General features: G+C 43.6%; 45 protein-coding genes, 1 tRNA gene, 1 pseudogene and 1 other annotated feature. Of the genes and pseudogenes, 17 read left to right on the plus strand and 30 right to left on the minus strand.

The features are described 5' to 3' along the window. Positions 1–313: 313 nt before the first annotated feature. Positions 314–2,365: a chromosome segregation ATPase gene (locus NWP21_RS06595; RefSeq protein ID WP_280792078.1), complete on the minus strand. Its 2,052-nt coding sequence runs from the start codon at positions 2,363–2,365 to the stop codon at positions 314–316. A gap of 150 nt (positions 2,366–2,515) precedes the next feature. Continuing rightward, positions 2,516–3,421 (minus strand): Hsp33 family molecular chaperone HslO, encoded by a 906-nt coding sequence (hslO, locus tag NWP21_RS06600; protein WP_280792079.1) that lies wholly within the window; start codon positions 3,419–3,421, stop codon positions 2,516–2,518. A gap of 158 nt (positions 3,422–3,579) precedes the next feature. On the opposite strand from hslO, the gene NWP21_RS06605 reads away from it, so the two are divergent. After that, positions 3,580–3,957, plus strand: a complete 378-nt coding sequence (locus NWP21_RS06605) for a hypothetical protein (RefSeq protein WP_271734655.1) — start codon at positions 3,580–3,582, stop codon at positions 3,955–3,957. A gap of 105 nt (positions 3,958–4,062) precedes the next feature. On the opposite strand, the gene NWP21_RS06610 is transcribed toward NWP21_RS06605, so the two are convergent. Both NWP21_RS06610 and hisD read right to left on the minus strand, forming a co-directional pair. After that, positions 4,063–4,488, minus strand: coding sequence for a universal stress protein (locus NWP21_RS06610; protein WP_280792080.1), 426 nt, complete (start codon positions 4,486–4,488; stop codon positions 4,063–4,065). Positions 4,489–4,649: 161 nt separating this feature from the next. Then, entirely contained in the window at positions 4,650–5,951 is a 1,302-nt protein-coding gene (gene hisD, locus NWP21_RS06615) for a histidinol dehydrogenase (RefSeq protein WP_280792125.1), read from the minus strand. A gap of 566 nt (positions 5,952–6,517) precedes the next feature. Here hisD and rpsT point away from each other — a divergent pair. The 5 genes and pseudogenes from rpsT to NWP21_RS06640 all read left to right on the plus strand — a co-directional run bounded on the left by rpsT (position 6,518) and on the right by NWP21_RS06640 (position 20,315). Then, positions 6,518–6,817 carry a 30S ribosomal protein S20 gene (gene rpsT / locus NWP21_RS06620; protein WP_271734652.1) on the plus strand — a complete coding sequence of 100 codons (300 nt, stop codon included), beginning with the start codon at positions 6,518–6,520 and terminating at the stop codon, positions 6,815–6,817. A gap of 126 nt (positions 6,818–6,943) precedes the next feature. Continuing rightward, a complete protein-coding gene (locus NWP21_RS06625) occupies positions 6,944–7,813 on the plus strand; it encodes a TatD family hydrolase (RefSeq protein WP_280792081.1) in 870 nt (289 codons plus the stop codon). Positions 7,814–8,585: 772 nt separating this feature from the next. Beyond that, complete coding sequence (gene rpoB, locus NWP21_RS06630; RefSeq protein WP_280792082.1) at positions 8,586–11,882, plus strand: DNA-directed RNA polymerase subunit beta; 3,297 nt, start codon at positions 8,586–8,588, stop codon at positions 11,880–11,882. Between the two features lie 110 nt (positions 11,883–11,992). After that, a pseudogene (locus NWP21_RS06635) lies at positions 11,993–18,025 on the plus strand (DNA-directed RNA polymerase subunit beta''). A 607-nt stretch (positions 18,026–18,632) separates the two neighbouring features. Beyond that, positions 18,633–20,315, plus strand: a complete 1,683-nt coding sequence (locus tag NWP21_RS06640) for a serine/threonine-protein kinase (protein ID WP_280792083.1) — start codon at positions 18,633–18,635, stop codon at positions 20,313–20,315. A 68-nt stretch (positions 20,316–20,383) separates the two neighbouring features. Here the strand turns inward: NWP21_RS06640 and rplL are convergent, their stop codons facing one another. The 10 genes from rplL to NWP21_RS06690 all read right to left on the minus strand — a co-directional run bounded on the left by rplL (position 20,384) and on the right by NWP21_RS06690 (position 29,478). Next, a complete protein-coding gene (gene rplL, locus NWP21_RS06645; RefSeq protein ID WP_271731718.1) occupies positions 20,384–20,773 on the minus strand; it encodes a 50S ribosomal protein L7/L12 in 390 nt (129 codons plus the stop codon). A 98-nt stretch (positions 20,774–20,871) separates the two neighbouring features. Further along, positions 20,872–21,423, minus strand: coding sequence for a 50S ribosomal protein L10 (rplJ, locus tag NWP21_RS06650; protein WP_271731719.1), 552 nt, complete (start codon positions 21,421–21,423; stop codon positions 20,872–20,874). A gap of 218 nt (positions 21,424–21,641) precedes the next feature. Next, positions 21,642–21,811 (minus strand) — a sequence feature (ribosomal protein L10 leader region). 79 nt (positions 21,812–21,890) lie between these two features. Next, complete coding sequence (gene rplA / locus NWP21_RS06655) at positions 21,891–22,607, minus strand: 50S ribosomal protein L1 (RefSeq protein ID WP_271731720.1); 717 nt, start codon at positions 22,605–22,607, stop codon at positions 21,891–21,893. 58 nt (positions 22,608–22,665) lie between these two features. Further along, the gene (rplK, locus tag NWP21_RS06660; RefSeq protein ID WP_271731721.1) at positions 22,666–23,091 is read right to left on the minus strand and encodes a 50S ribosomal protein L11; all 426 of its coding nucleotides are present in this window, start codon (positions 23,089–23,091) and stop codon (positions 22,666–22,668) included. A 6-nt stretch (positions 23,092–23,097) separates the two neighbouring features. Then, entirely contained in the window at positions 23,098–23,730 is a 633-nt protein-coding gene (gene nusG / locus NWP21_RS06665) for a transcription termination/antitermination protein NusG (protein WP_271731722.1), read from the minus strand. Next, complete coding sequence (secE, locus tag NWP21_RS06670) at positions 23,730–23,951, minus strand: preprotein translocase subunit SecE (protein ID WP_271731723.1); 222 nt, start codon at positions 23,949–23,951, stop codon at positions 23,730–23,732. Before secE ends, nusG begins: the two co-directional genes overlap by 1 nt. 172 nt (positions 23,952–24,123) lie before the next feature. Continuing rightward, positions 24,124–24,196 (minus strand) — tRNA-Trp (locus tag NWP21_RS06675). A 144-nt stretch (positions 24,197–24,340) separates the two neighbouring features. Beyond that, the gene (gene rplS, locus NWP21_RS06680) at positions 24,341–24,703 is read right to left on the minus strand and encodes a 50S ribosomal protein L19 (RefSeq protein ID WP_271731724.1); all 363 of its coding nucleotides are present in this window, start codon (positions 24,701–24,703) and stop codon (positions 24,341–24,343) included. A gap of 95 nt (positions 24,704–24,798) precedes the next feature. Further along, on the minus strand, positions 24,799–28,026 hold the full coding sequence (locus tag NWP21_RS06685) for an efflux RND transporter permease subunit (RefSeq protein WP_280792084.1): 3,228 nt from the start codon (positions 28,024–28,026) through the stop codon (positions 24,799–24,801). 99 nt (positions 28,027–28,125) lie between these two features. Beyond that, positions 28,126–29,478, minus strand: a complete 1,353-nt coding sequence (locus NWP21_RS06690; RefSeq protein ID WP_280792085.1) for an efflux RND transporter periplasmic adaptor subunit — start codon at positions 29,476–29,478, stop codon at positions 28,126–28,128. A 524-nt stretch (positions 29,479–30,002) separates the two neighbouring features. Here NWP21_RS06690 and NWP21_RS06695 point away from each other — a divergent pair. Next, positions 30,003–30,551 carry a phycobiliprotein lyase gene (locus NWP21_RS06695; protein WP_271731728.1) on the plus strand — a complete coding sequence of 183 codons (549 nt, stop codon included), beginning with the start codon at positions 30,003–30,005 and terminating at the stop codon, positions 30,549–30,551. A 101-nt stretch (positions 30,552–30,652) separates the two neighbouring features. On the opposite strand, the gene NWP21_RS06700 is transcribed toward NWP21_RS06695, so the two are convergent. Then, positions 30,653–32,371 carry a diflavin flavoprotein gene (locus NWP21_RS06700; protein ID WP_280792086.1) on the minus strand — a complete coding sequence of 573 codons (1,719 nt, stop codon included), beginning with the start codon at positions 32,369–32,371 and terminating at the stop codon, positions 30,653–30,655. Between the two features lie 47 nt (positions 32,372–32,418). Then, positions 32,419–34,134 (minus strand): diflavin flavoprotein, encoded by a 1,716-nt coding sequence (locus NWP21_RS06705; protein ID WP_280792087.1) that lies wholly within the window; start codon positions 34,132–34,134, stop codon positions 32,419–32,421. A gap of 109 nt (positions 34,135–34,243) precedes the next feature. On the opposite strand from NWP21_RS06705, the gene NWP21_RS06710 reads away from it, so the two are divergent. Further along, on the plus strand, positions 34,244–35,050 hold the full coding sequence (locus NWP21_RS06710) for a pantothenate kinase (RefSeq protein WP_280792088.1): 807 nt from the start codon (positions 34,244–34,246) through the stop codon (positions 35,048–35,050). A 15-nt stretch (positions 35,051–35,065) separates the two neighbouring features. On the opposite strand, the gene NWP21_RS06715 is transcribed toward NWP21_RS06710, so the two are convergent. The 7 genes from NWP21_RS06715 to trmD form a co-directional block, all read right to left on the minus strand. After that, the gene (locus NWP21_RS06715; RefSeq protein ID WP_280792089.1) at positions 35,066–35,902 is read right to left on the minus strand and encodes an alpha/beta hydrolase; all 837 of its coding nucleotides are present in this window, start codon (positions 35,900–35,902) and stop codon (positions 35,066–35,068) included. Positions 35,903–35,939: 37 nt separating this feature from the next. Further along, complete coding sequence (locus NWP21_RS06720; RefSeq protein WP_280792090.1) at positions 35,940–36,431, minus strand: NUDIX hydrolase; 492 nt, start codon at positions 36,429–36,431, stop codon at positions 35,940–35,942. Between the two features lie 688 nt (positions 36,432–37,119). Further along, positions 37,120–38,505 carry an argininosuccinate lyase gene (gene argH / locus NWP21_RS06725; RefSeq protein ID WP_280792091.1) on the minus strand — a complete coding sequence of 462 codons (1,386 nt, stop codon included), beginning with the start codon at positions 38,503–38,505 and terminating at the stop codon, positions 37,120–37,122. Between the two features lie 10 nt (positions 38,506–38,515). Beyond that, complete coding sequence (larB, locus tag NWP21_RS06730) at positions 38,516–39,292, minus strand: nickel pincer cofactor biosynthesis protein LarB (protein WP_271731737.1); 777 nt, start codon at positions 39,290–39,292, stop codon at positions 38,516–38,518. A gap of 28 nt (positions 39,293–39,320) precedes the next feature. Beyond that, positions 39,321–41,105 (minus strand): ABC transporter substrate-binding protein, encoded by a 1,785-nt coding sequence (locus NWP21_RS06735; RefSeq protein ID WP_280792092.1) that lies wholly within the window; start codon positions 41,103–41,105, stop codon positions 39,321–39,323. Positions 41,106–41,141: 36 nt separating this feature from the next. Beyond that, entirely contained in the window at positions 41,142–41,624 is a 483-nt protein-coding gene (gene ispF / locus NWP21_RS06740) for a 2-C-methyl-D-erythritol 2,4-cyclodiphosphate synthase (RefSeq protein ID WP_271731740.1), read from the minus strand. An 8-nt stretch (positions 41,625–41,632) separates the two neighbouring features. Beyond that, positions 41,633–42,373 (minus strand): tRNA (guanosine(37)-N1)-methyltransferase TrmD, encoded by a 741-nt coding sequence (gene trmD, locus NWP21_RS06745; RefSeq protein WP_280792093.1) that lies wholly within the window; start codon positions 42,371–42,373, stop codon positions 41,633–41,635. 643 nt (positions 42,374–43,016) lie between these two features. On the opposite strand from trmD, the gene NWP21_RS06750 reads away from it, so the two are divergent. Genes NWP21_RS06750 through cphA form a run of 3 tightly spaced genes read left to right on the plus strand, consistent with a single transcriptional unit; the run spans position 43,017 to position 46,785 of the window. Next, a complete protein-coding gene (locus NWP21_RS06750) occupies positions 43,017–43,880 on the plus strand; it encodes a cyanophycinase (protein WP_271731775.1) in 864 nt (287 codons plus the stop codon). A 19-nt stretch (positions 43,881–43,899) separates the two neighbouring features. Next, entirely contained in the window at positions 43,900–44,040 is a 141-nt protein-coding gene (locus NWP21_RS06755) for a hypothetical protein (RefSeq protein WP_280792094.1), read from the plus strand. Positions 44,041–44,082: 42 nt separating this feature from the next. Continuing rightward, complete coding sequence (gene cphA / locus NWP21_RS06760; RefSeq protein WP_280792096.1) at positions 44,083–46,785, plus strand: cyanophycin synthetase; 2,703 nt, start codon at positions 44,083–44,085, stop codon at positions 46,783–46,785. Positions 46,786–46,856: 71 nt separating this feature from the next. On the opposite strand, the gene tatA is transcribed toward cphA, so the two are convergent. Together tatA and NWP21_RS06770 are read right to left on the minus strand one after the other, a co-directional pair. Further along, complete coding sequence (gene tatA, locus NWP21_RS06765; RefSeq protein WP_271731744.1) at positions 46,857–47,021, minus strand: twin-arginine translocase TatA/TatE family subunit; 165 nt, start codon at positions 47,019–47,021, stop codon at positions 46,857–46,859. Between the two features lie 314 nt (positions 47,022–47,335). Beyond that, positions 47,336–48,742: a serine/threonine-protein kinase gene (locus NWP21_RS06770; RefSeq protein WP_280792097.1), complete on the minus strand. Its 1,407-nt coding sequence runs from the start codon at positions 48,740–48,742 to the stop codon at positions 47,336–47,338. A 94-nt stretch (positions 48,743–48,836) separates the two neighbouring features. Here NWP21_RS06770 and cbiT point away from each other — a divergent pair, with 94 nt between their 5' ends. Continuing rightward, complete coding sequence (gene cbiT / locus NWP21_RS06775) at positions 48,837–49,439, plus strand: precorrin-6Y C5,15-methyltransferase subunit CbiT (protein WP_280792098.1); 603 nt, start codon at positions 48,837–48,839, stop codon at positions 49,437–49,439. A 106-nt stretch (positions 49,440–49,545) separates the two neighbouring features. Next, entirely contained in the window at positions 49,546–50,451 is a 906-nt protein-coding gene (locus NWP21_RS06780) for a phosphatidate cytidylyltransferase (RefSeq protein WP_280792099.1), read from the plus strand. A gap of 61 nt (positions 50,452–50,512) precedes the next feature. Here NWP21_RS06780 and NWP21_RS06785 read toward each other — a convergent pair whose 3' ends face one another. Beyond that, positions 50,513–51,226 (minus strand): DUF2993 domain-containing protein, encoded by a 714-nt coding sequence (locus NWP21_RS06785; protein ID WP_280792100.1) that lies wholly within the window; start codon positions 51,224–51,226, stop codon positions 50,513–50,515. A 141-nt stretch (positions 51,227–51,367) separates the two neighbouring features. Here NWP21_RS06785 and NWP21_RS06790 point away from each other — a divergent pair, with 141 nt between their 5' ends. After that, entirely contained in the window at positions 51,368–52,132 is a 765-nt protein-coding gene (locus NWP21_RS06790; RefSeq protein ID WP_280792101.1) for a pseudouridine synthase, read from the plus strand. A 26-nt stretch (positions 52,133–52,158) separates the two neighbouring features. Further along, positions 52,159–52,965 carry a RodZ domain-containing protein gene (locus NWP21_RS06795; protein WP_280792102.1) on the plus strand — a complete coding sequence of 269 codons (807 nt, stop codon included), beginning with the start codon at positions 52,159–52,161 and terminating at the stop codon, positions 52,963–52,965. Between the two features lie 22 nt (positions 52,966–52,987). On the opposite strand, the gene malQ is transcribed toward NWP21_RS06795, so the two are convergent. After that, positions 52,988–54,496, minus strand: coding sequence for a 4-alpha-glucanotransferase (gene malQ / locus NWP21_RS06800; protein ID WP_271731753.1), 1,509 nt, complete (start codon positions 54,494–54,496; stop codon positions 52,988–52,990). A 44-nt stretch (positions 54,497–54,540) separates the two neighbouring features. Here malQ and NWP21_RS06805 point away from each other — a divergent pair, with 44 nt between their 5' ends. Both NWP21_RS06805 and NWP21_RS06810 read left to right on the plus strand, forming a co-directional pair. Next, the gene (locus NWP21_RS06805; protein WP_280792103.1) at positions 54,541–54,978 is read left to right on the plus strand and encodes an NUDIX hydrolase; all 438 of its coding nucleotides are present in this window, start codon (positions 54,541–54,543) and stop codon (positions 54,976–54,978) included. A gap of 76 nt (positions 54,979–55,054) precedes the next feature. Beyond that, positions 55,055–56,179 (plus strand): Rid family detoxifying hydrolase, encoded by a 1,125-nt coding sequence (locus NWP21_RS06810; RefSeq protein WP_280792104.1) that lies wholly within the window; start codon positions 55,055–55,057, stop codon positions 56,177–56,179. 1 nt (position 56,180) lies between these two features. On the opposite strand, the gene NWP21_RS06815 is transcribed toward NWP21_RS06810, so the two are convergent. The 3 genes from NWP21_RS06815 to NWP21_RS06825 are packed head-to-tail and all read right to left on the minus strand — an operon-like array spanning position 56,181 to position 57,333. Beyond that, positions 56,181–56,312, minus strand: a complete 132-nt coding sequence (locus NWP21_RS06815; RefSeq protein WP_280792106.1) for a hypothetical protein — start codon at positions 56,310–56,312, stop codon at positions 56,181–56,183. A gap of 44 nt (positions 56,313–56,356) precedes the next feature. Beyond that, complete coding sequence (locus tag NWP21_RS06820) at positions 56,357–57,013, minus strand: (2Fe-2S) ferredoxin domain-containing protein (RefSeq protein ID WP_280792107.1); 657 nt, start codon at positions 57,011–57,013, stop codon at positions 56,357–56,359. Positions 57,014–57,069: 56 nt separating this feature from the next. After that, positions 57,070–57,333, minus strand: coding sequence for an Asr1405/Asl0597 family protein (locus tag NWP21_RS06825; protein WP_271731758.1), 264 nt, complete (start codon positions 57,331–57,333; stop codon positions 57,070–57,072). Between the last annotated feature and the right edge of the window lie 338 nt (positions 57,334–57,671).

A 57,671-nucleotide genomic window follows, 5' to 3' on the forward strand; every position in this document is an offset into this window, starting at 1 on the left:
CAAGGCTATCCATTACCCGGATCTTTCTTAACATTCGTGAGAGCGATCGCTCGCAAACCCCCAAACCTTAATCCTCCGTTGATGATTATCAATAAAATAAGGTTTTTATCAATAAGAATAAGGTACATTTTGTCAAGAGTATGGAAATTTTCAAGCGTTGAAACCGTTGCCACATAAATGTTTCAAGATTGTTAAGAAAAATGTGGGTAATGAATAGCATCACAAGGGGAGGGCTGGGGTCGGTTTATGTTACAATCACCTACAATCCGTGACCAGAAGGTTGCAAAAAACCTAAGAAAATCAGATATCCAGATTAAAAACTACTTTCAACAATCGGAACTATAGGCTCAAATGGTGGAGGCTCAGGATTAAGTAACTGCTCCCAATTCTTAATTTGCTGCTGCGCTGTATTATAAGCAGAACTACCTCGGGGAATTAACTTCGCCGTCTCAATCGCCCTGGCAAGATTAGAATTACTCTGAGAATTAGCAATGCTTAATAACTGCTGACTCCATTGGTTAACGGCAAAATTCACATCCATGCGTAAAGTGCTACTTCTGGGAACACGATTCGCTATGGCGATCGCTTGAGATAAGGCTTCTGGCGTACCGCCACCTGCTACCTGTTGCGCCCTAGCCCAGTTTTCTCTAGCACGGATTTGTCCTTGCCAATTACGTATATTGTTTCTAGCTTCCCCAGAAAGCGATCGCCCCGATGATGCAATCGGTTGTATTGTATTAATAGCAGCAGTAAAATTACCACCTTGGGCTAACATTCTGGCTCTATCTAAATATGGCTGATCTTGTGTGCGCTCAATGGTATCTGTCCACTGCCTAATTCTGCTCTGTGCCTCAGAATACAAGGCCCGACCCTCACGGATTTGTCTAGCTTCAGATATTGCGGCTTGCAAAGCATTAATATCATTTGAAGGCCATGCTAATTGTTGAGCCCGTTCTAAAATCGGTCTATCTTCAATAGTCTGAACTTGGTCACGCCAACGGTTAATCTCCGTCCTCGCTTCCGCAGCCCGGGGACTATTACCAGAAACTAACTGCGCTTCAGCAATAGCGGCTGTCAAGTCTTCGATTGTCCCTGGACTAGCAAGTGTCCTGGCTCTTTCCAAACGTGCCACATCTTCAATTTCCACTTGCCAACTAGCAATTAACCCCTGTGCTTCACCATAAATTGCTCTGGAAGCATCAACTTGTTGCGCCTCAAAGATTGCTGTTTCTAAACCAGACACAGTACCAATCCATGCATTCCTTTTGGCCTCAGTTAAAGTAATAAAGTCTTTCACTTCTACCTGCAATTGGGCATTATCTGGGATTTGTCTGGCAATATCTATAGCTTTTCCCGCATCCCTCCTATCCAGGCTTGCTTGTGCCAAATCCAGCATTTTTCGCCCAATTTCAGGAATCAACTCTTGTGCTTGTTGATAAAGGTAGCTTTCCGGACTGAGGGACTCAGAAAGTTCAATCGCTTTTAATAAGTTATCTGAAACTCTGGTATTTGCTAAACGTTCCGCATTTGCTAACTTATCAGCATCTTCCCTTGTTGATGTAATTAATTTATCTAATTGATTATACTTAACGCCAGACCAGTACTCATTATCTACACCCATTAATTGAGCGGCTAGGATAGATGCTGATTGCCAACGCTGTTTTTTTAGTTCCTCTTCAGTCTGCTTATATATGTCTTCCGCCTGAGACCAAATTAACTCCCATTTACTAACTTGTTCATCTACTAATTTATAAGCTGCCAAATGTTTAGGTATCTGACGGACAGTAGCTATGGCATCCTCTAAATTACCTGACTGAAAACTCTCGTCTGCAATCCGTAAAATGTCTTTCGACCATTCGGCAACAAAACGGTTAACTTCTCCCGCCAATGGGTGATCCTCTGATATTTTACTCACCAAAGCGATCGCTCGCAGTAAATCATCCACATTTTGCCCAGCAGCTAACTTCTGAGCGCAGTATAACCTCACTGAAGCGCTGACAAAAGGTCGAGAAATTGCAGTACAAGTGGGACTACTTGGTAGTTTCAGCAACACTGTCATTGCTACGAACCCGATACTACCAGGTATCAATGTTAATATTAATCCCCACAAAAACCAGTTTTTCATCCAGCCGGGGGATTTCCCAGACTTTTGACCGGGTACACTAGTTGCGGCTGACTGCTGATGTAAAGGTAATTCGTAACTGTCTTGTTGTTGTCGATTCACTGACTTAGAGGTTGAACCATTAGCCTGCACACCAAATGCTTGAGTTTTAGCGAATTGTGGCATTGGGGATAACCCTATCATATCATCTGGCTCTCCTGCTTTAGATGGAGGCCAATTTTCTAGAATATCCCGCTGTGTCATCTCTCACACCAAAGTAGTTGAATAGTTAACTGTTCTATGCTGATATGATGCCGTCATAGTAACTCGTTGATAATTCCAAAGGTACCTGATTCAATATTCTCCGACTACAGATACCATGAAAATTATCATCTTTTTGTATTATTATAGACTTTAGCCAGAAACCGAAGATTCTGTTTCCAAATCAACAATTAATTTAGCTAGCTGATTGCTACTTGCTTGATAAACCTCGCCGCAAAACTCACAAGTTGCTTCTGCACCATTATCTTTAATTATCATATCTTGTAATTCCTCCGCTCCCAGCATTTTTAATGCTCCTAGTACGCGGTCAAAAGAACAACCACAGTGGAAGCGCAACATTTGACGTTCCGGAAATATTGACAGACCCATGTCTCCGAGTAAGTCATCAAAAATTTCTGGTAAAGTCTTACCAGCTTGTAATAATGGGGTAAATCCGGATAAACTAGATACACGAGACTCCAATGTTTCTACTAGGGCTTCATCTCTAGCAGCCTTCGGTAAAACTTGCACTAGCAATCCCCCAGCAGCAGTTACACCACTTGCTCCTACAAACACCCCTAAAACTAAGGCTGAAGGTGTTTGTTCAGAATTAACTAAGTAATGCGCCACATCATCCCCTATTTCCCCCGATACCAGCTCTACGGTACTAGAGTAAGGGTAGCCATAACCAATATCTCGCACTACATAGAGATAGCCCTTACCCACTGCACCACCAACATCCAACTTACCTTTTTCATTAGGAGGCAATTCTACAGATGGGTTGGCCACATAGCCCCGTACTGTTCCATCTAAACCAGCATCTACAAGGATACCACCCAGAGGACCATCGCTCTTGATGCGGACATTCACTCTAGAACCAGGTCGCTTCATACTAGAAGCCATCAACAAGCCACCCGCCATAGTCCGCCCTAGTGCTGCTGTTGCCACATAGGACAGCCCATGACGTTGCCGTGCTTCTTCTGTTAAACGATTAGTAATAACACCTACAGCACGAATACCACCATCGGCAGCTGTGGCACGAATTAATTGATCAGCCATGAAAAACCTTACGTTTCTTAATAAGCCTACATTCTCTATTTTAAGTAGAAAACGACTCTCTGATTACGCCCCGTCCCATGCAGAATATGATTGTATTTGCAATACTAGAACTACAGTGCACCGAAATTCGGACTTAAACCTTAAATAATTATTAAGAAATGCTTGGTAATTTTCAAAAAAGTCAACTAAGAATAGAAATCACAGCCTCCGCCAGTGCAATTCGTAATAGTTTGCAACACCCCGATAAACTAGCCCAATGGCTGGTAGGACAAACTTTTACCCCAGGAATGCCAGAAGAACTGCACACTGGCTTTCAGTTTACAACCTGGACTGGCCCAATTGCAATTCATCATCAAGTAGATGTGGCGAAACCTAATTGTTTGCGGTTGCTACTTAGTGGAGGTATTGATGGCTTTCATGAATGGTACTGGGGAGAAGGTTGGGTTCAGTCCCGCTTGGAAGGGGTTTCAATTCTTCCTTTAAATCTAGGTCATACCCTAAGTTTGTTAAGTTTGCGGCAGTTTTTAGTCAATTAATTAATGCGAAAGAGGCCTTTAATCGCTTTTACACAAAAGCCCGTGATTAATCGCCTCCAGGAAAAACTGATCCTTAAATTTTACCCCATGTTCCTTAACTGCTTGTCAGGTTGGTTTCACCACGAACACCGAACAATTAGCCTCCTCCACTACTTGAGTGCTCACAGAACCCAAAACAATTCGCTTCATCCCAGTTAACCCGCGACTACCAATGATAATTAGATCCGCCTTGTAAATGTTAGCAAGACGAATAATTTCTTCGGCAGGATCTCCTGTTACCAATTCTAATTCACTCTTAAATGTTAATTTTTCCTTATAATTTAACAGTAGTTTTTCAATATGGAAATCAGGCAGGTTGGAAGATTCTCGATGATCGCTATCTGTGGATAGTTGCATCTTTGACTCTGGCGTGGGAAATACATGACACAGAATGACCTTGGTATCACAGGAAAACACCAAGTCATTTAAACTGTCAATGACTCGTTCTGCAATTTCCGATCCGTCAAGAGCTACCAAAACATTTTTTAGCACCACTGATCTCCTCAAAGGTATAACCCTTTAATATAATTCCCTGATACAAGTTATTGTCACTTATAACCCTGCTCTATTGTGGCTACTGAGTGACAATCTTCTATTGTGCCTCCACTGAGTAAGTTTTTACAATAGATTATCCAAAAAATCAACATTGATAATTACTCTTGCTGCTGAATTCTCCGTCGCACTGAATCTCTATGAGATGGTAGTCCTTCCATTGTTGCTAAAGCGTCAATTGCCCCAGCTACCTTTTCCAGTGCTGTCTGTGAGTATTGAATAATACTGGAATGTTTAAGAAAGGTTTCTACTCCTAAAGGTGAAGCATAACGAGCAGCACCGGAAGTTGGCAATATATGGTTAGGCCCGGCCAAATAGTCTCCTAGGGCTTCTGGTGTTGAGTCCCCTAAGAATATTGCCCCAGCGTGGCGAATATCCGCAAGTAATCCCCAGGGATCTTGAACTTGTAATTCTAGGTGTTCTGGGGCGAATTCATTAGAAAATGCTGCTGCTGCCGATAAGGATTCTACAACTACAATTAAACCATAGTGGGCGATCGCCTTCTCCGTGTCTATCCGTCGTGGATGATCTACTAACTGTCTTTCCACCGCTACTTGTACGTTTTTGGCTAAAGCTGTATCTGTGGTCAACAAAATCGCCGCCGCCATTGGGTCATGTTCTGCTTGGGCTAACAAGTCCACCGCCACATTTACAGGATTTGCTGTTTCATCGGCAATAATTAAAACTTCACTCGGACCGGCTAGGGAATCAATGCCGACAGTGCCGTAAACTAGTTTTTTCGCTAAGGTGACATATATATTGCCCGGACCGGTAATTACGTTCACTTTCGGAATCGTATCTGTACCATAGGCTAAAGCCGCGATCGCTTGTGCCCCTCCCACACGATAAATTTCTCTTATCCCCGCTTCTTGTGCGGCCACCAAAACAGCCGGGTTAATTGCTTTTCTGTTACCCTGTGGTGTTACCATTACTACACGCGGTACACCAGCCACTTTAGCTGGAATAGCATTCATAAGCACAGTACTCGGATAAGCTGCGCGACCGCCAGGAACATATAAACCAGCACAGTCTACAGGAGTATAGCGTTTGCCCAGCACGACATCATCATCACCAAAGTGTACCCAACTTTTCGGCACACGCTGCCGGTGAAATGCTTCAATCTTGCAGCTAGCCAACTGAATCGCCTGGAGTAGCTCCCGCGATACTTGTTGGTAGGCTGCATCCATTTCCGAGCCAGTAACACGCAACTCCTCTGGTTTCAGGGTTTGGTTATCGAATTCAGCTGTATAATGCAAAACAGCTTTGTCGCCTTGGCGCTTCACTGCTTGCAGTACTTCGCGCACAGTTGCTTCTTTGTGAAGCACGTGTTCATCGTGAGTACGGTTGCAGATACGTTGCAGTTCTGATACAACATCTGCCTGCTGAGTAATGATTCGCAGCATGGAGTAAGGATAATGCCAAAATTTAGGATATTCCCGCCTGAGAATTAGTCTTAACTCTTCAACCATGAGGTTATCGAGATCGTCCTAACTCTCTTCTATAGCTTAACCTGGATTTTTTTTAATACTTCCAAGGCTACCAACAGTAGTTTTCACTTAAAGTCTAAGCCTAGCTTACTGGCTACTTTTCACCTGAAAAGACCACGGTGGTTTTAACCACTAAGTCGCTTCCCTCTCAGGGCTAAAGCCGCTGAGTTTCCCGCTTATCGCGATATTTTTATGGGTACCTTATCTTAACGCATTTTAGCCAATGAGTACACGCCAACGGTAAAGTTGTCAAGGATACTTTAATTGATCATGAGGCTTTGTGGAGTAACGCCGCAGACCACACTACCCCCGTCTGTTCCATAGTCGTAATCCTACTTGCCACTCTCTACTGCCCATAGCGATAGCGTGGCGTTAGCCATAGAAAAAGTTTTTTTTGATAAATTCCGACATTGGCAGTATGAGTGCTATATTAGTAAGTCTAGTAGTGTGTGTACATATTAATAGTATTTCTGGAATTGACCGTGGCGAATACAAAATCTGCTCTTAAACGCGCCCAAATCGCAGAACGCAATCGTCTGCGGAACAAAGCTTACAAATCAGCAGTAAAAACGCTGATGAAAAAATACTTTAGCGCTGTAGATGTCTATGCAGCTAATCCTAACTCAGATTTAGAGAAAGAGGTACAGGTGCGGCTGTCTGCGGCTGTCAGCAAAATTGACAAAGCGGTCAAGCGCGGTGTTCTACATCCGAACAATGGCGCTAGAAAAAAATCAAGACTGGCTCGGAAACTCAAGCCACTCACCCCAGCATCTGCTGAGTAGTTCAAGTGTATGGCTTACGCCACGCTACTCTATCAGTAATCAGTTACTCTGACTGATTACTGGTCAGGGAATCATAAAAACCGATCTAGCATCAGGGTAGCCCTTGGCGTTGCGACATAAGAACTCATGAGCAAAAAGGACAATGCAAGCCTCCCGCCCACGGGTGGTCTAATTTTGATTGATACTCACGTCCATCTGAATTTTGATACATTCAAGGGGGATTTAGCAAGAGTGCGATCGCGATGGCAAGAAGCAGGTGTAGTGCGTTTAGTACATTCGTGCGTCGAACCGTCAGAATTTTCGGGGATCAAATCCTTAGCGCACCAGTTACCGGAACTCAGCTTCTCCGTTGGTTTACATCCTTTGGATGTTGACAAGTGGGGGAGCGATACAGCCGTGCAAATCAAATCTTTGGCTAGTTCTGAAGCGAAGGTGGTAGCCATTGGGGAGATGGGTATGGATCTCTATAAGGCAGATAACTACGCAGCACAGCGCATAGTGTTTGAAGCACAATTGGCGATCGCTAGCCAACTCAATTTACCGGTGATTATCCATTGTCGTAATGCCGCGCGGGAAGTGAGGGAAATATTGCTACAGTGGCGGGAAAAGATGGGAGAAATCCCCAGAGGTGTCATGCATTGTTGGGGTGGAACACCAGAAGAAACTCAATGGTTTATGGACTTAGGTTTCTATATTAGCTTTAGCGGAACGGTAACATTCAAAAATGCCAAAGCCATACAAGCTTCAGCCGCGATCGTCAGAGGCGATCGCCTACTAGTGGAAACAGACTGCCCATTTTTGTCCCCTGTCCCTAAACGGGGTGAAAAGCGGAATGAGCCAGCCTATGTCCGTTATGTGGCGGAAAAGGTAGCCGATTTGCGTGGGGAGACTTTAGAAGCCATTGCTACTCAAACTACTGAAAATGCTTGTAAATTATTTGGATTAGTGGGTGTGACCGGGTTCCCAGATGTGAAACATAGATATCAACTACCATAAATGGGGATATTACTAAAGCCGCCCCTGGTGAAATTCCTCCCTTTTTGTGTGGGAGGCGGCTTTGATCAAGGTCTAACTCCGGCAGGACAAGGTTATGCTAAGATGAATCCCTTCAAAACTTGAATAAGCGATAATCAAAAAGGAAGGAATTACAAACTCTTAAGCTTGATTTTGTCATGTGATCAACTTGATCATCCCCCTGATCTCAACAAGCGGATGTTTTGATTTTATGACTGGTTTGGCAGTTTGACTTTCGCTGGTGACTTTGTTTAAAACTGCGCATGGAGCAATACTCAACCTATAGAAATTTGTTAAGGGTAAATCATGTCGCGTGTTATGGCGTGATCTGGGGTAGTCGATAGAAATGGAGCAAAACAGAGCAACAATGTGACACGTCAATTTTAACGAGGTGCTATGCTTTTTACCTGTTTATGAACAGACAAATGTAACTATAAATGGTGCGTTAATGTGATGAGGAAAGAGATGGGAAAATTCCCGGCTTTTTTATGATATCTAGTAGCTCTTCGTAAGTGATGTTAGCTCCTTTAATTTCTGGATTTTAGCGCAGCTGCTAGGGAGATAAGTGAGCCAATTTAGCTTTTGTCAAAAACTTTCTTTTTAGCTTAAATGGCAAGGTTTGTTTAGGTGTGGAAAAGGGAACAGGTCTTTCTAGAGGTGATAGATATAATGCGCTGAGTTGGGGAATGGGGAAAAACCAGACTTTTGCAGGGTCTAATAAACAATTTTAGGTAGATTGATTGAGGGTAGGGTTATGACTACAGATAAATATATGGAATCGGCTTTTTTATTACCGGATTTGATTGAAATCCAGCGATCAAGTTTCCGCTGGTTTTTAGAGGAGGGGCTGATAGAGGAATTAAATTCTTTTAGCCCAATTACGGATTACACGGGCAAATTAGAGTTACATTTTTTAGGACATAACTATAAACTGAAAGAGCCAAAGTACAGTGTTGAGGAGTCGAAACGACGTGATAGTACTTACGCTGTACAAATGTATGTGCCTACACGTTTATTGAATAAAGAAACCGGGGATATTAAGGAACAAGAGGTATTTATTGGCGATTTGCCTTTGATGACTGACCGTGGGACTTTTATTATTAATGGGGCTGAACGGGTCATTGTTAATCAAATAGTGCGATCGCCCGGAGTTTACTACAAGTCGGAAATAGACAAAAACGGACGACGTACTTATTCAGCCAGCTTAATCCCTAATCGGGGGGCTTGGCTAAAATTTGAAACTGACCGTAATGATTTAGTCTGGGTACGCATCGACAAAACCCGCAAGCTCTCAGCCCAAGTGCTATTAAAAGCCCTAGGCTTATCCGACAACGAAATATTTGACGCCCTGCGCCACCCGGAATATTTCCAAAAAACTATTGAGAAGGAAGGTCAATTTTCCGAAGAAGAAGCCCTAATGGAATTGTACCGGAAATTACGCCCCGGTGAACCACCCACAGTACTAGGGGGACAACAGCTGTTAGATTCCCGCTTTTTCGATGCCAAACGTTACGACCTTGGTCGCGTGGGTCGGTATAAACTCAATAAAAAATTAAGGTTGTCTGTTCCTGACACTACCCGCGTCTTAACCCCTGTGGATATTCTAGCATCTGTAGACTATCTAATTAATCTAGAATATGACATTGGGAATATCGACGATATCGACCACCTAGGTAATCGTCGGGTTAGAAGTGTGGGTGAACTACTACAAAACCAAGTACGAGTGGGGTTAAACCGCCTAGAGCGGATTATTCGGGAACGGATGACAGTATCTGATGCAGAAGTTTTAACTCCAGCATCATTGGTTAATCCTAAACCATTAGTAGCAGCAATCAAAGAATTTTTTGGCTCCAGTCAATTAAGCCAGTTTATGGATCAAACAAATCCTTTAGCGGAACTGACCCACAAACGCCGCTTAAGCGCACTTGGTCCGGGAGGTTTAACACGCGAACGGGCTGGGTTTGCAGTGCGAGACATTCACCCTTCCCACTATGGCAGAATTTGCCCCATTGAAACACCAGAAGGACCAAACGCGGGGTTAATCGGTTCATTAGCAACACATGCACGGGTTAACCAATATGGATTTTTAGAAACTCCTTTTAGACCCGTAGAAAATGGTCGGGTACGCTTTGATTTACCGCCAGTTTACATGACAGCAGATGAAGAGGACGACCTGCGGACTGCCACCGGCGATATACCTTTAGATGAAAATGGCTACATTAAAGGACCCTCTGTACCTGTGCGCTACCGCCAAGACTGGGCAACCACAACCCCAGAACAAGTGGATTATGTAGCAGTTTCCCCAGTACAAATTGTTTCAGTAGCCACAAGCATGATTCCATTTTTGGAACATGATGACGCCAACCGCGCTCTTATGGGTTCCAATATGCAACGCCAAGCTGTACCGCTGTTAAAGCCGGAGCGTCCTTTGGTGGGTACTGGTTTAGAAGCTCAAGGTGCAAGGGATTCGGGGATGGTGATTGTTTCCCGCACCGATGGAGAAGTTACCTATGTGGATGCTACGGAAATTCGGGTTAAGCCTTTCAATGACTCTCCAGAAATTAAGTATCGCCTGTCTAAATACCAAAGGTCTAATCAGGATACTTGTTTAAATCAAAAACCTCTGGTTAGGATTGGCGAGCGGGTGATCGCCGGTCAAGTGCTTGCGGATGGCTCTTCTACCGAAGGTGGGGAGTTAGCGTTGGGTCAAAATATCATTGTCGCTTATATGCCCTGGGAGGGTTATAACTACGAGGATGCGATTTTGATTTCGGAGCGATTAGTGCAGGATGATGTTTATACTTCGATTCATATTGAGAAATATGAAATTGAGGCCAGACAAACTAAACTAGGACCTGAAGAAATCACTAGAGAAATTCCCAACGTGGGGGAAGATGCTCTACGCCAACTAGATGAGCAGGGAATTATTCGGGTTGGTGCTTGGGTCGAATCCGGAGATATACTAGTTGGAAAGGTTACACCAAAGGGAGAGTCTGACCAACCACCGGAAGAGAAGCTTTTACGGGCTATTTTTGGCGAGAAAGCGCGAGACGTGCGGGATAATTCCCTACGGGTTCCCAATGGAGAAAAAGGACGCGTAGTTGATGTTCGTTTATTTACTAGGGAACAAGGTGATGAGCTACCCCCCGGGGCTAATATGGTCGTGCGGGTGTATGTAGCCCAGAAGCGTAAAATTCAGGTGGGAGATAAAATGGCGGGTCGCCATGGAAACAAGGGGATTATTTCCCGGATTTTACCCGTCGAAGATATGCCCTATTTGGCTGATGGATCTACCGTGGATATTGTCCTTAATCCATTAGGTGTACCTAGCCGGATGAATGTTGGTCAGGTGTTTGAGTGTATGTTGGGCTGGGCAGCCCACACCATGGGAGTGAGGTTTAAAATTACACCTTTTGATGAGATGTATGGTGAAGAGACCTCCCGGACTTTGGTACATGGGAAGTTACAGGAGGCAAGGGATGAAACGGGTAAAGACTGGGTGTATAACCCTGATAACCCGGGTAAGATTATGGTGTTTGATGGTCGGACTGGAGAGGCTTTTGACCGACCGATTACAGTAGGGGTGGCTTATATTCTCAAGCTAGTACATTTAGTCGATGATAAAATTCACGCCCGCTCCACAGGTCCATATTCTTTGGTAACTCAGCAACCCTTGGGGGGTAAAGCTCAACAGGGAGGGCAAAGATTTGGAGAGATGGAGGTTTGGGCGTTGGAGGCTTTCGGAGCAGCTTATACCTTGCAGGAGTTGCTGACAGTCAAGTCTGATGATATGCAGGGACGGAATGAGGCCTTGAATGCGATCGTTAAGGGTAAGTCAATTCCTCGACCTGGAACGCCGGAATCATTCAAGGTTTTGATGAGAGAGTTGCAGTCTTTAGGTTTAGATATTGCTGTCCATAAAGTTGAGACCCAATCTGACGGTAGTTCCTTGGATGTGGAGGTGGATTTAATGGCGGATCAATCTGTCCGACGTGCTCCTTCGCGTCCTACTTATGAGTCTCTAAGTCGTGATTCTTTGGAGGAAGACTAAAAAAACTTGTACACATGACCGTTGACGGTTGACCGTTGACGGTATTTTTCAGTTAACGGTCAACTGTTAACTGTGAAGGCGTTTAAGGATTTATTCATGACTAAGGAAATATGAGAACAATACAGTCAAATCAGTTTGATTATGTCAAAATCGGTTTAGCATCACCCGAACGTATTCGCCAGTGGGGTGAGCGAACCTTACCTAATGGTCAGTTGGTGGGGGAAGTCACTAAACCTGAGACTATTAATTACCGTACTCTCAAGCCGGAGATGGATGGCTTGTTCTGTGAGCGGATTTTTGGACCCGCCAAAGATTGGGAATGTCACTGTGGCAAATACAAACGAGTCCGTCACCGTGGTATTGTTTGTGAACGCTGCGGCGTGGAGGTAACGGAGTCGCGAGTACGTCGCCACCGCATGGGATATATAAAGCTAGCTGCCCCCGTCGCCCATGTTTGGTATCTCAAGGGTATTCCCAGTTATATTTCAATTCTGCTGGATATGCCTTTACGGGATGTAGAGCAGATTGTGTATTTCAATTCCTATGTGGTGCTTAGTCCTGGTAATGCGGAAACTTTAAGTTATAAGCAGTTGCTCAGTGAAGATCAGTGGTTAGAAATTGAAGACCAAATTTACAGCGAAGATTCGACACTGCAAGGGGTAGAAGTAGGTATTGGAGCAGAAGCCTTGCTGCGTTTATTAGCTGATATTAACTTAGAACAAGAAGCCGAAAACCTGCGGGAGGAAATTGCCGGGGCTAAGGGTCAGAAACGAGCTAAGTTGATTAAAAGACTGCGAGTCATTGATAATTTTATCGCCACTGGTTCTAAACCTGAGTGGATGGTTATGTCTGTGATTCCTGTGATTCCTCCAGATTTACGCCCAATGGTGCAGTTAGATGGGGGGAGGTTTGCTACTAGTGATCTCAATGATTTGTATCGCCGGGTGATTAATCGCAACAATCGGCTGGCGCGGTTGCAAGAGATTTTAGCCCCGGAGATTATTGTGAGGAATGAAAAGCGGATGCTGCAAGAAGCAGTGGATGCTTTAATTGACAATGGTCGGCGGGGTCGGACTGTGGTGGGGGCAAATAATCGCCCCCTCAAGTCGCTGTCTGACATTATTGAAGGTAAACAAGGGCGTTTCCGCCAAAATTTGTTGGGGAAGCGGGTTGATTATTCGGGACGTTCGGTAATTGTCGTCGGTCCGAAGTTGAATATTCACCAGTGCGGTTTACCCAGGGAAATGGCTATAGAACTATTTCAGCCTTTTGTGATTAATCGGTTAATCCGCAGTGGGATGGTGAATAATATTAAGGCTGCGAAAAAGTTGATTTCTCGTAACGACCCTAGTGTGTGGGATGTGCTAGAGGAGGTAATCGAGGGACACCCCGTAATGTTAAACCGGGCGCCTACCCTCCACCGTTTAGGTATTCAGGCTTTTGAGCCTGTTTTGGTCGAGGGTAGGGCGATTCAGTTACACCCCTTAGTTTGTCCGGCTTTTAATGCTGATTTTGATGGTGACCAAATGGCTGTGCATGTGCCTTTGTCTTTAGAAAGTCAGTCTGAAGCGCGGCTGTTGATGTTGGCTTCTAATAATATTTTATCTCCGGCTACGGGGAGACCGATTATTACTCCTAGTCAGGATATGGTGCTGGGGGCGTATTATTTAACTGCGGAAAACCCTCGGGCGACCAAGGGGGCGGGTAAGTATTATGCCTCTTTGGATGATGTGATTATGGCTTTCCATCAAGGGCAGGTTGATCTACACAGTTATATTTATGTCCGCTTTGATGGGGATGTGGAAACTGAGAAACCAGATGTGGAACCTCTGGAGGTGACGGAAAATGGTGATGGGACACGGACTGTGATGTATAAGTATCGCAGAGTCAGAGAGGATGCCCAAGGTAATTTAATCTCTCAATATGTCCGCACTACTCCGGGTCGTGTGATTTATAACAAGGCGATTCAGGAGGCTTTGGCAGTGTAAATTGTTGACTGTTGACTGTTGGGTGTTGGCTGTTGACTGTTGACTGTTGGGTGTTGAATTTTACAAGATAGGGAATTACTAATAATGACTAAGGAACAAGCTGTTTTTCGGAATCGGGTGGTTGATAAGGGTCAATTGAGAAAGTTAATTTCTTGGGCGTTTACCTATTATGGGACTGCGCGGACTGCGGTGATGGCGGATAAGTTGAAGGATTTGGGGTTCCGCTATGCGACTAAGGCAGGGGTGTCTATTAGTGTGGATGATTTGATGATTCCCCCAACTAAGCGATCGCTATTGGAAGCCGCAGAAGAGGAAATCCGGGCAACAGAGAACCGCTATCAACGGGGGGAAATAACAGAGGTGGAACGGTTCCAAAAGGTAATTGATACCTGGAACGGAACTAGTGAAGCCCTCAAGGATGAGGTAGTAGTGCACTTTAAAAGCACTGACCCTCTCAATTCTGTGTATATGATGGCTTTCTCAGGGGCGCGGGGAAATATTTCCCAGGTGCGCCAGTTGGTGGGTATGCGGGGTTTGATGGCTGACCCGCAGGGGGAAATTATTGATTTACCGATTAAGACCAATTTCCGGGAAGGTCTGACGGTAACTGAGTATATTATTTCTTCTTACGGTGCACGTAAGGGATTGGTAGATACAGCTTTACGGACGGCGGATTCTGGTTATCTGACCCGGCGGTTGGTAGATGTTTCCCAGGATGTAATTATTCGGGAAATTGACTGCGGTACTACCAGGGGTATTCCTTTACGTGCCATGACGGAGGGGGGTAAGATTTTGATTCCTCTGTCTCAACGGTTGCTAGGGCGGGTAATTGCTGAAGATGTGGTGCATCCTGAAACAAGAAAAGTAATTGCGCCCCGGAATACTCCGGTGTCGGATGAGTTGGCGGATAAAATCCATGAGGCTGGGGTGACTGAGGTGGTAGTGCGATCGCCTTTAACCTGTGAAGCTGCGCGTTCTGTGTGTCAACATTGTTACGGCTGGAGTTTAGCCCATGCCAAAATGGTAGACTTAGGGGAAGCTGTAGGCATTATTGCTGCCCAAAGTATTGGAGAACCAGGCACACAGTTAACAATGCGTACTTTCCACACCGGGGGTGTGTTCACCGGTGAAGTAGCGCAGCAGGTTCGTTCTAAGAGTGACGGTACTATCCGGTTCCCCCGGAAACTCCGCACCCGTACTTATCGCACGCGACATGGTGAAGATGCCTTATATGTTGAAGCTAATGGAGTCATTCATTTACACTCAGACCATGAAAGCCAAGTCGCCCAAGAAATCAATGTTACCCAAGGTTCTACCTTATACGTCCAGAATGGCCAGCAGGTAAAAATCGGTCAATTACTGGCGGAGGTGGCTCTAGGTGGAAGGACAACCCGCTTGAATACGGAAAAGGCGGTCAAAGATGTGGCTTCAGATTTGGCGGGTGAAGTGTTATTTGCAGAGGTTGTACCTGAACAAAAGACAGACCGCCAAGGAAACACAACTACGACGGCTGCCCGGGGTGGTTTAATTTGGGTATTATCTGGAGAGGTTTACAATTTACCACCGGGGGCGGAATTGGTGGTAAAAAATGGTGACCGAATTTCAGAAAACGGCGTTTTAGCAGAAACCAAGTTAACTACACAACATGGGGGTGTAGTACGGTTACCGGAAAATCTCCCAGGAAAGAATGCTAGGGAAATTGAAATCATCACAGCATCCGTCGTTTTAGACCAAGCTACGGTGACTGTGGAAAGTTCCCAAGGTCGGAACCACTATTTGATTACGACTAGTAATAACCAAGTTTTTAATTTACGGGCGACTCCGGGGACAAAAGTCCAAAATAGTCAAGTGGTAGCTGAACTAATTGATGACCGCTATCGTACAAATACGGGGGGTTTTCTAAAGTTCGCCGGTGTGGAGGTTCAGAAGAAAGGTAAAGCTAAACTGGGTTATGAGGTGGTTCAAGGGGGTACACTTTTGTGGATTCCGGAAGAAACTCATGAGGTGAATAAGGATATCTCCCTACTTTTAGTGGAAGATGGGCAATTTGTGGAGGCTGGTACTGAGGTTGTTAAGGATATTTTCTGTCAAACCAGCGGAGTGATAGAAATAACCCAGAAAAACGATATTCTCCGGGAGGTGGTGATTAAGCCGGGTGAGTTGCTGCTGATGGATGCGGGACTTACTACTGACGCTGGGGATTTGGAGGAAATTATGGGAGTGGATAATACTTTTGTCCAACCGGGTCAGGAGTTTCGCGGTGCTGTGGCGACTGAGTTACGCTACATTCAGTATGTGGAAACTCCGGAAGGTCCTGCTTTATTAAGCCGTCCGGTGATTGAGTTTCCAGTACCTAATCATCCAGATGTTCCTTCAACAACATCTATTAGCCAACAAACTGGGCGATCTATACAAATGCGGGCGGTACAGCGTTTGCCTTATAAGGATTCTGAACGTGTTAAGTCTGTGGATGGGGTGGAACTTTTACGGACTCAGTTGGTTTTGGAGATTGAGCAAGATGGGGAACAAGACCATGGTGGTTCTCCTTTGGCTGCTGACATTGAGTTGGTACAAGATGCGGAAAATCCAGCAGTGCAGCGTTTGCAGCTGGTGATTCTGGAGTCTTTGGTAGTGCGGCGGGATATAGCGGCGGATGCTACTCAAGGGAGTACAGAAACTAGTTTGGAGGTGGAGGATGGGGATTGCATTGCCCGTGGATCTGTGGTTGCGCGTACTAAGATTCTTGCTAAGGAGGGCGGAATTGTCCGGGGGGTGAGAGAAGACCTAGAGTCGGTGCGGCGCTGTTTGGTTCTACGTGATGTTGACCAGGTGGTGGTGAGCAGCTGTAGCCAACCTAAGGTTAAGATGGGTGACTTGTTGGTCGAAGGGGCGGAGCTAGCTCCGGGGGTGTTTGCGCAGGAGTCGGGGCAGGTTTGGTCTGTGGTTCAGAGGAAGACAACTGCTGCGACTGGTGAGGATTCGGCTCTGGCTGGGCAGGAATATGCTGTTTATATCCGGGTGGGTCGCCCTTACCGTGTGAGTCCGGGGGCTGTTTTGCAGGTGGAAGATGGGGATTTGGTGCAGCGGGGAGATAATTTGGTTTTGCTGGTGTTTGAACGGGCGAAGACTGGGGATATTATCCAAGGTTTGCCGCGGATTGAGGAGTTGCTGGAGGCCCGTAAGCCTAAGGAGGCTTGTATTTTAGCTCGGCGCTCTGGGGAGTTGCAGGTGGTTTATGGTGATGGGGATGAGGCGATCGCCGGTAGAGTAGTTGAGGCGAATGGGGTGGTGACTGAGTACCCCCTAGGACCAGGACAAAATTTAATGATTCCAGATGGAGGGGCTGTTACAGCTGGAGAACCACTGAGCGATGGACCTTCTAATCCCCATGAAATACTAGAGGTTTTCTTTAGTCTAGGTTCAGAGGAGGGTGTTTATGCTTGTGCTAGTCATGCTTTGCAAAAGGTACAGACTTTTTTAGTCAATGAAGTACAGATGGTGTATCAGTCCCAGGGGATTGATATTGCTGACAAGCACATTGAGGTAATTGTCCGCCAGATGACTAACAAGGTCAGAATTGATGATGGTGGGGATACTACGATGCTTCCTGGGGAGTTAGTGGAACTGCGACAAGTGGAGCAGGTGAACGAGGCGATGTCGATTACAGGGGGGGCGAAGGCACAATATACGCCTGTGCTGTTAGGGATTACTAAAGCTTCTTTAAATACGGATAGTTTTATTTCTGCAGCTTCGTTCCAAGAAACTACTAGGGTATTAACTGAGGCAGCTATTGAGGGTAAATCTGATTGGCTGCGGGGGTTGAAGGAGAATGTCATTATTGGGCGCTTGATTCCTGCGGGGACTGGTTATAACACTTACGAAGAGCCGGGGGCTTTAGATGAATATGGGACGCCGGAGAGTAGCAGTGTTTTAGATGAAGTGGATGACCCCCTGGATATGGTGTTAGATGACCGCACAGCACGCAATTATAACTTGGACATTTCTAGTTTAGGGGAGGGTACTTTTGGTGCTCGACGTGGTGAGAGGTCAATTTTAGATGAGGAGGATGATTTAATTGCGGATGACATGGTCAACGATTTAGTTGCTGACGATGATGAATATGAAGATGATATAGATGAGGATGAGGATTTTTAAAACTTTGCACTCTCAGCTTTAGTATCCGGGGGGTTAAACCCCACGCGCCAACTCCTCCCTTTGTAACTATCCATTACCCGGATCTTTCTTAACATTCGTGAGAGCGATCGCTCGCCAACCCCCAAACCTTAATCCTCCGTTGATGATTATCAATAAAATAAGGTTTTTATCAATAAGAATAAGGTACATTTTGTCAAGAGTAGGGAAATTTTCAAGCGTTGAAACCGTTGCCACATAAATGTTTCAAGATTGTTAAGAAAAATTTGGGTAATGAATAGCCTTGTAAGGGGAGGGAACTGGATTTGATTGTTTATTGTGTGTTCCCCATTCCCCATTCCCCGTTCCCTGTTCCCTGTTTCCTAAGATAAAAATGACCTGTTGAAAACTTATCAAATATCCGATAAGAGGATATTTGAAAAAAGATAATCCTGCATCAAAGATTTCTTTACACCACCCGGTTACCTGTATTTAAGAGCTAACTAGATTTTGTGGTTTCCCCCTTGAGCCGGCGGGATTAAGGGGGTAAAACAGGAAATGGGTGGTTTCATAGCCAGATTTCTATCCCATCTGATATACATTGGGAAGGAAAGATATTTTGTAAATATTTATGACAATAGCGCTACTCAATAATCGCTATCAAGTTATTCAAGTGTTGGGTGCTGGTGGATTTGGAGAAACTTCCTTAGCTGAAGATACCCATATGCCTTCTCGTCGTCGCTGTGTAATTAAGCAACTCAAACCCATAGTGAATAATCCCTACAATCATCAAATGATTACACAAAGGTTTGAGAGGGAAGCAGCAACTTTAGAAGTCCTGGGGAGGGGTAGCGACCAAATACCGGAACTCTATGCTTACTTTGGTGAGCATGGAGAATTTTACTTGGTGCAAGAATGGATTCAGGGACAAACTTTGATTGACATTGTGGAAAGTCAGGGTTGTCAAACTGAAAGCAATGTGCGGGAAATTCTTTTGAGTTTGCTATCGATACTAATTTATATTCACAGTCAAGGTATTATTCACCGGGATATCAAGCCAGATAATATTATCCTGCGGTCGAGGGATAACAAGCCAGTTTTAATTGATTTTGGAGCAGTTAAAGAAACCGTCCGTTCTGTGGCCAGTTCTCCCCATCAAGGGAGTCGTTCCATGGTAATTGGTACCCCTGGATATATGCCTACTGAACAAGCTATAGGACGACCTGTTTACGCCAGTGATATCTACAGCCTAGGCTTGACTGCGGTTTATTTATTGACTGGGAAACACCCATCAGAATTAGCAACACACCCCCAAACTGGGGAAGTTCTCTGGGTGGATTTAGCCCCCAACGTCTCGCCACATTTAGCACAGGTAATTAATCAGTCAATTCAGCCCCATGTGAGCGATCGCTATAGCACCGCTAGTAAAATGCTCTATGCTTTAAAATCTGCTAGTGATACCGCGCAACAGTCTTCTATGACTACCGCCACAGTACATATTAGTCCTAAAAAAATATTATTAACTCACCAAACCCAGGCAATATCTTCTTTGCCAACTATTCCTACCAGCATCTGGCAAAAACCTGTTTTAATTATTGCTAGTTTATTGTTGGGTAGCGTCATAGGTGGGGTGGCAATTTCTAGCCTTACCCGTGAACAACAACCTCAAGTATCTCTGACGACATCATCACCACCCAGACCATTTTCCGAATCAACTGACATCAATCCGACTTCTTTACCAAACTCCTTACCTAAGGAACCTGCTGACACAGCATCTACTCTGCAACCTCCTGTAGAGCCGGTAGTACCTGTACAATCACAGCCCCAAGTAACTGCCAGATTTAAACTCACTCCAGAAACCCCACCACCACCCCCACAGCAAAACCAAGATGGGGCTCCTAGCAACAGCAAAATTTCCAGAGTACCAGCATTTCCTACAGGAACTTCTCAACAGACTGTTAAAGCAGTTTTAGGTCAGCCCAGTAGAAATTCCAGAGGGTTATGGAATACTCGAGCCTTTGTTTATCGGTTAGAAGATAATGTTGATCTTGGTTATTTATTTGACCAGAAAACCGGAGTCTTGCGCCAAACTGAAGCAACTTTTCCCCAATCTATCAACTCAGAAGTAATGCAAAAAACATTACAGGGAATGCTCAATGGTAATGCCAATAGTGATATCAAGCAAGGACTGCAAAAAGTACGCGATCGACAAACTCAGCGATATTCTTTTAAGGTTGGGGAATTAAAAGGTGTAATTGAACGCAACCAGCAGGATAGGATTTACATTGGTGTTTGGGATGCTGATTTGCATTAAAAAAAAGCCTGCACAAGCAGGCTTTTTCTGAGAGTCCCTAAACTACAAGTTTTAGAAGACAGTCTTGATTACTTAACAGTTACCTTACCGCCGGCTTCTTCGATGCGCTTCTTAGCATCTTCAGCCGCATCCTTAGCAATGCCTTCTTTGACGGCTTTGGGTGCTGATTCCACCAGATCTTTTGCTTCTTTGAGACCTAAACCAGTCAATTCGCGGACAATCTTGAGTACAGCAATCTTCTTGTCAGCAGGAACGGAATCTAGTACCACATCAAACTCGGTTTTTTCTTCCACTGGTTCAGCAGCAACAGCAGCACCAGGAGCCATCATCATCATCCCGCCAGCAGGTGCAGCAGCACTCACGCCGAAGGCTTCTTCAATTTGCTTAACTAACTCAGATGCTTCCAGCAGAGTTAGAGTTTTCAATTGTTCGAGAATTTGATCAGTTGTAGCAGACATTGATATAACTCCTGTAATCTAAATTGTGTTTTTGCCTAGTGAATGAAGGCAAAATTTGGTTTAATGCAGCTTACGCCACGCTCCGCTATGGACGAATTTTATTCAGCCGCACTTTCAGCGCTGTCACCTTGGTCTTTGTCAGCCACAGCTTGCAACGCACGAGCCAAAGAACTGGGAACTTCGTTGATACCCACAGCCAGTTTGGTAGCCAATCCGTTGATAGCTCCGGCAATTTGTGCCATGAGTTGCTCCTTGGATGGCAAGTCTCCTAAAGCCTTGACATCAGCTTCCTTGAGCAGGCGACCTTCCATAACCCCGCCACGAAGTTCTGTCTTCTTGGTGGCTTTCTGAAAGTCTTGATAAGCCTTAATTGCGGATGAAAAATCTTCTTTAACCAACAAAAAGGCAGAAGAACCTTGAAGCAATCCCGAAAGTGGTTGCCAATTCTCGTCACCCTCAATGGCAATGCCCATAAAGGTGTTTTTTGTTACCTTACAAACAGCGCCACTTGGACGTAAGCGCCGCCTTAGGTCGGTAATCTGAGCAACTGTTAACCCCTGGTAATCAATTACCAGTGCCAAAGTTGACTCACTCAAAGTTTCTTTGAGATCAGCTACTATCTCTTTTTTATTTTCTAGCGTTCTACCCATGCTTAGTTTTACCTCCAAGGGCAAAATCTTAATTTTCGACTAAGTAAAACTTGTTTAAATCTACTTATGGAGACTAAACTCGGTTTTACCTCCTGCGGGTTTTTGTTCACAGGTGTGAATTCGAGAGCAGCCAATTCAAAAATGTTAATACCATTTCTTTGTGCGCCGAATTTCTTTGTTTCTTCCCGTCCGGGTATTTTTTGCTTTTACTATCAGCCAGTCAAAACAATTAACCCCAGCTATACTAGCCGGGGTTTGACAGGAAAACTCTTAATACCTCGATATCTACACCTTAATGGGTAGTAATTCGTGGTAATTAGAGCTTTAACCTCGGCAGGATATTTGAGCCAATGGCTCCTGCTGTCTCCGGCTTGGCTTATTTAGTTTTGGGAGGAGTACAGTCTTGACTCAGGTGGAGAAATGGATGATTTCAACTATCTTTTCTCTTCTCTAGTCTCTAATACCCTTTAAGCTACTTCAGCGACTTTTAAATCCCGTAGAGCATTGATATCGACTTTAATTGATGGCCCCATAGTGGAAGCTACATAAATTGTTCGCCAATAACGACCTTTAGCCCCCGAAGGACGGTTACGGTCGATAGTCTCTTGCAACGCCTTTAAGTTTACCAACAAATCTTCCGGCGAGAAAGACACCTTACCAAACATAACATGGACAATACCAGTTCGATCAGCTCGGAATTCTAATTTACCCGCTTTGAATTCTGCGATCGCACTTGCTAAGTCAAATGTTACCGTTCCCCCCTTAGGAGATGGCATCAAACCCCGCGGACCAAGTAACTTACCCAGTTTTGCCACCTGTGGCATCACATCTGGAGTAGCGATTAGTTTATCGAAATCCATCATACCTTGTTGAATTTCGTTAATCAGCTCATCAGAGCCGACTAGATCTGCACCAGCATTGCTAGCTTCTGCAACTTTTTCACCTCGAGTAATTACCGCCACCCGCACAGTTTGTCCAGTACCTTTGGGCAGTGTTACCGTTGTCCGCAGTTGTTGGTCTGTATACTTGGGGTCAATACCCAGGCGGATATGCGCTTCTGCTGCTTCAGGAAACTTAGCTGTTGCCGTTTCTTTGAGCAGACTCAAAGCTTCTAATGGCGCATACTCCCTATCTTCTACTTTTTCTAGCAGCGCCTGCAAACGGCGCGATATTTTTTTTCCCATTTTTATCTCCTGGGGTAATTTGCGAGACTAAATCTCTCCCCCGATAAGTTTTTTTTATTTACTCGGCGATGGTCACGCCCATATTCTTCGCAGTACCTGCCACAATCTTCATCGCCGCTTCTATATCATTGGCGTTGAGATCAGGCAATTTCGTTTGAGCAATTTCTTGCAGTTGAGCTTTTGTAATTGACCCTACTTTCTTTTTGTTGGGTTCATTAGAGCCTCTTTCAATTTTCGCTGCCTTGCGAATCAGTACTGATGCTGGTGGTGTTTTGAGTACAAATGTAAAACTCCGGTCTTCAAACACCGAAATTTCTACAGGAATTACCATTCCAGCTTGGTCTGCTGTTTTGGCATTGTACTCCTTGCAGAACATCATAATGTTCACACCGTGTTGACCCAATGCGGGACCCACTGGTGGTGCTGGGTTGGCTTTTCCAGCATTCAGGGCCAGTTTAATGACCGCTACTACTTTCTTCGCCATTTCTGTTTAGCTCTGTTTTTCTACCTGATTAAATTCCAATTCTACTGGTGTATCTCGCCCAAAAATCGAGAGCAGGGCTTTTAATTTGCTACGCTCCGGACTGACTTCAATCACCTCACCTTCAAAGTCTTTAAAAGGACCTGAAAGCACGACTATCTTATCACCAGTGACCATGTCAATTTTAACAATCGGCTCCTGTTCACTAGTTTGTTTGAAGATCCTTTCTACTTCTGATGCACCTAAAGGTACTGGTTTCACGTGACCGCGGCTTCTGCTACCGCCACGCTTTTGTTCTGCTCCCACGAAATTAATTACATGGGAGGTATTTCGTACCACCTGCCAAGTGTCATCTTCCATTACCATTCGCACTAGCACATAACCAGGAAAAACCTTTTCCTCTGTTTGCTGACGACTACCATCCTTGCGGATTTTTACCGCTGGCGTGTGGGGAATTTCCACTTGGATAATTTTGTCAGATACATCAAAAGTGTGGATACGTTGCTCCAAATTTGTCTTGACGCGTTTTTCACAGCCTGAGGCTACTTGTACTGCATACCAACGTGCTTCATTAAGCGCCGTTTCTGCTGTTTCCTCAGAATGTAAAGCTGAGTTATATGGTTCGTCTGTTGCAGAAGTCATCAGAATACCTGTTGTGCGACCCAACCGAACAATCCATCCACCAAGTATATCAAAGATGCAGATAGTGTGACCATTAAGAGTACACCTGCTGATTCGCTCACTAGTTGCTTTCGACTTGGCCAAACCACTTTTTCCAGTTCTTCCTTCGTACCCTGAAAGAAGTTGGCTAAACTGAAGCCATTGGTGTTTCCTGGCATTTCTGCCTCATTTTTTTTGGCCACTGTCGTTTTACCCCCGTTTTGTCAATATAAGGTACACCCTGCTCATTTTCATTCCATCTTACTGGAAGCAAAAAAGCTGTAAATAAAAAATAATTACACCCGAAATAACTAGATCCATCTGCCATTTTAGCAGGAATGCTGTTTTTCCGGGGTGTGTTTTTTTCCTTTCAAGCGCGCCCTGGAGGACTTGAACCCCCGACATCAGGTTTTGGAGACCTGCGTTCTACCAACTGAACTAAGAGCGCACAAAGTGGCTTGGATTCAGTCATTGCGCTGAACCTTTTTTAGTATAGCGCATTTTCTCCATTATGTCACCTTTTTTTTGTCGGGGAAAATTAGCGGCGAATGCCGCTTGATTGTCGAATTTTCTGCCATACTTTAGCCGAAATCTACAAGGCACGGTCAAACCGTTGTTTGATTCTGGTAGCTTTGCCTACACGTTGACGTAAATAATAAAGTTTAGCACGGCGGACTTTACCTCGACGGATGATTTTAATGTTGTCGATGCGGGGAGAATGTAACAAAAATACCCGCTCTACACCAATACCTTGAAACACGCGGCGGACTGTAATAGTTTCGTTAATACCACCATTACGTTTAGCAATCACCACGCCTTCGTAGGGTTGTACGCGAAACTTTTGTCCTTCCTGAATCTTTACACCGACTTTTACAGTATCGCCCACATAGATGATGGGCAAATCCGACTTCAGTTGTTCCGCCTCAATGGAGCGGATAATTTCTTGAGCGTTCATAGTGTTTCTGCTTTAAAAACTCACAATCACTAATCATAAAGCGATCATCCTCTTTCAGTCTACTTATTTAGAGCAAAATCTTGATTAATTCAACATCAGAACTTTTTCTTCCGTCCGCCCATATGGATAAAAATTGGCTTTCCGTGCCGCCAATTGCATAAATCTTCGGCAATACTGTAAAAACAAGGAATTATCAGCAGAGTGAGTAATGTAGCCAAAGACAGACCAGAAAACACAACCACACCCAATGGTTGAAGAAATTCTGAACCTTCACCGATTCCCATCGCCAAGGGAAACATCCCTAAAACCGTAGTAATAGTAGTCATTAATATTGGACGTAAGCGTTGAGGAGCAGCTTGTAAAATTGCTGTTTTCCTACCAACTTGATCTCTTTGGCGAATTTGGTTCGCTAGTTCTACCATGATGATGGCATTGTTAACAACAATACCCACCAATAATACCGCCCCGACTATGACAGTGGCACCAATGGCTGTATTGGTAATGTAAAGACCAAAAATGCCTCCAGCCAAAGCCAGAGGAATTGTTAACATAATTACCAGGGGGTCAATGAGTGAATTGTATTGCACTGCCATGACGACAAAAACGAGAAAACTAGCTAATCCACCTAATAGTTGCAGTGAGTTCTGTAGTTCCTGATTAGATGCAGCCGCAGAACTGGGTAAAATGCTCACACCGTCAGGTAAACTTATATCACCCAATATGCTATCTACCTGGGTAAAAGCATCACTGAGATTAGCGCCCTCAGTCAAATTACCGGCAATTATCACTACCTGACGCTGATTAATTCTCTGAATCTCCGCAGGAGCTTCGGCTTTAGTAATTGTAGCTATATCCATCAGTCGCACCTGACGGTTATTATTCACGAACAAAGGTAATCTTTCCAATTGAGACACCTCTTGGATGGATGCTTCATTTAACTGTACCCTCACATCCACTAAACGGTTACCGCGTTGGAGTCGGGTAGGAACACTACCGGAAATAGCCGTCTGAATTGTATCGCCAATCTTGATAGTGGTTAAGCCCAAGTTTGCAACTCTTTCCCAGTCAGGAAGAATTTGCAGTTCTGGTTGACGGTCATCGATTTCGGGACGAAATCTCACTAAAGTAGCTTGCTGTTCTAGAGCAGCTAGTACCTCTGCACCAGCTTGTTCGAGTTTCTGTGTATCGTTACCCTGAAGAATAACATCAATATCAGCACCACGTGCTGGAGAATTACTGAGAATTAAGCCCCGCACCTGACCAGGGGAAAGGCGGAGGCGAATTCCTACTAAGTTGAGCTGGTTAATTTTTTGGGTAACTCTTTCTATGTAGGCTTCAGCATTACTACCCGGTTTGAGGGTAATAGTGCTATTACCTCTGAGGGGATTAGCATTGACATTTGTGCCGAAAAGCGCACCACCAGCGGTAGAGAAGACATATTCAGTTTCCGGTTGCTGGAGGAGAATTTCATCCACCATAGCCATAACCTTGCGGTTGGTTTCTAGAGTCGTACCAGATGGAAACTGAGCATTTAATCTGACTTGTCCTGTACTAATGCGCGGGAGGATTTCTTGGGGAATTTGCGGAGCCATCCACAAACTAGCACCCCCAAAAACTACAATAGCGATCGCAACTGTTAAAAATCGCCAGCGCAACACTTCAGACAAAAATCGCCTGTATGCATTTGTCGCTGCATAAAAGCGGCGGTTAAATGCTTGTAGTAACCAAAACTTACTCAACCCACTAGAAAATCGCCATGCCAAAGTCCGTGACGTGAGCATAGGTATAATAGTTACCGCAATCAAAATGGAAGCCGCCACAGAAAAGCTGATAGTGAGAATTAACTCATTGAATAGTAGTGATATAAAGCCGCCAATAAGCAAAAACGGCATCACCGCCACTAAGTTTGTACTGGTAGAAGCAATTAAAGCCGACTCTACTTCCTGACTACTGTGTTGAGCTTGTTGAATAAGTTCATGGGAATTCAGGCGGGTTTTACTATCCTTACCGGGAGTCATACCTGCACCCTGAGCAATATTCTCCAACATGACAATGGAGTTATCCACCACAATTCCCACCCCCAAAGCTAAACCACCCAAACTAAAAACGTTGAGGGATAACCCAAATATTCCCATTAAGATAATGGCGGCTAAACTCGCTAAAGGAATAGCAATGACAATAATAAAAGTTTGTCGCAGGGAACCCAAAAATAGCAAAACTGCGACAGCAGCTAGCGCCGTACCCATCAACCCGGCCGTAACGACATTAGAAATGGAATTGCGGATAAACTTTGACTCATCCAAGGTAGATGTGAGTATTGTCCCTTCAGGAAATACACCCGATGCTTTGAGTTGTTCTAAACGTTTTGTGACAGCATCAACAACATTAACAGTATTAGCATCCGGTTGTTTTTGAATACTAAGTTTAACAGCTGGTTCCCCATTCAGTAAAACGTAGATGCGTTGCTGTTCAGAACCATCAATAACTTGAGCAAAATCTCGCAAATAAACACGACGCTCAGATAAGAGCGTCTGACTATTATCATCTGGTACCGAACGGACTTCAAAAGACAAATTTCTAATTTCATCAGCATTTTGAAACCGCCCCACAGTCCGAGTCAATGGCTCAGAATTGGACCCTAAAAGCCGACCCCCAGCAACATCTTGATTGCGGTTTCTTAGTTCATCCAGGACATCTGTCAAACCCACACCCAAAGCTTGTAACCGGTCTAAATCAAGATTGACTCTGACTTCTTCTTTCACTCCTCCCGATACCTCTACCCCCGCCACTCCGGGGACGACACCGAGTTCACGCGCTAGTTCTTCCTCGGCAAAAACCCGCAAATCTAGGCTTTGTAGAGAGGGTGAGGTTAACGCAAACTCATAAACTGGTAACTGGGAAGGATCGAATTTGAATAAACGCGGTGTTTCAATGCTCTCTGGTAATCTCCCTCTAGCTCTATTTAAGGAGGCTGTAGCATCGTTTAGGGCTTGATCAATATTGCCCCCTGGTTGAAAATACAGGTCTAAACTTACCCTTCCTTCCCGAGTTTGAGAAAAAATCTGGAATACACCTTCCGTCGCCGACAAGGCTGATTCTAACGGTCTTGTAATTTCATCAATTGCTACCTCTGGAGAGATTCCCGGTGCTTCTATTCTCACACCAATTCGGGGATAGGTAATTGATGGTAGTAAATCTACGGGTAATTTTATAATAAAGAATACTCCTAATACGAACACAGCTAGAGCTAACATCAGTGTGGCAATGTGTCGCCGGATAGAAATACTACTGATGCTAAATCCGCCTTTCTGTATTTCTTGCATCTATTGCTCATCTCCGATAAAAGAAGCTTCATCAATTCCTAGTGCAAAATTTCCGATTATATCTGTGTATGTATTATTGCTTAATTTTGCGTCACAATTTTACTTAGCTGTTTCTGACAAAACTGAAAGAACTACAGCTTGGCCATCTTTTAAAGGCCGAGCAGCTCGAACAACATAGGCATCACCTGGTTGCAAGCCAGATATAATTTCTACTTTACCATCGGCTTTGTTACCTAAAGTAACAGCACGGGCTGTTACCTTGGTTTTACCTTCTGTTTCTGTAATTATAAATACTTGACTGTTGCTCTGGTCTGAGTTTTCTTGAATAGCTGATTGAGACACCACTACTCGCTGTGATGACTGGGGTTCAAATTTGACTCTTGCTAAGAGTCCACTACCAATTTTGTTGTCGTTATTCGGAATCACTACCTCTACTGGTATCAAGCGAGCTGTTGTATCAGCGGCTGGAGAGACCCGTGTGACTCTACCTATGAGGGTGGTATTGGGGAAAGCATCTAAACTGACTTGTGCTGACTGTCCTACTTCAATTTGAAATAGTTCTAATTCGGAAACTTGGACTATGATTTTTACACGGCTAAAGTCAGCTATCTGTACAACTTCATTACCTGGTTGGAGAAGATTACCTGGTTCTGTGACTCTTTGTGTAATCACACCGGTGATGGGGGAGATTAAGCGAGAGTAGGATCTACGTTCCTGAAATTGAGCGACTACGGCTTGTTGCGCAGTTACTCTACCTTGGGCTGTGGTGACGGCTTGCTGTTCTGTACGTACCCGCTCTTCCGATGCTCTTAATAACTGGGCTGCGGTGAGAGATCTGGTGCGTGATTGTTCCGCAGTTTGTTCGGAGATCGCCCCCGCTTGAAAGAGTTCCTGTTGTCGTTGGGAGTCAGCCTCAGCTTGTGATAATTCTAACCGCATTCTTTCAACTTCGGCTCGGACATTACTTACTTGAGTTTCTGCCTTGGTTACTTCTGATTTTAGGGACGCTAGTTCCGCTTCTGCTTGTCTTAACGCTATTAATAGCAAGGTATCATCTAAGAGTCCCACCTTAGCGCCTTTTTCTACTCGATCGCCTACGTCTAAGTTCAAAGCCAATAGTCTTCCTTCTACTTGCGATCGCAATGATACTGTCTGAAATGGTGTGGTATTCCCTGTGTAAGTTGGTTGAACCCTTAATGAATCAGTACGGGCGATCGCTACATCTACAGGTGTAGGATTGTTACTGCTTTGTCTTTCACGACGTTGCTGAGATTGAGCGTGAGCAGATTCTTTGGGTACCTCCCCACAACCAGCCGTTAATAATCCCACACCTAGTAGTAATGCAACCCAGAAGGGAGCAGGAAGAGAAGGTTTTGACAATTGGGGATGAATTAATTGGTTTAAGGAGCCGTTATAGGTGGGTTTAAAACAGATTTTTACCGCCAAAATCATGATATTTGCTCAATAAAGACAGTTTTTTGTGGAAATGGACTGTATATTTATACTAACTCATGCATATTTGCATGAATCTATACGGCGACTCTGACAGTTTATTTAGTTTTATTTTTTACTTATGGGTTACGCCACACTGCGCTATCGCAGTTAATAAAGTATTTACCATTATCTTGCCAGTACAAGCGTAAATATTTTTTTGTACTTGGTAATCTGATATTTACAGTATAGAGTGTTACTGCATTACTGATGATTCTTTCCGGGTTTTTCCATCTCAAATCGCCAATTATAGCTGAGATTAACCTCTCCTATTAGGACTTTTAGGAATTTTTAGTGCTGATTCTAACCTAGAAAACTATGAAACTTATTTTACACAAACATACATTTTTTAGCAAATTAACTAATATTTCTGAATATATATTAATTTTCTTAACGAAATATTGCCTTTTGTACTCTTATAATATAAACGACATAAGTTTTTGCGATAGCTTGCGTCGCGTAGCCATAGGCGAGGATAATTAACAGTGACATCACCCCTCAAACTTGCACAAACCGCTGACGAGTACCAGATTGCAGAGTTTTTTCGAGAATCAGTTGGTCAGTGGCGCTCTGAAAGACGCTACTATACCTTACCGGAAGGTAAAACCAAGGAAATACAAAGTTTAATCACCATCCGGTTTTTAGAATCAGGATGTGATGAATTACAAAACCTGGGTCATATCCACAATTTAGCGGGTTCGGTGAGTTTAATTTGTGGCGCTCAAGTTACCTGGGAAACTACAGATGTCCTCAGATCCGAAAAAGAATCTCAAGGTTCCACATTATTTGGAGTTTTGGGAAATACCTTGTATCGCAATCGCGGTTTTGCTACAGTCAAACCAATCACAGCTCAATATTACTTCTCCAACCCGAAAACACTCAGTTTGAGAACTGAGTACAACGGGTCAGTGTTTGAAGAGGAGTTAAAACTAGTGGGTAGTAAATACCGCACCAGACAGACAATCATTTCCCGTGCTGGAGAGGAATTGATGATTGGTCAATATTTGGAAAAGAGAATGGACGGTTTACTCTAGGATGGTAAGTGGGGATCATAGAGTAAGCCATACATCTGGCCTGTCTATGGCAAAGAATCACAAAGTCACCCTTTGATAGTGATAGCGTGGCGTAGCCATAGCTAATAATGACTTCCGGTTTTGCGTTGATGCACAGCGGTGACACCATCTTTATTTAAGACCTTGCCATTATCTACCGTGGCATAAACCAGCCAATGGTCACCTGATTCTAATCGACTTTGTACGGAGCATTCCAAATATGCTAAGGATTCAGTGAGAATGGGAGAACCACTTTCAGACTCGTCAGATGGAACACCAGCAAATCGGTTCTGTCCGGGAGCAAAAGGTTTGAGAAAGTGTTTCATCAAACCTATATGCTTACCCTCCGGGAGGATATTAAGGACAAATTTATTACCTGAGTGCATCAACGTTTCTAACGCTCGGTCTTTAGCCACGGCGACGGTTAAACCAGGAGGATTAAAACTAGCTTGAGAAACCCAGGAGGCTAACATGGCGCTGGATATATCGCCTTCCTTGGCTGTCACAATACAAAGAGAACCCACAATCCTGCCAACTGCTTGTTCTACATTTGTGGCTGGTTGGGTGGGAACACGCACCTTTTTAGCCTTTTTCAGTCCTTGAGCAAAGTCAGTACCGGCCTGTTCGCATAATTGTAATGTAGTATCATCGGGTTTAAACTTCACCCGGATAGTATCAAAACCAAACCGAAATCCAGCGTCTTTGAGTTTATTTTCAATTAAATCAACCGCTTCACCACTCCAGCCAAAGGAACCAAAAACCCCGGATAGTTTATCATTAGTAGCCGTAGAAAGGACAATTCCTAAAGCTGTTTGCACCGGAGTAGGTGCATGACCGCCAAGGGTAGGTGAACCGATGACAAAACCAGCAGACTTTTCCACCGCCAGCCGAATTTCTTCTGGTTCTGTAAATTCACAGTTAATGGATTCTACCCCCACGCCAGCCTTAGTAATACCACGAGCGATCGCCTGGGCCAAGGTGGCGGTATTACCATAGGCTGATGCATAAATCAGTGCCACTGTCAAGTCGGATGAGGCTTGTTGTTGAATCCATTGGCGATAGGCTTTAGTCAGTTCGATTAAGCCATAACGCACTATGGGTCCATGTCCAGGAGCATACATTCTGATGGGTACATCAGCAAGTTTATCTAATGCTGTTTCTACTTGCCGAGGGTGAGGAGCCATCAGACAATCAAAGTAATAGCGTCGGTCTTCGTTGATTGCTTCCCAGCCCTCATCAAATACCTGATCGCCACAAATATGCGCCCCAAATAGCTTATCTGAGTATAGGATTTCTGTTTGTGGGTCGTAGGTGCAAAGCTGATCTGCATAACGTGGGTTAGGAGTGGGAATGAATTGTAAATCATGACCTTTACCCAAGTTGAGGGTTTCATCCCCCCGCATAACTTTAATTGGTAAATCTTGATTATCTAAAGTACTGCGTAAATTTTTAGCCCCAGGATTAGAACAGACAAAGGTGATCTGGGGTGCAACTTCCCATAATGCCTTGAGAGTAGAAGCGCGGTTAGGATTGATATGACCGAGTATGACATAATCAACAGTTTTTAAATCAACCCTTCGCCGTAAATCTTCTAAGTAAATTTGCGTAAATGTTTCCCCTGGAGGGTCAATCACAGCAATTTTTTGCCCCTGAATTATATAAGAATTGGCAGTTGTTCCTTTAGCAAGAGCATATTCAATTTCAAATCTCAGTCTTGACCAACTGCGCGATCGCAGTATTGTAGTATCTGTCCCAATGGGAAGGGCTTGAACGTCACGGGGTTTGTCTACAGAGAAAGTCATAGCTTTAAAACTCGTTTTTAACGGATCACCAGTCATCAATCATCTTTTTAGTAATGGTTACCGACTTTCCGATGATGGACAGCCGTTAATGCTTCTGGTTTGGATACTCTTCCTTCGTAGATGTGGCTATATACCGCCCAGTGGTCACCGCAGTCCATCCTACTCACAACTTCACACTCCATGTAGGCTAAAGCGTCGGCGAGGATGGGTGCGCCGTTTTGGGCTGGCTGAGTTCTCACACCTGCAAAGCGGTCAGCACCTGGGGCGAACCGTTTTAAGAAGTGCCTCATGAGTTTTTGGTAATTACCTTCCTCTAAGACATTGAGGACAAAGCGATCGCCTACTTGCATAAGTGATTCAATCGCCCGGTCTTTAGCGACTGCAATGGATAATCCCAGGGGTTTGAAACTGGCTTGCGCAACCCAGGAAGCTAACATGGCGCTGGATATGTTGCCTTTTTTGGCAGTAATTATATATAGTCCGCCACTGATTCTACCTAGTGCTTTATCTAGGTCTGTATCCAGGGATTTCATAGCTTTGATGCTGCGATCGCGTGTTACCCACTGTCCCAAGTCTGTACCCGCCTCTTCACACAGTTGGTAAGTGTTTTCGGTGGGGGTATCCTTAATGCGAATTGGCGGGAAAACTGTTGTTAATCCCAAGTTACGGAATTTATTTAGTAAAGGATCTACAGGTTCATCGTCTCCGCCGCCGGTTTCAAATATGCCTATGGCTTGTTTTTCTTTCGCAGATCCTAAAATGGTGCTGAGTGCCGCTTGGATATTGGTATTGCTTCCCGCGTTTGGTGTACCCACTACTATTCCTGTACACCGACCGACTAATTCCCTGAGTTCCTGTAAGTCTACCCCTGACCCCAAATCTACGACTTCCACCGCCACATCGGTTTTACTAATACCCTTGGTAATGGCTTGGACAAGGCGATCGCCGTAACCATATTCAGAAACGTAAAATATCCCCACCGCTGTTTCCGCCTTGCTTTGGTTTTGGCTCCAAGTACGGTAGCGCCCTATGAGTTCATCCACATTGTGAGATAATAACGGCCCGTGACCAGTGGCAATCATATCAATGGTTTTTAGTTCCGCCATGCGTTTGAGGGCAGATAGTACTGAGCGCGCATTAGGTCCCATTAAGCATTCGTAGTAATATTTAAAATCTGCTTCAATGGCTGCTAAATTGTCGTCAAAGGTGCTATCTGAGCAATAATGCAGCCCAAAAGCATCACAGGTGTAGAGAACTTTGGTTTTGTGATCGAAGCTAAATATGGTATCCGGCCAGTGTAAGTTGGGGGCAATGACAAATTCTAATTCATGACCATTGCCTAAATCTAAGCGATCGCCATTTTTGACAATTTGGCGTTTAAATGGTTGATGTACTAAGTTTTCTAGAAACTGGATTGCTACCTTAGAAGCCACAACGGTAATTTCTGGAGCCATTTGCAACAAATCTTTCACTAAGCCGCTATGATCTGGTTCGGTGTGGCTGACAATTAGATAATTAATTTCTGTGGGATTGATTAATCCCGTGAGTATATCAAAATATAACTGGCGAAACTTTTGGTGAGAAGTGTCAACTAAGGCAGTCTGCTCACCTCGGATGAGAAACGAGTTATAAGTGGTACCGTTTTGCAGACCAAACTCAATATCGAAGCGATCGCGGTCCCAGTCTAAAGAGCGGATTGCTATGGTTTCTTGAGCAATTGCCACAGTTTCTACAGTGAGACGTTTTTGAGTTGTTGATACCATAATTGTCCTCCTTGACGCAATGAGTATTTTTCCCCTATTTGTATTGTGACACGCCTTGATTGTTCAGCTTGATTGAAAAAACTATGACAGAGTTAAAAAAATTAAAAGTGTGAAACCACAGAATCTTTGGTTAGCTTTGGAAATTGGCAATTCCCGCCTACACTGGGGAATGTTCGCAGGTGAAACTCTGACCCACACCTGGGACACTGACCATATTTCGGAGTCTACAATACAAAAACTAGCTCAATGTCAAACACTGGATGATGTCCCACCAGAAATTTTGCCTGGCCATGTCAGGAATAGGCAAATAGCCCCAGAGAGAACTCCCCATCCTCCCATATTCTTAGCCTCTGTCGTCCCCGATCAAACCGCAATTTGGCAAAATCACCCTCATGTGCGTGTGATCACCTTAGAGCAAATTCCTCTTTTAAATATGTATCCCACTTTGGGAATTGACCGGGCGCTGGCGTTGTGGGGGGCGGGAAAAAAATTTGGGTTCCCCATACTAGTAATTGACGCTGGAACCGCACTAACTTTTACGGGTGCGGATGCTCATGAGTCTTTGCTAGGAGGCGCAATTCTACCAGGACTGGCTTTACAGTTTACTACTTTAAGGCAAAAAACTGCACAATTACCAGAGATAGAAATAGAAATTATCTATTTACCTCCAAGGTTTGCCTTGAATACACCAGAGGCGATTCAAAGTGGGATTATTTACACTTTACTAGCTGGGATTCAAGATTTTTGCGTGTCCTGGTGGCAGCTATTTCCTGAGGCTAAAATAGTCATCAAAGGAGGCGATAGACTTTTATTATTAAAATATCTGCAATTTAAATTTCCCAATATTGCAGCGCGTTTAATTGTCGAAGCAAATTTAATTTTTTTGGGAATGCGAGAAATAGTCAGATTCTTTTAATTAGGCTTTACCGAATTAGTAGTAAAAGTTGGAATTGTTGGAATTAGTCTCGATAAAGTTATGAATATATTGAATGACAATTCCGCTACAAGAACCAGGCAAATCATTTCCTGCATGAGCAATTATTTTCAACTCTACTTGAGGCAGCAGGCGAGTGTAGGTTTGAGTTTTAACTACTGCATCTAGAGAATCTTGACCACCTTGTAAAATGAGCACTGGAACTTTCATCAAGTGCAATCTTTTATCAACTAATTCTGCTTCAATTTCTGAATCTCGCCTTTGGAACAACATCTGACACGCTGCAGGATATTCTAACAAAGTCCGACGCCAACTCAAATTTTTGTCAATTTTTTCTTTCCACCCCGGAATTTTATTTAATCCCCGACAGAATTTTAATATCTTCAATAAGATTGGTGTACTTTTAACAAATTTTCGCATTTTCCGAAAATATCTTTCCTGCCCTTGTACAGCTACACCTTCTGGTGCTAGCAATACTAAACCATATACTTGATCTGGATACTTTAAAGCATAGCTAGCAGCAATCCAACCGCCAAGAGAATACCCTACCAAGTATACTTTTTCCAATCTCAGAGCTTGAACAAATTCGGCAATACACTCTACCTCTAAATCAATCGAGTAATGAACATTAGGGTTTTCTGACTCACAAAACCCCAATAAATCTGGTGCAAAGCAATGAAAATTATCAGATAGTGACTCAACTACTGATACCCATTGACTGCTATTGTTCCAAGCACCATGCAAGAAAATTATAGGAGTCCCTTGACCAGCTTCACGCCAAAACAAAAGCCCTTGAGTGAGTTGTCTCCGGGAGTTACGGAATAGTGTATGCACTTTAATCTAAGGTTAAATCTCTAATCAACAATACCTTTTATGCTAGTGTTGTCAAGCCGTTCAAATAATCTTCTAATTGGCGCGTGTGGTCATGAGACATTTTTCCTAGAGGTAAAGAATCAGGTTGAAAAGCTTCGATTTCCAAAGCTTCCAAAGTATCTTGAATCTCCATTTCTCCTTGAACTTCAGCTTCAACCAGAATACAAATTGAATGAATGCGAGGATCACGGTCAGGTGCTGAGTAAACTCCTACTAAACGAGTAATTTTTACCAACTCCAGTCCGGTTTCTTCTCTCAATTCTCGTTTGACTGTTTGAGGAATATCCTCTCCCCAATCCACCATACCCCCTGGTAACGCCCAGCAGCCGTCATCGCGCCTTTTAATCAGGACAATTCGACCATCTGGCAATATTGGGATGATACTAGCACCAGTAATAGGATGACGGAAAATCAGACCTAGTACCGTTTGTACTAAGCGCCATAAATTACTTCTCGACTGGACAAATGTTGCAAAAAAAAGCAATAACATTCAATCTTAAGTTATTTATTTAGTTTGAATGGCAGAAATTAGTTTTTTATCAAGACTTTGTACAGTATATCAATGTTCTTATTGATTGCCAAAAAACCTATATTAGTGTCTATTTATACATAGACTATGGAAATAATTGACTTTTTGGGTTAGCTATGACTTAAATACAACTTCATCCACAATAATCAACACCTTGGCACTGGAAAAGCAGTTCTCGGTAGTATTGACATAAATAAATGAAATACGATAGACTAGTATGCTGTTAAAACTATATAATGACTAATCTAGGCCAAAGATATATCAATGACATAAGTAGCTGATGTTCCTTATGTAATGCCTAGTTGGGATTTTTTGTTGTTTATTAAATGAGGTGAACATGGCCAAGCGCCGTAACCCGAAAAAAGAAAAGGCGCTACGTAACCAGGCGTATGCCAGAAAGTTTCGTAAACGGACTACTACAGGAAGAATGCAGAGAAGGTTCCAACAAAGACCTCCTAAGAGTGAGGAAGAAGAGGGCGCAGCCGCAACTGACGCTGAGTCCTAATTCTGTTGACATCTTTTAATTATTTGAGTTTTTGGATTTTCAGGGGGTACATATTATATGTACCCCCTGATTTGTTAATTGGCATTGCGCATTGGGAATAAGCTAGACTAGAAATATCTGCCCATTGCCCACGCTATACTTCTGTTATTCACCAATTTGAGTGCGGGCTGTAGTAATTGCCTGATTTACTTGTGTAAAACCTGTGCCACCGTGGCTATTGCGTGCTGCTACGACTTGACGGGGGGAGATTGCTTGATAAATATCTGTGGCAAATGCTGGATGGAGTTGTTGCCACTCTTCTAATGTTAAATCTTTTAAGAGTTTACCGGCGGCAATAGTGGTTTTCACCACCTGACCAACAAGGTTATAGGCTTCTCGGAAAGGAACACCCCTAGCCGCCAGATAATCTGCCACATCTGTAGCGTTAGAGAAGTCTTCGCTAACGGCTGCTGCTAAACGCTGTGGACAAAATTCCAACCCAGCTTGCAACAATATTGTCATGGCTTCTAGAGACGCTTTGATGGTGTTAACGCTGTCAAATAAACCTTCTTTATCTTCTTGCAGGTCTTTATTATATGCCAGGGGTAGGCCTTTCATAATTACTAGCATTGCTTGGAGATGACCAAATACCCTGCCAGTTTTTCCGCGCACCAATTCGGGTACATCGGGGTTTTTCTTTTGGGGCATAATGCTAGAACCAGTAGCACAGCTATCTTTGAGGGTGACAAAACCAAATTCTTGCGATGACCAGAGGATAATTTCCTCAGAAAGACGGCTGAGGTGAACCATGATTAAGCTGGCCGCACAGAGAAATTCAATCACAAAGTCGCGATCGCTAACTCCGTCCAAGCTATTATCATAAATTGTGTCAAAATGCAATAGTTTAGCTGTGTAATGTCTGTCAATAGGGAAAGTCGTCCCCGCCAATGCACCACAGCCGAGGGGGGAAATATTCACCCGGCGAGCAACATCTCCTAGGCGTTCCCAGTCGCGTTGTGCCATTTGGAAATACGCCAGGAGGTGATGAGCTAAACTCACGGGTTGGGCACGTTGAAGGTGCGTATATCCGGGAATCAAGGTTTCAACGTGATCTTCGGCTATATCTAGTAATACACGTTGAAATTCTCTTAGTTGTCTGCGGATTGCTTGAATCTGCTCCCGCAGATAAAGTCTAGTGTCGGTACCAACTTGATCATTACGCGATCGCGCCGTGTGCAGCTTTTTACCTATATCGCCGACAATTTCCGTTAGTCGGCGTTCCACAGCAAAATGCACATCCTCCGCATCAATACCCGGCTGAAATTTTCCTTGGCGGTATTCTTGGCGAATCTGTTCTAAACCAGCCACCAGTTGATCCCCCTCTACAGGGGAAATAATACCCGTGTGAGCCAGCATTTTAGCATGAGCTTGAGAACCAGTCAGGTCATATTCGATTAATTCGATATCGAAACCTATACTGGCATTAAAACGAGCGATGGCTGGATGTAATGCGGATTCAAATCTTTGACTCCACGTTTGTTCTTTCGTCATAGATAATCTTTTATTTTGAATTGATTTTCTCAGCTGTTCGCAAAATTTGCCCTGCGAGCACAGCAGCACCAAAACCATTATCAATATTCACCACCCCCACACCGGCCGCACAGGAGTTGAGCATTGTCAATAGTGGGGCTAAACCGCCAAAACTGGCACCATAACCAATGCTAGTAGGAACAGCAATCACTGGACAATCTGCTAAACCTGCCACAACACTAGGCAAAGCGCCCTCCATTCCCGCCACAACAATGAGAACTGATGAGGCTTGAATCAAATGGCGATTACTAAGTAAACGGTGAATTCCCGCCACACCCACATCCCAAAGACGCTGTACACGCAAACCAGAAAGTTCTGCTGTTACAGCCGCCTCTTCAGCCACCGGTAAGTCAGCAGTCCCGGCCGAAAGAATACTAATTAAACCGCCAATCTTTGGGTCAATGATGGGGGGACTAATGGCGCAAATTCTCGCCAATTCGTAATATCGTAAATCCCTAATCTTGGGTTGCAGTGCGGTATAAACTTCTGGTTCAATGCGGGTTGCCATCACTACCGGGTTACGGTGGCGCATCACCTGCATAATTTGTACAATCTGCTCTGGAGTCTTACCAGGTCCCCAAATGACTTCAGGGAAACCAGTTCTCAGTTGGCGATGATGATCAATTTTGGCAAACTCACCCACAGATTCATAGGACCAACTTTTTAGAGAGTCTAAGGCTATATCTGGGGTAACTTGACCATTAGCAACCGCTTCTAAGAGCGATCGCAAACTTTCGGGTTGATTCACGGTAATTTTCAATGAGGGAATAGGAAAATTAGGAGGTCATTTTGATTTCATAAATATTCCAGAATGCGCCACCTAAAGCTGAATACTGAATATTTTCAAATTTATTTCGCACTGCTGACAATGAGTAAGGATTAACCAAATAAATAAACGGTAAATATTCTTGGCTAATCTTCTGAGTTTCCGCATAAATTTCTTTACGTTTGGCTTCGTCTAATTCCCTGGCCGCTTGAATGTAAAGTTCAGCAATTCTCGCCTCCCAAGGAGACACCTCCCAGCCTTCTATTGGCTTTTGTCCCGCCTGGGGTTTTTGATTAAACATATGTAATCCCCCTTCAGGTGACCAGACATTAGCGCCATTATTGGGTTCTAGCCCACCAGTCAAACCTAGTAAAGAAGCATCCCAATCTAGAGTATTAGCTAGCTTATCTGTGTAAGTATTCCATGCCAAGGGTGTGAAATCAACCTGGATCCCAATTTTGCCTAAATCTTGTCTAATTTGTGCCCCCATTGCTTCGCGGATTCTGTTTCCTGCATTTGTTAGTAAGGTGAAACGAACCCGATTACCTTGGTAATCTAATAGTTGACCTTGGGTATTATATTTAAAACCAGCCTTTTTGAGCAATTCTTTGGCTTTTTCAGGATTGTAATCGTAGGTTTTTAGTCCCTGTTCCGGAGACATATAAAAAGGACTCTGGATGGTAATGGGTGAGTCTTGAGTTTGACCCAAGCCGCGGAAAGTATTATTAATCATGGTTTGGCGGTCAATAGCATAAGCTACTGCTTGCCGAAATTCAACTGTATTAAACCAACGAGACTTTATCGGGTCTACCAGAGGTTTACCATCTCTTCTACCTTTGTTGAGATTAAACACAACAAAGGAGGTTCCAGTCGCTGGACCGCCGTTATAGATGGTGAAATTACCCTGTTTTTCTTGCTTTTTGAGCAAAGAAAAGTAATCTGGTGTCACTCCCACAGCATCTAAACCACCAGAACGAAATTGCAGCATTGAAGTATCTGTAGATTCGACAATTGGCCATACTATCCGTTCAATATAAGGTTGAGATTTTCCTTGTGGGCCTTTACGCCAATAATAGGGGTTACGCTGGAAAATTACACGCTGACTTGTATCATAACGCTCTAATTTGTATGGGCCATTGACGATGATTTCATCGACAGGAGTATCAACGCCCCACTTGGAGAGAAATATAGGCTTACCTTCTCGGTCTTTTGTTGTGATGGATTTTTCCAAGACATGGGCGGGTAAAATTGGGATTCCTAATGTTCCCAAAAAGGGCGCAAATGGTTCTGGAGTAGTAAATTTAACCCGCCGGGTATCAATTTTTTCTACTTTAGGTAATGCGCGGCTGTCACCTACTCTGAGAATATCTCTAGTATCTGTGGGAATTTCTTCGTTGAGGTAGATGTCGTTATAAGTGAAAACAACATCGTCTACTGTTAGTGGTTGCCCATCTGACCATTTTAAACCCTCTCTGAGGGTAAAAATAAACCCTAATTTATCATCGGTAACTGACCATGATTCTGCTAACACTGGCTCAATTTCCCCTGTGATGGGATTCTGGGTAGTTAATCCCTCGTAAGTTAAACCGAAAATATTAGGAGATTCGGAACTCAGCGCATAATTAAAGGTTTTCGGATCACTGAGAATGCTGTTGATTAATTGCGGTAATTCTGCGGATTTAGTTGGGAATTTAGATGGGTTACAGGCTATAATTGTCATAGCTGTAAAAGCCACTAAACATATGAATAACCAAAAACCTTTTATTGGTTTAGATATTTTGTTACTGAATAACATAATTTATCGTTTAGTTTTATTAAATAAATTGACTAATCAGTTTTTAGCTGATAATAAAACTATTGCATAAGCACATATACCTTCTTCGCGACCAACGGGGCCTAATTTTTCATTAGTCGTGGCTTTGATGCCGATTTGATTGGGTACTAACTCTAAAACAGAGGCTAAATTAGCACGCATTTTTTCAATATGCGGCTTTAATTTGGGACGTTCTGCTACTACTACCGAGTCAATATTACCTATTTGCCAACCTTGTTCCTTGATGAGTTGATGTACTTGAGTTAATAGAACTACACTATCAGCCCCAGCCCATTGGGGATCAGTGGGAGGAAAATAATGACCAATATCCCCCAAGGATAAGGCCCCTAACATAGCATCCATGATGGCGTGAATGAGGACATCAGCGTCACTATGCCCTAATAAACCAAATTCGTGAGGAATTGGGATTCCTCCCAGAATTAAAGGGCGATCGCTGACTAATTTGTGGATATCGTAGCCGTTGCCAATGCGAATATTCATGGTTATGATTAGTTATTTGGTCGTGATGGGTCATTGGGGAATGTCTTTTCCCCCAATTGCTGCTTCTCCTGTTGCCATTTTTGCAGCAAATCGGGACGGCGATCAGCCGTTCTTTTGAGTTGTTGCTGATATCGCCATCGAGCTATTTCCGCATGATTTCCAGATAGTAAGACATCGGGAACTTTCCAACCGCGAAAATCAGCCGGGCGAGTGTACTGGGGGTAATCTAGCAATCCCTCCTCAAAACTTTCTGCCTTCAGGGACTCGACTTTACCTACAGTACCTGGTAAAAGCCTGACTACACCATTGAGCAATGCCATAGCCGGAATTTCTCCCCCGGTGAGAATAAAATCTCCTAAAGATACCTCCCGATTGACTAAATGGAGTACCCTCTCATCTACTCCTTCGTAATGGCCGCAGATGACTACTAGCTGGTCATAATTCGTAGCCAATTCCTTCAATAGGGGTTGATTCATGGTTTGACCCTGGGGGCTCATAAAAATAATCTCTCTGCGTGGTAGACTTGGCAACGATTCCACAGCAGCAAAGATTGGTTCTGGCTTCATCAGCATCCCTACGCCACCGCCATAGGGTTCATCGTCAGCCTTATGGTGCTTATCGGTGGTAAAATCCCTGGGGTTAAGCAGATTTACTTGAGCAATCCGTTTAGCTAAGGCTTTGGCTAGCAGACCGGAACTTAAAAGTGAGGTAAAACAGTCAGGAAAAAGTGTAACTATATCAAAGCGCACAGTAATTCGTATTGGAGAACACTAATCTTAAATTTGAATGTCTAGCAAACACAATCGCTCAATGTAGGATAGAACTACAGACAAGTTTAATCAAGAGGATTTTATGAACGATCTCAGAAAATCTCTTGATTTTAGTAGGATCAAAAGTTTTTCTAATTACTTAATTTGTGTTTAAATATTGTCACAAGTACATTTAAATTAATAATCTGAGCAAGTTAACAACTTCAGTGGCTGCATAGGCCCAGCCTCAAGAAAAGCGTGTTAAAACCTGATAGACCGCAATACCAGAGGGGAAAAGGACATTTCGTCAAAGGGGGGAAACCCACCGAACACAAGTGTCATCTCCAGTCTCCCCAGCATTATTTTGCCAGTCTGGAAAAAGTGTACAGGTGAACAACAAGGCACCGGCTTTGAGGAACAGTAAACAACACATGAATATTAAGGCTTATCCTAACGGAGACGCTACGGGAACATGTGGATCAGTCCAGAAGTTAAATCGGCAAGTTACCCCGATGCTAAGTTTAGGACAAGTTTCTCCCCCAAAAAGCGAAGTGCAATCGCTTCCTTGGTGTTAGCCATTCCCCTGAGTGTCCATAGCCATACCTTGTTCTATTCACCTGAAGTTGTTGACAGGAGAAACACAATGCCGCAATTAAAAGCTAAATCGCTGGAAATGAGGACACCCCAAGCAACTAAAACCGCCGTTCTGGTTATCGGAGGCGCAGAAGATAAAGTTCATGGACGCGATATCCTCAGAACTTTTTTTGGCCGTGCTGGTGCTAGTAAGGCCTATATTACAATTATTCCTTCGGCTTCTCGCGAACCAGCTATCATCGGTGGTAGATATATTCGCCTATTTGAAGAAATGGGTGCAGACAAAGTCGAGATTTTAGACATACGCGAACGCGAACAGTGTGAAACCAGCCTTGTCAAAGAGTCCTTGGAATCCTGTAGTGGTGTATTTCTCACTGGAGGCGACCAATTGCGTCTTTGTGGCGTACTCTCAGATACGCCAGCTATGGAAATTATCCGCCAACGGGTACGGGACGGACAACTGACACTGGCCGGTACTAGTGCTGGAGCCGCAGTGATGGGGCATCATATGATTGCTGGTGGTGGTAGTGGTGAAACTCCAAATCGTTCCCTGGTCGATATGGCAACGGGTTTGGGTTTTATTCCGGAGGTGATTGTTGACCAGCATTTTCACAATCGTAATCGCATGGGTCGGTTGATTAGTGCGATCGCCGCTCATCCCGACCGCCTAGGGATTGGAATTGATGAAGATACTTGTGCTGTATTTGAACGTGATGGTTGGCTACAAGTTGTCGGTAAAGGAAGTGTCACTATTGTCGATCCCACAGAAGTGAGCCACACCAACGAGCCTCATGTGGGCGCTAATGAACCTCTCACCGTGCATAATTTACGATTGCACATCCTCAGCTATGGCGATCGCTTTCACCTATATCAGCGGACTGTATTACCTGCTGTACACCGGATCGACCGCTAAAACAAGGGGGAGGAAAAATATGGCTTACGCCACGCTACCCCATGAAATTCCCAAAAAACTAGACTCCCCCAATGACCAAGTACCCTGTTTTGTTGCTAGCCCCGCTAACACTAACACAAAAACTGTTCACCATAAACAGTTTAGCGGTCAATTTCAGTAAGAAACTAGAATTTTGGTTCCGAATCTCCATCTACCTATTCCCATGAGAATCCTCAAGATCCAGACCTTACGTGGCCCAAATTACTGGAGCATTCGACGCCACAAGCTAATCGTTATGCGACTCGATTTAGAGAACCTTGCCGAGACGCCCTCGAATCAAATCCCTGGCTTTTACGAAGGATTAGTAGAGGCTCTCCCAAGTCTGGAAGGTCATTACTGCTCCCCTGGCTGTCGCGGCGGTTTTCTGATGCGGGTTAAGGAAGGCACTATGATGGGCCACATCGTGGAACACGTAGCCTTAGAACTGCAGGAATTAGCCGGGATGCATGTCGGCTTTGGGCGCACCCGCGAAACTGCCACACCTGGGATTTTCCAGGTGGTGATCGAGTATCTGAATGAGGAAGCAGGACGCTACTCGGCGAGAGCAGCTGTGCGGCTTTGCCAAAGTATCGTTGATAGAGGTCGTTATCCAAAAGCAGAACTCGAGCAAGATATTTTAGACCTACAAGATTTATGGCGTGAATCCTCTTTAGGTCCTTCGACTGAAGCAATTGTCAAAGAAGCTGAAAGAAGAGGTATTCCCTGGACACAGTTGAGTGCTCGGTTTTTGATTCAATTGGGTTACGGCGTGAATCAGAAGCGGATGCAAGCAACTATGACTGGTAATACCGGAATTTTGGGAGTCGAATTAGCTTGCGATAAGGAAGCTACCAAACGGATTCTGGCAGCATCTGGAGCCCCAGTACCCAAAGGTACAGTGATCAACTTTTTTGATGATTTGGAAGAGGCCATTGAATATGTGGGTGGCTATCCTATTGTCATTAAACCATCTGATGGTAACCACGGGCGTGGAATTACCATTGATATTAGAGAGTGGGATGAAGCCGAAGCGGCTTATGAAGCAGCCCGATTAATTTCTCGCTCTATTATTGTTGAGCGCTATTACGCCGGGCGAGACCATCGGGTGCTGGTTGTAAATGGCAAAGTGGTAGCCGTAGCGGAACGGGTTCCGGCTCATGTTGTCGGCGATGGTCGGTCTACCATTGCTCAACTGATCGAGGAAACCAACCAAGACCCTAATCGTGGTGAAGGACATGATAATATCCTCACCAAGATTGAATTAGACCGTAGCAGCTACCAACTATTAGAAAGGCAGGGCTTAACCCTCAAGAGCGTACCACCTAAAGGGACAATTTGTTATTTACGGGCAACAGCTAATTTGAGTACTGGGGGAAGTGCTATAGACCGCACGGATGAAATCCACCCGGAAAATGTCTGGTTGGCTCAAAGGGTGGTGAAAATTATTGGTTTGGATATAGCCGGGTTAGATATTGTCACTACAGATATTAGCCGTCCTTTGCGCGAGGTAGATGGGGTGATTGTAGAGGTGAATGCAGCGCCAGGATTCCGGATGCATGTAGCTCCCAGTCAAGGTATACCCCGGAATGTTGCCGGGGCGGTGATGGATATGCTGTTTCCCCATGAACAGTCAGGCCGGATTCCCATTTTGAGTGTCACAGGCACCAATGGTAAAACTACCACTACTCGACTGTTGGCACATATTTATAAGCAGACAGGTAAAGTAGTAGGATATACGACTACAGATGGAACATATATCGGTGAATACTTAGTAGAGTCAGGAGATAATACTGGACCCCAAAGCGCCCATGTGATTTTGGAAGATCCCACTGTGGAGGTGGCAGTGCTGGAAACTGCTCGCGGTGGGATCCTACGCTCTGGTCTAGGTTTTGATCTGGCTAATGTCGGTGTAGTATTGAATGTATCTGCTGACCATTTGGGTATAGGTGATATAGATACCATTGAGCAGTTGGCTAATTTAAAGAGTGTGGTAGCAGAAGCCGTATTTCCTGACGGTTACGCTGTGCTAAATGCCGATGACCATCGGGTAGCAGCTATGGCCCAGAAAACTAAAGCCAATATTGCCTATTTTACTATGAATTCTGATGCTGAGTTGGTGCGTCAGCATGTGCAAAATGGCGGTGTGGCGGCGGTTTATGAGAATGGCTATCTGTCTATTGTTAAGGGCGATTGGACACACCGCATAGAAAGAGCCGAAAATATTCCCTTGACCATGGGCGGACGAGCCGGTTTTATGATTGCTAATGCTTTGGCGGCTAGTTTGGCGGCTTTTGTCCAGGATGTGACCATAGAACAGATTCGCGCCGGGTTGAAGACTTTCCGGGCCTCGGTGAGTCAAACCCCCGGAAGAATGAATTTATTTAATTTGGGTAAGTATCATGCTTTGGTAGATTACGCTCACAATCCCGCCAGTTATGAGGCTTTGGGTTCTTTTGTGCGAAATTGGACTACGGGAGAGCGCATTGGCGTTGTCGGTGGTCCAGGCGATCGCCGTGATGAAGATTTTGTCACTTTGGGGAAATTGTCGGCAGAAATTTTTGACTATATTATTGTCAAAGAAGATGATGACACCAGGGGGCGATTACGTGGGTCAGCGGCGGATTTGATTACTAACGGTATTACCCAAGTTAATCCCAATTGTCGTTATGAGTCAGTTTTGGATGAAACTACGGCAATTAATCAAGCCTTAGATATGGCTCCCGATAACAGTCTAGTAGTAATTTTACCAGAAAGTGTGAGTCGAGCCATCAAGTTAATCAAGCTGCGGGGTTTAGTAACAGAGGAGGTACAGCCACAAAATACCTCCACCACAATCATAGATACTCAAAATGGGATGACGTCTTCTGTGATCAAGACTTTACCTTAGTTGGGGTTGTAGAGACGAATCTATGGCGTCTCTACTTCTAAATGTTGCTGTTCTCCTATGGCTACCCCTCCTTAGCTATCACCCTGGGCGTCATCATCCTGAGAGTTCAATTCTTCCTTGAACCCCCGTAAGGTTTTACCCAATGCATTTCCCAATTCAGGAATTTTTTTAGGTCCAAAAATTACGATAGCTACAATGGCAATTATGACTACTTCCGGCCATCCTAGTCCAAACATTACGGTTATCCTTTATTTAAGTATAATTAAAGACAGAACTTTAGATCATAAAATTCTCTAGTGCCAAGTTTATCTAAATAGATGAGCAATATTTGGGTTTATTTTAGAGTATCTCCCAGGTGAGACCAAGGCAGTAAAAATTTTAGAATCTTTTCTCAGTTTTACTTTGAATTTGACACTCACCAGGTTTAAAGACAGGGGCTAGAAACCAACCTTTAACAGTGCTGGGAAAGCAAAACACCCTAGACGCTCAAGACAACTATTTTTCAAATTGCAATTGGGCTGACTTTTAAATTGTTTTTGCTTTGGTGAGTCTATGCTTTCTCAATGGGGATATTTAACCAATCACTTAATTCATGAGCTAGCCATTCCAGTTCCGCTTCAGATTGAATAGCACCATCATTAACACTCAGAGGGTATTTTGTCACTCCCACCCAAATTTCTAACTTTGCGGGTTGGACACTATCACCCATAGCATCTTCGACGTATCGAGGAATATAAGCAATCTTAGTAATATTTTCCCGAGGCGCTGGGGGGAAACCATGCCATTTAAATCCGAATAATTCATAAGTAAAGGTCATTTGCTGCTCATCAAAACGCAGGCGGGTGCGTCTAAATAGAGAGTGAAATAAATGATACAATATGTAATAACCCATACCCCACAGCATCAATCCCACTAAGACACCGAGAAAATTGATGGGAAATAGCCCCCCAATTGTCACCTCGAAGCCAACAAAGAACAAAAACATACCAAATAAAGCACCTAAAGCACCAAATCCAAATAAACCACCGAATAACCCTGAAAATTGCGAACCAGCCGATGGGATGAGAATTTCTAGATGATCCCAATTCTGGGAAAGTTGAATTTTACTCCCCACAGGTTTAACCATATTTAAAGGGAGGGGGCTTTTCAAGTCCGACTCATTCAAAGCTTTCAGAGCTTCTAAAGCGGAACTTGGTCGCCGTTCTAGGGTTGGTTCAGTCATCCACCTTAACCAGCGAGTCAACCCTGGACTCAGGTGAGTTACTTGTTCAAACTGAATGCGAAAATCTTTTTGGGGTAAATCGGCTGGATGATTACCGCTGACTAAATAAATTAATGTTGCGCCTAAACTATAAAGGTCAGAAGTAGGAACAGTACGCCCCCCAAATTGCTCTGGAGGCATATAGCCATATGTTCCGACCACAGTTCTAGTCCCAGCTTCTGTATCAAGTACATTTTGCACAGAACCGAAATCTACTAGGTAAACTTGACCGACATGATGAGCGGAGCGCTCACCCAATAAAATATTGCTAGGCTTAATATCACGGTGAATCACAGGTGGATGCATCCCATGTAGGTAGATGAGAATTTCTAAAAGCTCTGTGGCTACCTGTTTGATTTCAGATTCTGTAAAAGTCCGTCCAACTTTGATGTATTGTTCTAAAGTTTGACCTGAAATATAGCTCTGTACTAGAGCAAATCCTTTAAGCTTGGGTAAATTTACTTCAAAATAGTCTAGATAACTGGGGATAGCGGGATGGGATAAAGATTTTAAAATTTTGGCTTCGCGCTCAAATAGCTTGAGATCATCCCATTCAAAGTCACTGCTAAAAGAAAGTAACTTGACGACTACTAACTCCCCTGTGGTTTTATCCCTGGCTAAGAACGTCCGTCGCCCTGATTTCTTTCCTAATAGCTGCTGGACTTCGTAGCGATCGCCTAAGACTTCGCTGATCATTATGATTGCTAATAACGCTAAGTTTTCAAGCTTTTTTGGCTTATGGCTTGTCAAATTGGGCAAGCTGATACATTTAGTATAATTGTGTTTTTCTATGCCTTCCCAACTTTGGCCTTATACTACTCCTGGTATTCCCGATGAATTATTTGAGCATTTACCGGGTATTCCCTTCAGTCAGCGAGAACTGAGACTATTATTAATTTCCCAACTGCGGCTCAAATCTGATTCAGTATTATGGGATATTGGCGCGGGAACAGGGACAATTCCTGTAGAAGCTGGACTACTATGTCCTAACGGACACATTATAGCAGTAGAACGGGATGAAGATGTAGCCAACTTAATTAATCGCAACTGCGATCGCTTTGAAGTCAAGAATGTGCAAATAATTGAAGGTAGCGCCCCAGAATGTTTGCAGGAGATCAAGTTAGTCCCTGATCGGGTTTGCATTGAGGGTGGAAAACCCATAGAGGATATTTTACCAGCCGTATGGCATTATTTGCCCACATCAGGGAGGGTTGTGGCCACAGCTGCTAATCTAGAAGGACTATATGCTATTTCTCAAAGCTTCTCGCTGTTGCGAGCTAGAAATATTGAAGTTGTCCAGTCTGCTGTCAACCGTTTGGAGACGCGGGGCTTTTCTCAAACCTTTGTGGCTGTTGATCCCATCTTTATCCTGAGTGGTGAGAAACTAGACTAGTTTAGAAGGATGAAAACTGAGGCATCCAGGATAAATTAGAGCTTCTACCATGGCTTAGTCCACGCTACGCTATTAGACTTTATCTTTATACTTCATACTCATTTCTATGCCTTGGTCTCGGATTATTAGTGGAATTGTGGCGATCGCCCTGGCTCTGGGGGCTACCCTTTTGGGTGGTTGGTACTTTACTATCGCCATTGCGGTGGTGGTTCTTTTAGGTCAAGAAGAATATTTTAATTTGGTGCGAGCTAGAGGTATTTTACCCGCTGCTAAAACTACCATGTTTGTCAGCCTAGCTTTACTAGTGATTTGTAACTTTAATGAAAGTTTGGCTGATGCTGTGATGCCAATAGCAGGGACATTAATTTGTTTTTATTTATTGTTTCAACCAAAAATGGCTACAATCGCCGATATTTCCGCCTCGATTATGGGACTATTTTATGTTGGCTACTTATCAAGTTACTGGGTAAGATTGCGTAATCTTGATAGTTTAGCCTACAGCAATATGCCCTATGGCTACGCCAGGCAAGCTAACGGTAGTTACTGGACCAATATTGGCAACTTCCAGGAATACAGTTTTGCATCCTTACCACCGGGTTTAAGTTTAACAGTGTTGACTTTCTTTTGTATTTGGGCTGCTGACATTGGTGCGTATGTGATTGGCAAATTCTTCGGCAAAACCCGTTTGTCTGATATCAGTCCTAAAAAAACCGTTGAAGGGGCGGTATTTGGAATTATAGCCAGCGTCGCTGTAGCCTTGGTAGGAGCCTATTATCTGCACTTGCCAAAATTCCTCTTCACTGGTGTAGGATTGGGTTTACTGATTGGTATTGCTAGTCTGTTAGGTGACCTCACTGAGTCTATGCTCAAGCGTGACGCTGGCGTGAAGGATTCAGGCCAGTTGATCCCCGGTCATGGTGGTATTTTAGACCGCACTGATAGTTATATTTTTACAGCCCCGTTGGTTTACTATTTTGTGACGCTTTTATTACCATTGATTGCAAATCTCTGACCTGTGGAGAATGGGGACTGTAGGCTAAACCATTTACCCCGGATCCAGGTTTCATCTCTCCTCAAGGATTAATCTTAATCATTCCTTGGCAAATCATCTGACCAGGGATCACACTCATTTCTTGAATATCGACATCTGAGCCAAGATTCAGATTGTAACTGTGCTCATCCTTTAACAGAGATGCTTCGTTTTGCATGACTTGGATATTGTCTAGCTTCAACTCATGACCGCCAATTAAGGAGCAATTGAAATTAATTTCCAGATGCGTGGCTTCACTTGCATATGATATAATACACCTGAGGAGAATTTTATTATTATCAAGTATTATTCTTTGCCAGGAAATTGGCTTGGCTCTCAAACCAATTTCTGGTAATATTTTCAACAATAGATCATTTAAACCAGTAGAGAATAATTCAGATGAGAGCGAACTATTCAGGTCTTTCTCTTCTACCATTAATTGAACAGAAACAGGTACTATTTTTAATAGTCGTAGTGCCTGTCCCTTGAGTATTGAGGCGATATTTACCTGAATATTTTCTGCTAACAGTTGAATTTGTGTGAGATGAATACCTTGATACACTGCATTAGTCGCAAAAATAGATACCCAAGGAACACAACCAGAGAGAATTTGGCGATCGCTCGCTTTAATTTCTACATCTAACTGCGATACTTGGCTGACCTGTGATTTTAACCACAGTTTGAGGGCTGTTGTCAGTGTATGTGTGATGATCCGGATTTTAGGTGGATTTTTACTTAGGGAATTTTTCTCGGACATGGAACAACTAGGTTGATGGGTACTGGATCAGTAACTAACTGAGGCGAAATTAGCCTTAAATGTAACATTTATCTCTATTCTGCACAAAATTTAAATCATATGATTATTTAAATCGAAAAGACTATACACAATAATTTCATTATGGAGGAACGGGTACAAAAGATTCTAGCTCAGTGGGGGATTGCCTCACGTCGTGAAGCTGAAGAAATGATTCGGCGATCGCGAGTGCGGATCAATGGTGTCACAGCACATTTAGGTCAAAAAATTGATCCAGAAAAAGATAAAATTGCCGTAGATGGTCAGCCAGTTTCTGCCCAACGGCGTCCACCCTTGATATATTTATTACTACACAAACCTGCGGGAGTAGTTTCTACTTGTGACGACCCCCAAGGAAGAAAAACAGTTTTGGATTTACTCCCACCCGAGTTACGCCAGGGTTCAGGTTTGCACCCAGTTGGTCGTTTAGATGCACAATCAACAGGAGCATTAATCCTGACAAATGATGGATATCTCACATTTGGACTCACCCATCCACGTCACAGGATTCCTAAGACTTATCGGGTACTAGTCAAGGGACATCCCCCGGAAGCGGTGCTAGAAATGTGGCGTGAAGGGGTGGTCTTGGGGGAAAAAAAAACACTTCCTGCTACAGTAAATTTTATAGGAACTATTGCTAAAAATAGCCATTTAGAAATAGTTTTAAAAGAGGGGAGAAACCGACAGATTCGCCGTGTAGCTGAACAGTTGGGATATCCAGTAATTAAGCTACATCGTACTGCCATAGGTCCGATTCAATTAAAAAGGCCAAATTTGCCCTTATTACATGAGGGTAAATATCGTTCACTTAATGATGCTGAAGTTAGCTTTTTGCAAAAACAAATTAAGCATCTACCCGTTAAAGATTGAGATGAGATCAGGAATGGAACGAAAGCATGAAGTGGCTCAAAAGTAAAGATAAACCGGAAATTAGAGTTTCATTAAAACAACAACAATCGGAAAAATTGGCAGAACTGGGAGCTTACCTGTTGGCTGTCCGTAAAGAAAGAAGTTTATCACAAGAAGACATAGTATTTTTAACCAAAATTCCCCAGAAACTGTTAGATTCCATTGAACAAGGTAAATTAGATGATCTGCCAGAACCAGTTTATATTAGAGCTTTAATCAGACAATTTGCCGAAGTATTAGGCTTAAATGGCGTAGAATTGTCCAATACTTTTCCTCTGGGCTTTCCACCCGTGAGTTTAGCACCTACTAGGAAAGTTCATTTAAGTGGTCTACTACGTCCTGTTCATCTTTACTTACTTTACATACTTGTCATTGTATGCTCTGTAAGTAGCTTATCTCGCCTGCTAAATAATAATACTCTCAGCGATAGCAATCAACAGGAAAAACAAGAAACTGTGTTAAAACCACAGCACAATCAAGTAAATTCCCAAGCATCAAACCAGTTCCAAAGTGTTAGCGATAGATTTAATCGCATCAATAACAGTGACTCACTACATATTGGTGTGACATTAAAAGCATCATCATGGATTCGTATTATAGCTGATGGCAAAATTGAGTTTGAAGGCGTTCTCCCAGAAGGAAGTCAGCGCAGTTGGAAAGCCCAACAGCAACTAACGGTGAAAACCAATAATGCGGGTAGCGTATTAATCAGTGTCAATCAGCAAGAAGCTAAACAAATGGGAGAACCGGGTAAAGAGAGAGAAATCAAGATTGCTGCTAGACCAAAATCCTGAGGAATAAATAACTGTTTATTCCTCACTTCTCCTGGGGTGCGCGTCCATAAAGTTGAGTCAGATTTTTCAGACGCTCTCCTAGTTCTCTTGTTAACAATGAGGACTGGTAACGCCAACCCCAGTTACCCTCAGCAGTGCTGGGAAAGTTCATTCGCGCCTCGCTTGCTAAACCTAAAATATCCTGCAAAGGAATAATTGCTTGATTAGCGATGGAACTCAAAGCCAGTCGAATTACATCCCAGTGGACACCTTCTGGACTAATGCAACCTAAATAAAGTAATAAATTGCGCTTTTCCCAATCGTTAGCTTGATTAAACCAGCCTACAGTTGTGTCATTATCGTGAGTACCCGTATAAACTACAGCATTACGTGTATGGTTAAAAGGTAAAAAAGGATTACCGGGATCAGAACCAAAAGCAAACTGCAAAACTTTCATCCCAGGAAATTCATACTTGTCCCGTAATGCTTCTACTTCTGGGGTAATTACCCCCAAATCTTCCGCTAAAACTGGTAGTGTACCTAGTTTCGCTTTAATCGCATCAAATAACTCATCTCCTGGAGCTTTCAACCACTCTCCATTCATGGCTGTCTCTTCTCCCCTTTCCACAGCCCAGTAGGCTTCAAATCCGCGGAAATGGTCAATGCGAATCACATCTATATAATCGAGCATCGCTTCAAATCGACCCACCCACCATTTAAAATCTTGCTTTTGTAATTCTTGCCAATTATAAACAGGATTACCCCATAATTGACCAGTTTCACTAAAGTAATCCGGTGGAACTCCCGCCATTAAAGCTGGTTCTCTGGTTTCTTCATCAAGACAAAATATCTCGGGGTGCGCCCACACATCAGCACTATCTTGGGCTACATAAATGGGAATATCGCCAATAATGTAAATGCCGCTCATATTGGCATAGGATTTAAGTTCAGACCACTGGCGGAAAAATTCAAATTGGACAAACTTATAATAGAAGATTTCCGATTTTAATTTTTCCCTAGCTTTATCTATTGCTGCTGGTTCACGCTTGACCAGTTCCGCCTCCCAAGTATGCCAACTGGTATTATTATGAGTGTCTTTGAGCGCCATAAATAAGGCGTAATCATCTAACCAATAGGCTTTGCTGTCACAAAAACCAGCAAATTCCTTTTGTTGTAAAGGTGTAGCCTTAACTTGAAAATGATTACAAGCTTTTTGTAGCAAAGCAGTCTTGAGAGACTTGACTCCCTCGTAGTCTATCTGAGAGTCGTTAAATACTGGTAGATTAGCAAAGTCCTCTTCAGTTAGTAAACCTTGCTCTTGCAGCTGTTCTGGACTGATGAGCATGGGGTTTCCCGCCATAGCTGAATATGCAGCATAAGGAGAATTACCGTATCCCGTTGGTCCTAAAGGTAAAACTTGCCAATATTGCTGGTAACTCTCTCTGAGAAAATCAATAAATTTATAGGCTTCTAAGCCTAAATCTCCAATACCAAACCGGCTGGGGAAGGATGTAGGATGCAATAAAATACCACTGGATCTGGGAAAAGGCATATTTAAGTTCAAATATAACAAGAAGTTATCCCATCAAATCTATCATGACTTACAGAAACCCCGCACCCACCGTTGACATCATTATTGAATTGGTAGACCGTCCACATCGACCAATAGTATTAATTGAGCGGCATAATTTACCTTTTGGTTGGGCTATTCCCGGTGGTTTTGTTGATTATGGTGAACCTGTCGAAGTGGCGGCGCGAAGGGAAGCTGAGGAAGAAACGGGTTTGAAAGTCGAGTTAATTACACAATTCTTGGTATATTCTGACCCTAGTCGCGATCGCCGTCAGCATACCATCAGCATTGTGTTTTTAGCAACAGCCACGGGGGAACCAATGGCAGGTGATGATGCCAAAAATATAGGCATTTTTGAGTCTTGGCGTGTACCGAGTAATTTATGTTTTGACCATGATCGCATTCTCCGGGATTATTGGCATTATCGCCATTATGGGCTACGTCCCCAGTTGGGTTTTGATTAATTAACCACAGATGTACATAGAATAAAATGAATAAATTATTACTCTATAATGTGTTGGTAGTACTTGAGGGTGCATTATGAATGTTGAGGAATTGTTAGAGCAATATGCCGCAGGAGAACGGCAATTTCAAAACGCCAATTTTAGCGGTGTAGACTTGAGAGGGGCACAGTTAAATGATATAGATTTACACAAAACAGATTTAAGTGGAGTAGATTTAAGTGAAGCTAAATTAAAAAAAGCTAATCTCTGGGAAGCAAATCTGTCTAGGGCTGCTTTAAAATGTACAAATTTGACTCAAATTAGGGGCTATCGGCTTAATTTAAGTTGGGCTGACCTGACTGGTGTTGATTTAAGTTTTGCAAATTTGGAAGAGGCGAATCTTTCTGGCGCAAATTTCACCCAAGCTAACCTAATCCATACTAATCTGATGAAAGCATTATGGGAAAACTGCAATCTGCACAAAGCCCAACTTCGGGGAGTCCGGTTAGATAAATCTAATTTGTCAGGGGTGAATTTAGCTCAGGCGAATTTAGTTGGGGCTTCTCTAGAACAAGCAAACCTCAAGGGGGCCTGTTTGCAAGGGGCTAATTTGGAAAGAGTCTGTCTGACAGATGCAAATTTAATGCTAGCAAATTTCGATGGTGCAAATTTACAACGGGCAATTTTAACCGGAGCCAATATTTATGGGGCGAGCTTTGACAATGCTGACCTCACTGGTGCAATAATGCCTGATGGGGAAGTTTACCAACAGCCAAACACCTGTGAGGGAGAAATTGGCACAGGGGAAACATTATTAGAAAACATGATATCTATGAATCGTCAAGTAATTCGTACTGATAAAGCACCGGCTCCGGTGGGACCTTATAATCAAGCCATCGCCGCTAACGGTCAAATGATCTTTGTGGCTGGACAAATTGCCATTGACCCCCGACTGGGTGATGTCATCTACACAGATGATGTTAAAAAGCAAACTGAGCAAGTTATGGCTAATCTAGAAGCTATTCTGACAGCCTCTGGTGCCACATTTGAAAGTGTGGTCAAAACTACAGTATTTTTAGCTGATATGAATGATTTTGCCGTAGTCAATGCGGTTTATGCTCAATATTTTCCTGAAGCTACAGCCCCAGCCCGTGCTTGTGTCCAGGTTTCTCGTCTACCAAAGAATGTTTTGGTAGAAATCGATTGTATTGCGGTTGTTTAGCCTATTTTTGCCACAGGAAAATATTAGGCGATCGCCTAGATTGTACAGTCAATCCTAGGGCGATCGCCTTCAACTTCAGCCGAAAATGATTATTAATAATAATTGCCAATACCCATTGCCAAACAACAGGCAAGACAAAGAATATTTTATGGAAGGATCACAACCTTACCAGCGGTTTCAACCAATTTCCCGATGATGTATGACCCCCTGTGGGCAATTATGTGACTGCTGTTGCTTCTTGCAGTGAGCAAAATGCTTATCCATAATTGCCGGAACTTGTGTATATGGAATACGACTATAACGGGTTTTGTCTGGCATCACTATATTAGGGCCAGCCTTGCATTTTTTCATACACCCAGTACCTTTAATACTCACTTGATCTTCCAACCCACGATGACTTAAAGCAGCCTCCAATGCTTGACAAACTGCTTTACCGCCACGCTTCATACAATCAGACTTGTGACACACCAAAATAGTGTCTTTATTTTTACTTATTTTTTCCTGCGTGTTTTTGATGTCCGGGGGTTCTATGACTGAGGTAACCGTTGCAACCGTCTCGATATGAGAACGTACTGCCATCACACGCTCCGCTTTGAATATAACTTTATCTTTTTTTATATCATGCTTTTGAGAACCAACAACTTGCAGCCAACTACCAGGCGCTAAACGCAAGTCAAAAGCCGCGCGTAAATGTTTAGCAAGTTTAACATAGCATTCACCCTCAGCAGTGTCTAATAACAAGCCCTTGAGGTTGTAGCCATCTTTAATGACAAAATCTATGAATTTTCCTTCTAGGCGAAATTCCGATATTTCTCTACTGTAAGATGCACTCATTTTGCTTAATCTCTCCTTAACTAACTCAGCCTAAATAGGTGTTGTGTGTCAAAACTTCAGAAATTTCGGTAACGACTTTTCCAGCAGCATTCCAGACTCCAAATCAAATCCTGTCGAGATGCTGTTAACTGCTGTATTACAGACCAGACTTGAACCATTGCTAAAGGGGTGTTAATCTCAACCCTCAATGGTTGGTTAGTCTCACAGGAACAGGGGATATCTAATTCATGTAAGCGTTTATACACTTGCCATCGGTCTGCCCAGTCCACCTCTACGCCTACAATAAAATTTTTCTCGATTTGTGAACGTAACCGTTTCAACAGACTAGCCCTCAACTTGCAACCCATTAGTGCTTTAAGCCCCTGAACTGAAAAATCTTGGGGAATAATGCCTCTTTAATATCAGCATACCTTAAATGAAAAGTTTTCTCAATTGAATCAAAAAAAGATCACAAATTTCTCATACTTTCCGGTTATGAATTAGGAAGTGGGTAGTGGTGAGTGTGGGAGGAATAGGCGATTGAGTTGTGACTCATTGCGACCAATGACTGGAAATCTCCCATGTTTGAGCGGGAAAATGACTGAAATTGTTAAACTTCATCCCCTAGAAGGTTAAAATTTTACTAATTCCCCTAATTACCTGGGTTGTTTGGCGGGTG

The sequence above is a fragment of the Anabaenopsis sp. FSS-46 genome, from assembly GCF_029891665.1.
GTDB classification, from domain to species: domain Bacteria; phylum Cyanobacteriota; class Cyanobacteriia; order Cyanobacteriales; family Nostocaceae; genus Anabaenopsis; species Anabaenopsis arnoldii.

Excerpts from the sequence above, each read along its gene's own strand:
- cbiT (WP_280792098.1), top strand. The coding sequence starts at position 48,837 with ATGCCTTCCCAACTTTGGCCTTATACTACTCCTGGTATTCCCGATGAA.
- argH (WP_280792091.1), bottom strand. The coding sequence starts at position 38,505 with ATGACGAAAGAACAAACGTGGAGTCAAAGATTTGAATCCGCATTACAT.
- NWP21_RS06750 (WP_271731775.1), top strand. The coding sequence starts at position 43,017 with ATGCCGCAATTAAAAGCTAAATCGCTGGAAATGAGGACACCCCAAGCA.
- rpoB (WP_280792082.1), top strand. The coding sequence starts at position 8,586 with ATGACTACAGATAAATATATGGAATCGGCTTTTTTATTACCGGATTTG.
- rplS (WP_271731724.1), bottom strand. The coding sequence starts at position 24,703 with ATGAACGCTCAAGAAATTATCCGCTCCATTGAGGCGGAACAACTGAAG.
- NWP21_RS06735 (WP_280792092.1), bottom strand. The coding sequence starts at position 41,105 with ATGTTATTCAGTAACAAAATATCTAAACCAATAAAAGGTTTTTGGTTA.
- rplK (WP_271731721.1), bottom strand. The coding sequence starts at position 23,091 with ATGGCGAAGAAAGTAGTAGCGGTCATTAAACTGGCCCTGAATGCTGGA.
- NWP21_RS06810 (WP_280792104.1), top strand. The coding sequence starts at position 55,055 with ATGAATGTTGAGGAATTGTTAGAGCAATATGCCGCAGGAGAACGGCAA.
- cphA (WP_280792096.1), top strand. The coding sequence starts at position 44,083 with ATGAGAATCCTCAAGATCCAGACCTTACGTGGCCCAAATTACTGGAGC.
- NWP21_RS06605 (WP_271734655.1), top strand. The coding sequence starts at position 3,580 with ATGCTTGGTAATTTTCAAAAAAGTCAACTAAGAATAGAAATCACAGCC.
- rplJ (WP_271731719.1), bottom strand. The coding sequence starts at position 21,423 with ATGGGTAGAACGCTAGAAAATAAAAAAGAGATAGTAGCTGATCTCAAA.
- malQ (WP_271731753.1), bottom strand. The coding sequence starts at position 54,496 with ATGCCTTTTCCCAGATCCAGTGGTATTTTATTGCATCCTACATCCTTC.
- NWP21_RS06770 (WP_280792097.1), bottom strand. The coding sequence starts at position 48,742 with ATGATCAGCGAAGTCTTAGGCGATCGCTACGAAGTCCAGCAGCTATTA.
- tatA (WP_271731744.1), bottom strand. The coding sequence starts at position 47,021 with ATGTTTGGACTAGGATGGCCGGAAGTAGTCATAATTGCCATTGTAGCT.
- NWP21_RS06625 (WP_280792081.1), top strand. The coding sequence starts at position 6,944 with ATGAGCAAAAAGGACAATGCAAGCCTCCCGCCCACGGGTGGTCTAATT.
- NWP21_RS06595 (WP_280792078.1), bottom strand. The coding sequence starts at position 2,365 with ATGACACAGCGGGATATTCTAGAAAATTGGCCTCCATCTAAAGCAGGA.
- rplA (WP_271731720.1), bottom strand. The coding sequence starts at position 22,607 with ATGGGAAAAAAAATATCGCGCCGTTTGCAGGCGCTGCTAGAAAAAGTA.
- NWP21_RS06820 (WP_280792107.1), bottom strand. The coding sequence starts at position 57,013 with ATGAGTGCATCTTACAGTAGAGAAATATCGGAATTTCGCCTAGAAGGA.
- NWP21_RS06720 (WP_280792090.1), bottom strand. The coding sequence starts at position 36,431 with ATGTTATTGCTTTTTTTTGCAACATTTGTCCAGTCGAGAAGTAATTTA.
- NWP21_RS06705 (WP_280792087.1), bottom strand. The coding sequence starts at position 34,134 with ATGGTATCAACAACTCAAAAACGTCTCACTGTAGAAACTGTGGCAATT.
- NWP21_RS06780 (WP_280792099.1), top strand. The coding sequence starts at position 49,546 with ATGCCTTGGTCTCGGATTATTAGTGGAATTGTGGCGATCGCCCTGGCT.
- NWP21_RS06785 (WP_280792100.1), bottom strand. The coding sequence starts at position 51,226 with ATGTCCGAGAAAAATTCCCTAAGTAAAAATCCACCTAAAATCCGGATC.
- NWP21_RS06755 (WP_280792094.1), top strand. The coding sequence starts at position 43,900 with ATGGCTTACGCCACGCTACCCCATGAAATTCCCAAAAAACTAGACTCC.
- nusG (WP_271731722.1), bottom strand. The coding sequence starts at position 23,730 with ATGACTTCTGCAACAGACGAACCATATAACTCAGCTTTACATTCTGAG.
- hisD (WP_280792125.1), bottom strand. The coding sequence starts at position 5,951 with ATGCTGCGAATCATTACTCAGCAGGCAGATGTTGTATCAGAACTGCAA.
- hslO (WP_280792079.1), bottom strand. The coding sequence starts at position 3,421 with ATGGCTGATCAATTAATTCGTGCCACAGCTGCCGATGGTGGTATTCGT.
- NWP21_RS06640 (WP_280792083.1), top strand. The coding sequence starts at position 18,633 with ATGACAATAGCGCTACTCAATAATCGCTATCAAGTTATTCAAGTGTTG.
- NWP21_RS06805 (WP_280792103.1), top strand. The coding sequence starts at position 54,541 with ATGACTTACAGAAACCCCGCACCCACCGTTGACATCATTATTGAATTG.
- NWP21_RS06690 (WP_280792085.1), bottom strand. The coding sequence starts at position 29,478 with ATGATTTTGGCGGTAAAAATCTGTTTTAAACCCACCTATAACGGCTCC.
- NWP21_RS06790 (WP_280792101.1), top strand. The coding sequence starts at position 51,368 with ATGGAGGAACGGGTACAAAAGATTCTAGCTCAGTGGGGGATTGCCTCA.
- NWP21_RS06700 (WP_280792086.1), bottom strand. The coding sequence starts at position 32,371 with ATGACTTTCTCTGTAGACAAACCCCGTGACGTTCAAGCCCTTCCCATT.
- ispF (WP_271731740.1), bottom strand. The coding sequence starts at position 41,624 with ATGAATATTCGCATTGGCAACGGCTACGATATCCACAAATTAGTCAGC.
- rplL (WP_271731718.1), bottom strand. The coding sequence starts at position 20,773 with ATGTCTGCTACAACTGATCAAATTCTCGAACAATTGAAAACTCTAACT.
- NWP21_RS06685 (WP_280792084.1), bottom strand. The coding sequence starts at position 28,026 with ATGCAAGAAATACAGAAAGGCGGATTTAGCATCAGTAGTATTTCTATC.
- NWP21_RS06795 (WP_280792102.1), top strand. The coding sequence starts at position 52,159 with ATGAAGTGGCTCAAAAGTAAAGATAAACCGGAAATTAGAGTTTCATTA.